The sequence below is a fragment of the Mesorhizobium robiniae genome (assembly GCF_040545535.1).
In the GTDB taxonomy this organism is placed as follows: domain Bacteria; phylum Pseudomonadota; class Alphaproteobacteria; order Rhizobiales; family Rhizobiaceae; genus Mesorhizobium; species Mesorhizobium robiniae.
In genome coordinates, this window is the sequence record NZ_JBEPMC010000010.1 from 112,225 (window position 1) to 167,243 (window position 55,019).

The window sequence follows — 55,019 nt, forward strand, 5'->3', positions numbered from 1 at the left end:
GGACAGACAGGTAGCTGTCATCGAGCAGTGGCGCGCCAGACCCGGCCGTGAAGCTCGCAAAGCCCGGATCGAAAGGAGATTTCAATGTCTGACTCGAAGACGACTACCAATCACGACGAGATCCGCCAGTGGGCCGAAGATCGGGGTGGCCGACCTGCTGTGATACGCACCAAGGGCGAGGGCGGCATCCTGCGGATCGATTTTGGCGAACCCGAGGAGGAGTTCGAAGCCGTCGAATGGGACGAGTTCTTCCGGATTTTTGACGAGAACAATCTGGCCTTCCTCTACCAGGACGAAACCGGTGGCGGAAAAACCAGCCGGTTCAACAAGTTCGTCGAGCGAAACCAGGGTGGCTGATGGGGCCGCCGCGTCGTTGGTCCCTCGGTAGCTCTTAGGGCACCTTGCATTTCGATGGAGAGTTTCACCCCAGACCGCTGAATTAGTGTGCTTTTTCGGAGTCTTGCATCGGATATCGAGCGGTCAGGCCCGATGGAGAAAATAAGAGAATCAATAAAAGAGACCAGGACCTCGATCGTCTGCGATCGATCGCGCTTCAGTGCAACAGGCTCGTTCCGCTCGACCGGGCGACGCTTCGCATGATGCCGTTCAGCCAATCTTCGGTCGACACGCCGGCCCGCCTCCTGTCGATCTCGCCGATGGCTCGCTCCAGCGTTCGCTCGACCAGCCGGTCGGAAGCGCCCACGTCGCCCAGCAGCAGACGCGCCGCGAGCCTGAGCTTCGGCAAGAGTGAAAACACGTTGTCGGACAGGTTCACGGGAGGGCTGCCCGCCAAGGCCGACATTTCGGGAGGGAACAAGGCATCGAAGATGGCGTGGCTATCCGATGATTTTCGAAGATTGCTGGCGTGGCGCAGACGTTCCGGGATGACGATGTCCTCGTCGCCGCTGAAGAAGACGAAAGGCACGCCGCGGCGCATCAGTTCGTCTGCGATCGGAAACACCCGCCGCCCGTTGAGATTGACGTCGAGGATCGCCGCCTCGGCCGTCTCGGTATGCGCTGACGCCTGCTCGACTGTCGCTGCAGGGCCGAGGACGACCGCGCCCATATTGCCGAAGTACCTGGCAAGATCGCCGGCCAATACCCAGTCGTCTTCCACGATCAGGATGTGCACCCCTCGCAGATCGCGCACCTCATCGTCCTTTCCTAGAGCGAGATTTCCAATTGTCGGCGCGGGCCTGTTCGACATGCTGCTGCAAGGCTTCCTGCAATCGTTTCGCCAAGGCGAGCATTCGGGGCGGAATGGGATCGGTTGCAGCAAAGCCCGGCAGTTCCGAGGATCGCAGCAACGTTTGTTTTGTCGGCTTTAGATCAGGTGTTCGTTTTGACATTGAAATTACCACAAAAGTTCCTGAAGTTAACGCCTTGTGCGCTGACTTGTTCCGGTCCTCTCGTCCGTTATATGCTGGCTTTGCGTTCAGCCCGATCGTGGTTTGGGTCAATTTGGCCGCCCTGTGGTCGAGGCTGTTCAACCAGGGGCGTGCGGTGACATCCCAGATGAAGAGATTTCCCATTGTGGGCGTCGGCGCTTCAGCCGGCGGCATCCCTGCGATGGAGGGGCTATTCAAAGGCCTCAGCGGCCAGCCCGGCATGGCGTTCGTCATCGTTACCCATCTCAGCCCGGAGCGCGAAAGCCTGCTTCACGAGGTGGTCGGGCGTTATACGCGGATGCCGGTTATCGTCGTCGAGGACGGCACCACCGTCCTATCCGACCACATTTATGTGATGCCCCACAACGTCGTTCTCACGATCGAGAAAGGGGTGCTGCACCTGCGGCCGTCGAATGTGCTCAACCGCGAGCGCAAGCCGATCGACATCTTCTTCAGCGCGCTTGCCGAAGATCAGGGCGAATATGCGGTCGGGGTCATTTTGTCGGGCGGCGATTCCGACGGCACGCTGGGCGCAAAGGCGATCAAGGAGCGGGGCGGATTGACGGTCGCCCAAGCTCCGAACGGTCACGGTCCGCGCAACCCCGACATGCCGCGAAGCGCGATCTCCAGCGGGCTGGTCGACATTGCGGCGCCGGCCGACGAGATTGGCGCGAAGCTTGAGGGCTTTGCCCGCAGCTTCGATATGCTGAACGGAATCGCCGAGGACGGCGGCGGGAACGGTGCGGCAGACATCGATCGGCTGCGTGAGGAAATCTACGCCATTCTGCGCGGTCATTCTGGTCACGACTTCTCCGGCTACAAGGCCAAGACATTCCTGCGTCGCGTAAAACGGCGCATGCAGATCGCGCAGCTTCAGTCGATTGCAGCCTATGTCGAATGGCTGAAGAAGGACCCTCGCGAGGCGATGGACCTTTTTCGCGATCTTTTGATCAACGTCACTGATTTTTTCCGTGATCCCGATGCCTTCAAGCTGCTCGAGGAGAAGATTATCCCGCAGCTGTTCGAGGGCAAGACTGCCAGCGACGCCGTCAGGATCTGGGTGCCTGGCTGCGCCACCGGTGAGGAGGTGTTTTCCATCGGCATGCTGATGCGCGAACACATGGAGACGCTCTCGGTTACGCCACGCGTCCAAATATTTGCGACTGACATCGATGAGGCGGCACTCGCGGTGGCGCGTGCGGCACGTTACCCCGCGGCATTGCTGCAGGGGGTTTCGCCCGAACGCAAGCAGCGTTTTTTCAGCAGCGACGGCGACAGTTACGTGCTAGCCAACGAGGTACGGGAGTTGTGCGTCTTTTCCCCTCACAGCGTCGTCCGCGACCCGCCGTTTTCACGCATGGACATGGTTTCATGCCGCAATCTGCTGATCTATTTCGGCTCGAACATCCAGAACCGGGTTATTCCGATCTTCCATTACGCGCTGAGGCCGGGCGGTTACCTTTTCCTCGGCACGTCCGAAAGCGTCGGCCAGCACGACAACCTCTTCGCCACGGTGGATAAGAAGCAGCGCATTTTTCAGGCACGGGAACATGCCTCGCCCCATATAACGCTGCCGACGCTGATCGGCGACGGCCGTTCGGGCGCCTTTCTGCCCGAAGGCATGCGGTCGAAGAAAGGGACCGCCAGCTATCCGCTTCGGCAGGCGGTCGAGGCACAGGTGCTGGAGCGTTTCGCGCCGCCGCATGTCCTGGTCAATGGCGACGGTGACATCGTCTACTATTCGGCCCGGACCGGCAGATATCTCGAAGCGCCACAAGGCATTCCAAGCCGGCAAGTGCTGACTTTGGCCCGCCGCGGGCTGCGGCTCGACCTGCGTGCGGCGTTGCGGGAAGCGGTCGCGACGCGCCGCACCGTGGTGCGGGAAAATGTCATCGTCGATGAGGACGACGAACCGGTCCAGTCGATCAAACTCACAGTCGAGCCCCTGGCCGAACGCGGCAAGGGCGAACGGCTGTATCTTGTCCTGTTCGAACCATCGGGCCCGGTGCAGGCGCGGTCGGACGTGGGACGCGAAGAGCGCGATAGCGAAGGCACTGCGGATCTCGAGCGGGAGCTGCGCGACACGCGCGAGCGACTGCAATCGACGATCGAGGAGTACGAAACCGCCCTGGAAGAGGTGAAATCGTCGAACGAGGAACTCGTCTCCGTCAATGAGGAGGCGCAGTCGACCAACGAGGAGCTTGAGGCGTCGAAGGAGGAGATGCAGTCGCTCAACGAGGAGCTCAACACCATCAATTCGGAACTGACCAGCAAGATCGAGGAGCTCGATCACGCCAACAGCGACTTGCGGAATCTGTTCGAGAGCACCCAGATCGCAACCATTTTTCTCGACCGCAATCTGGTGATGCGCACCTTTACGCCGGCGGCCTCGTCGTTCTTCAGCCTGCGTCCATCCGACGTCGGCCGGCCACTGACCGAACTTTCGAGTCAGCTCGACTATCCCGAGCTGAAACAGCACATCGATGCCGTGTTCGAAACCGGAGAGACCCTGAACCATCACCCGGCGCGCGACGCCCAGGGCCGGTTTCATATGGTTCGCATCAATCCCTATCGCGATAAGGACGATAGAATTCAGGGCGTTGTGGTCACGTTGGTCGACGTCACCTCCTTGGCCGAGGCGGAAAAGCAAGACCAGGTGCTCATTTCGGAGCTGAACCATCGCGTCAAGAACATGCTGGCGGTCGTCGCCAGCATCGCCAACCGCACCCGCGAAAATTCGGAAACGAAGGAGGAGTTCGCCGAGGCATTGATCGGTCGTTTGCATGCCATGTCGCGGGCTTATGGGCTGTTGTCGAAGGAGCGCTGGAAAGAAGCCGCTATCAACGAACTGTTGCGCCAGGAACTCGAACCTTTCGGCATCGACCGGTTCGAGCTTGACGGGGCTGAAGTGAAGCTCAGTCCGCAACAGGGTCTTTCCCTCAGCATGGCCATCCATGAACTGGCGACCAACGCCGCCAAATATGGTGCGCTGTCGAAACCCCAGGGCAGGGTCGTAGTGAAATGGTCAGGCGAGGGCGATGTCTTCACGCTCGCCTGGCGCGAAAGAGACGGCCCGCCGGTGAGAAAGCCCGAAGTAAACGGTTTCGGGCTTTCCCTGTTGCAGGGCGAGATCGGCTACAGGCTGGGCGGAAACGTCGAGACCGCCTTCAACAATGATGGCCTTAAGGTCCAGGTCACATTTCCAATGACGCGCAAGGAGACGTCGTGAGCGACCGGCTGCGCGTTCTGGTGGTCGAAGATGAATGGCTCATCGCCGAGGACGTCGCTGCTTGTCTGCGCGCTTCGGGGCATCAGGTCGTTGGCCCGGCCCCCTCGGTGGCGGTGGCGCTTCGCCTTATCGGCGAAGATCATGTCGACGTGGCGCTGCTGGATGTTCAGCTGAATGGCGAGACAAGCCTGGCAATTGCAGAAGAATTGCAAACCCGCGACATTCCGTTCGCGTGTCTGAGCGGATTTGGACCGCACGATGTTCCATCCGCCTTCGCCACCTTCAAATTTGTTCGCAAGCCGGCGGATCAGGCTGCCATTTTGAGTGCCTTGGCTGAATTGGCCCGCACTTCCTAACTTCTTTCAGCAGCTCGTCATGGATCGGAAGGCGGAAAGCGATCACCGGCAAATTGCTCCGCCCAAGGTAATGCCATGAGCCAGTTCTCACGGCGCGGTACCCACAGTTCATACTCCGGAATGAGGTCGCTGGGAGCCATGTCGAGCGAGCCGAGCATGATCTCGGCCTCGTTGTCCCGCAGCCAGGCGATATGCGAACCGCATTGCGGGCAGAAACTGCGTCTGGCGAATATCTTCATTTCTCCGCTGCCTTCATAGGCCGAAATGGGCCAGACGCCGAACGGCGTGAAGAAGCTGCCGCTGGCGCGTCGGCAATCCTGACAGTGGCAGATTCCGACGCGCTGCGGAGCGCCGCTCACTTTGAAGCGAACGGCGCCACACAGGCAGCCGCCGTCCCGTTCGACCCCGGCCATCGATCTCAGTCCAGCGGCTTTTCGGACGGCCGTGGTGTGGTGCCTGACTGGCGCGGCCGGCCCGCATTGCGGTTCGCCACCGGATTGTCCAGCGGAGCAGTCGAGGGCTTTGAGGTCCCGGCGGTCTTCGGCGTCGGCGGCTTCGCGCCCGCATCCGTATTGTCGGCGTCCCGCCTTGGATGGGGCAAGCCGCCGGCATCCGTCTGCCGGATTACCGGCTTCGATGTCGTATTCTCTTTGCCCATGGTGTCTCCTTCCTGCTGCGAGAGTGTCGGTGAACAGCTCATTTCGCTCGCTGCTCATCACTCGTGCATGTCAACCGCCGGCGAGGTGCGAAGTTCCACGGCCTGAAGCTTCAAGCGTCTTCTTGGGTGCGCAACGTATGTTGCACGCGCATTCCTGTAGATGGGAACCATTTTCGCCACCGGCTGTTCGGCTCGCAGGAAGGAGCCGGACATGCAGCGACGCAACGCTATACTTTCGCTGGCCATAGCCGCGATTATTATCGTCGGCTTTCTCATAGGCTTTCTGTACGGCGACATGGGCTGGCAAACCTCGCCGGTTAAAAGAGCGCCTGAGCAGAACCAAGGTGGCAACGCCCCGGCCGACACCTCGCCTGCGGCGGGCGTCAAGAAGAATCCCCGGGAGAATACCGAGATGCCGGACCAGCAATAATCGCGATCCTGCGGGCCAATGCCGGCACGCTTCGGTGGGCAAGCAGCTCTTTAGTTAGCGACCGCCCCGGCGGAACAATTCGTCAGCCTCCCAATTAAAGCAGAGAAGCTGGCTTGGAGCAGATGGATGGGTATTTTTTCCGACCTCGACAAAAAGCTGACGGACAATCTCTACGCGCACGGTAACGATCTCATCGATCCTGCCGCGGACCTTCCCGAGAAGATCGAGGAGAGGGTCGAACTCCTGATGCCGTTCGTTCAGCCCGAGGCTCGCGAGTTGGTTCGATCGCAAATCCTTGGCCTTATTCAGGAGTACAGGAATGAGGATGCCGCGCCCTCGACCTAGGCGAGGATCGCGTCAACTGCGAGCCTTGCAGGCCCTGTTCGGAATGGAATTTGGCGGGCGTCATCCATCCTGGTCTATGGCATGGGGCGCGGGCTGGGTCTCGACGCTGGTCTGGCCGGTCTGGTCGGCCCACAGCCAAACGATGAAGAGTACCGCCACTACGATCACTCCCAAGGAGATAAGACGAGGCATGGGCATTTTCCTTTCCGTGCCGGACAGCCGGTCAAGATTTCGGCTTGCGGTTAGCTCCGCGCGTCGCCTGTACGGGATCGGAGCCGGCTCCAACGGTCGGGTCGGGAACGACCGGACCTCGTTCTGCTTCGGAACCCTCTGCCTCGATCTCTTGGACAGCCCGATCCCAATGCTCCCGCTCCCGCCCTTCCGGACGGCCTTCACGCTCCCATATTTCATGGGCTCGTCGCCTGATACGCTCTTCCCTGTCCATGATGGATCTCCTGCTGCTGTCCTAAATCCCGCGGTCGATGGTTTTGTTCCGCGCTGCCCGGACAGTTCTCGCGCGAGAGAGCACGTCGAATATTCGCGGGCCGGAGAGTAAAGTGAACAATATGCCTCCAGCGGCCGAGATCGAAATCCAATGAGAGTCCTCGTCGTCGGCGCCACTGGCCTGATCGGCGCTTCGGTCTGCGCCCGCCTCGTTTCCGAAGGCCATGAGGTGGTCGGCATCGTCCGCAGCCCTCGGGACAATGGAGCTCGCGGCTACCAATCATTGGTGCTGGACATGGCGACCGCGCTACGCCCTGAAGATTGGCTGCCGCATCTCACCGGCATCGATGCCGTCGTGAATTGTGCCGGCGTTCTGCAGGATAGTCCCCGCGAAAACACCGGGCAGGTTCATCGCGATGCGGCGGCGGCTCTTTTTCTCGCCTGCGCGCGGGCCGGCGTTGCCAAGGTGATCCACTTCTCTGCAATGGGTGTGGATCGTGCACAGCCTTCGTCGTTCTCGGCGACGAAACATGCCGGCGATCAGGCTCTGATGGCGCTTGATCTGGACTGGATTATCCTTCGCCCTTCCGTCGTGCTCGGCCGGCCTGTGTTTGGAGCCAGTGCGTTGTTTCGCGGTCTGGCCTCGCTGCCGGTCCTGCCGTCGATGCCCGATACCGGCCGGCTGCAGGTTGTGCAGCTCGAGGATGTGGTCTCGACGGTGCTCTTCTTTCTCGATCCCGGCAGTCGGTCCCGTATTGCGCTGGAACTTGCCGGCCCCGAACAGCTGACCATGGACGAGATCGTCGGCACTTTCCGCGGCTGGCTCGGCTGGGCTCCAGCATCGAGACTTGTCTTGCCGGGATGGGTTGCGCGGCTTCTTTACCGCCTCGGCGATCTTGCCGCGATGCTCGGCTGGCGGCCTCCGATGCGCAGCAACGCCGCCAGGGAGATCACACGAGGGGCGATCGGAGATCCCTCGGACTGGATTTCCTTGACCGGCATACAGCCACAAAGCCTGGCGCAGTTCCTCGCGCTCAATCCCGCAACCGTGCAGGAAAAATGGTTTGCCGGGCTTTATTTCGCCAAACCTGCGATCTTCGTCGTCCTGCCCTTCTTCTGGATCATGACGGGGATTGTGTCGCTGACCACTGGCTTCGGCAACGGCATCGGCCTCATGCAAAGCACCGGGGCCGGGATGTTGTCGGCGCCGACCGTAGTCGCCGGCGCTCTCGCCGACATCCTTGTCGGCGCGCTCATAGCCTGGCGGCCAACGGCGCGAAAAGGCCTCTACGCTGGTATTGCGCTCTCGCTGTTTTATCTGATCCTGGGCACCTTCCTGCGCCCGGACCTTTGGAACGAACCGCTTGGGCCATTCTTGAAGGTCTTGCCGATCATCGTCCTGCACTTTGTTGCCTTGGCAATACTGGAGGAGCGCTGATGCTTTATTTCGTGCTGAAGTACCTGCATGTCATCGGTGCCAGTGTGCTGCTTGGCACCGGCGCCGGCATCGCCTTCTTCATGCTTCTCGCCCACAGGACCGGCAATGCGGCAACGATTGCGGCCGTGGCGCGCATCGTGGTAATCGCCGATTTCCTCTTCACGGCAACCGCGGTTGTGGCGCAGCCGATAACCGGCGTCGCGCTTGCCTGGCAGGTCGGTTACCCGCTCTCCGAAGGCTGGATCGTGCTCTCGATCGCACTCTACATCGTCACCGGCGTTTTCTGGCTGCCGGTGGTATGGATGCAGATGGAGATGCGTAATCTGGCATCCGCAGCCGCTAAAGCGGGCACCCCGCTGCCGGCCCGGTATATCAGGCTTTTCTGGCTGTGGTTCGCCTTTGGCTTTCCCGCCTTTGCTGCCGTCCTCGGGATCTTCTGGCTGATGATCGCGCGGCCAGCGATCGAGTGGTAGCGCTTGCCGCGACAGCCCCGTGCGGCTTCGATTTTCGGCGCCGGAACATCTTTCCCACGAGTGCGTTCGGCGCGGATGGATCAAGCCGTACGCAAACGCCGACATTCAGCCTCATCCTGGACTGACGCGGATGTCCTCATCGTTGGTGGCGGGCCTGCCGGATTGGCGGCCGCGATCTATCTCGGCAGGTTCCGCCATCGGGTCGTCGTGGTGGACGCGAATGAGGCGCGCGCCACACTGATTGCGGAAAGCCGCAACTGTCCGGGATTTCCGGAAGGGATCAGCGGCGCCGATCTTCTGCACCGGCTTCGTGCGCAGGCCGACAAATACGGAGCGACACTGGTGGAGGGTCAGGTGTCATCGATCGAGCCGACCGTAGGCGGGTTTGGCGCCGAGACAAACGCAGGGCGGATCGGCGCCCGCAAGATTTTCCTGGCGACGGGTATTGTCGACCTTGTACCTGCTATTCCGGACTTGCGCGAGGCCATTGCCAGAGGCAGCGTACGCCTATGCCCGGTTTGCGACGGCTACGAAGTCATTGATCATCGGGTCGCCGTCATCGGGGAGGAGGCGAAGGCACTGCGAGAGGCCATGTTCCTCAAGCAGTATACGCAGCACGTCACAATGCTGGCTCGCTATCTTCCGGATTTTTCGGCCAGCACGCGGCGCGTGGCGATGGAAGGAAACATTGCCATTTGCGATGCCTTCGAAAGGTTTGTTCCTGCCGGCAGCGGCTACGATGCCGTCTTCGGGGACGGCGCCGTGCGCCATTTTGACGTCATCTATCCGGCGATGGGTTGCCGGGTGCGTTCCGAGCTCGCGCTGGCAATGGGCGTCAAATGCTGCGACGACGGCTACGTCGTCGTCGACAAGCATCAGCGGACCTCGGTCGAGGGGGTGTATGCCATCGGCGACCTCGTCAAGGCCTTGAACCAGATCGCTGTCGCTTTCGGCCAGGCTGCGATAGCCGCAACAGATGCACACAACGACTTGGCCCTCGGGTACGAATGAGCTCCGGAAGCATGTCTGGCTAGCGCAGCATGGCTGCTATCACGAAGACCGCGGCCGCTACGAGAACGACTGCGGCAATCACCAGCACCGGCCAGTTCTTGCCAGGCTGAAGATCAGGCTCGCTTCTTACCGGGCGCATCGCATTGGCGAAGCTTGCTTCGTTCTTGAACTCCGGCTGTCGCCGGGGACGAGCCTCGGTGGCAGGAGTTGGCACGTCTGCCGCTTCTGCGTCAGTCTCTTCAGGTGCAGCGGCAGGGTCGAATCCCGGGTTTTTGTCCTGCGTCGCCTGAATATCGCCTCTCGCTTTGGCGGGCGTCTGATCTCGTTGTGCGGCCATCATCGTCTCCCTGGCAACCAAACTTCAATCTGCCTCAGCGGTTCCAGTCTGCGCCCGAATTGCTGAACACCGACATGATCCGGCCACTCCGGAACAGACGCAGCCTTTCGCAGTTGTGTTGGATCATTACCGGTGAGTTGGCTATGCCGTCTGCACTCGAGCAACTGGCTCAATCCGTGAAAAAGCGACGAGCGATCTTGTTCGTCGGAGCGGGGGTGTCGATGAGCGTCGGCCTGCCATCCTGGGAGAAGCTCATCGAGCATATGGAGGATGAACTCGGCCTCGACCGCGCCACGGCCGATATGCCTGAGCCCAGCTACCAGGCGCTTGCCGAATACTACCGGCTAAAGCATGGGAGTATCGGCTCCTTGCGCAGCTGGATGGATCGCGAATGGAGCGTCTCGCGGAAAAACGTGAAAGGATCCGCGATCCACGAGCTGATCGTGTCACTCGATTTCCCGATCATCTACACCACCAACTACGATCGAAATCTTGAGGTGGCGTTCGAACTCCACGACCGGCCGTTCGTAAAGGTGGCCAACGCCAAGGACATCGCCAAAGTGAACGGCGAGGCTACCCAGATCATCAAATACCACGGGGATTTCGATGACGATGCATCGCTGGTTCTGGCCGAGTCCGACTATTTCGAGCGGCTGTCGTTCGATTCGCCGCTGGACGTGAAGTTTCGCGCCGACGCGCTGGGGCGCACCATTCTGTTCATCGGCTACAGCATGTCCGATATGAACATCCGGCTGTTGCTGTATCGGCTGTGGGAAACCTGGCGCCGGTCCGGCTACGAAAAGAACCGTCCGAAATCCTTCGTTTTCATGCCGCAACCGAGCGTCGTCCAGGAAGCCGTTCTCGGACGCTGGGGCATCGACATGTTGACCGAGGAGGCCGATCGGCCGGAAGACGCTCTGGTGACATTCCTGAGCAAGCTCAAGGATAAGATAGACCAGGGTTAGCACGTGACGTTCTGTTCAGCCCGGCCGGGAACATTGTCGATCGCTGCCGCGTTCATAGCCGGGAAGGGACGCTGTTTGCGGAGGCCTATGATGGGCCACTTCGATATGATCGATCTCGTTTCCGTCATCGATGCCTGCACGACCGGCCGCGCGGCAGGGCGATTGGTGTCGATGGCCAAAGCCGTGGAAGAGTTGCGGGTGCTGACCGGTGATTTCATCTCGCCGGACGAAACCGTGGCCAATGCTTTGTCGCCGGTGGCGCTGGAGCGCGGCTGCGCGGTCCTGTTCGACGAGCAGCCGGGCGCCGACATCCTGCACACGCTATGGCAAGAGGTCTGACTGGCGAAAGCCGCCTGAGTGTTGCCGTGCCGGCGGGCGCGGCATCCGTTTGACGGCACGGTGCCGCGCGTTGCGGCCTCCGTCCGGAGCGCTAGCGGCGGTTTGAACCCGGACCGTCACAGGAACGTTTAACCGCCGCAGGAGACAATTGGAGAGACGCCATGACTGAAAACGAGACCCGTTACGAACATGGTGCGACCAAGTACCCGGCCAAGAGAGATGCGGACGCGTCTGATCAATTCTCCCAAGAGGCGGCCGCCAACAAGAAGCCTGCCGGGGGGATGGGCCTGACACGGTCAAGAAACGAGGTGGAGGACAAAACCCATCAGTCCGAAGGGAAAAATCCGCCCGGACAGTCCACCCCCAGTGCCGCGACGGAAAAGACGTCCGGCGCCGGTCCGTCGATCGCCGAGCGTTCCAAGGATGCCAAGGCCCCGAAGAGCGGCCGCCAGCCAGGCGCCTACGTCAAGGAGTGACCGGCTAGCGAACCTTCAGTCAGCCCATCATCGTCTTCAGCGGCTCCCGAGCGAGGTTTGCTTCGATTTCCTTGCGGCCCGGCGTTTCCCGCAGCGCTGTGCGCATGTTCTTGCGATATTCATCCGGCATGCGCGGCGGCAGCATGGGTTCATATGCGTCGACGACCGCCTCTATGATCACCGGGCCTTCCGTGGCAAAGGCGGCGTCAAGAACCCCATCGACGTCCTCCGGCCGGGTGACGCTGTAGCCGATGCCTCCCATGGCCTCTGCGGCCAGGGCGAAATCGATCGGCTGGAGCTCGCAGGCAAATTGCGGATTGCCGAGGAACATCATTTGCTCCCAGGCGATCTGGTTGAGCATGTTGTTCTTGATCACCAGAAGCTTGAGCGGAATCTTGTAACGCACGGCGGTGGAAAATTCGCCAAGCTGCATAGCCAGCCCGCCGTCGCCGACCACCGCGAAAACCGGCCGGCCTGGGAAGGCGATCCCGCCGGCAATCGCATAGGGCAGCCCGCAGGCCATCGATGCCAGCGAGCCGGAGACGGCGAAATCCTGTCCTGCCTTGATGTCGATATGACGGGCGGCAAGTTCTGTATTCTGACCGGAATCAGTAGCGAGGATGGCGTTGGCCGGCATTCGATCGCCGAATGCCTTTACGATGCGTTGCGGCTTGAGCGGCACATCGTCCCTGCTTTCCGCCTCCGCCATCATCTTGCGCCAACGTTGCACGCTCTGCTGCGCGTTCTCGAGAAAGGATCTGTCCTGCTTTGGCTTCAGCCTTTCGTTGAGCAATTGCAAGGTGATGGCCGCATCCCCGACCAGACCGGCCTCGACGGGGTGGCGAAGGCCGATGCGCTGCGCATTGCGGTCGATCTGCACGCCGCGCGCCTTGCCCGGCTTGGGATAGTATTCGATGTAGGGGAAGGTCGAGCCGACGATCAGCAGCGCCTCGCATTCCTCCATGACCTCCTGCGAAGCCAGCGTGCCCAATATTCCTATTCCGCCCATGACGTGCGGGTGATCGTCCGGCAGGACGGCTTTGCCGAGCAAGGCCTTGGCAACGGGTGCGGCGAGGAGTTCCGCCGTCCTCTCGAGCTCGGCCTTCGCATTAAGCGCACCGCGCCCGGCGAGGATTGCCACTTTCGAGGCGGTGTTGAGGATGTCCGCTGCAAGAGTGAGCTGGGCGTCGTCGGGTCGTTTGTCCCCTTCGAACCACCGCTCAGGTGTATGTTTTGGAAGATTGCGCAGCGAGCGCTTTGCCGCCGTCTGTTCCTGCACGTCGCTTGCTATCGAAAGATGCGAAACGCCGCGTCCCGCAAGCGCCGAACGACAGGCCAGGCCGGCGACGTTTTCCATATGGGCTGCGTCGCTCACTTGCGTGTTGAAGACGGTGACGTCGTTGAAGACGCGGGTGAGATCGACGTCCTGCTGGGTGAACGTCTCGATCAGGTCGTGAAACTGCATGCCGGTTATGGCAAGGACCGGCGCCTGGTCGAGCTTTGCGTCATAGAGGCCGGTGAGCAGGTGCGTGCCTCCTGGCCCTGAGGTGGCGAGACAGACGCCGAGCTTGCCGGTCCATTTGGCATAGGCTGTCGCCATGAAAGCCGCGGATTCCTCGTGCCGCACCTGTACGAAGCGGATCTTGTCCTGCCTTGTGCGCAGCGCCTCCATGATGCCGTTTATGCCGTCCCCCGGCAGGCCGAAGATCACGCGTACGTCCCAGGCGATCAGTGTGTCGACAAGGATCTCGGCAGTGTTGGGCATGGTTGCCTCCTGTGCGTCTGGTGGATTTATCCCCTGCAGCTTTGCGCGCTCGCTGCGGCGTCGGGCGTCAGTGGTGGAAATCAGCGATCGGTTGCCGAACGACTGAGATAGCCTGATGTTCCATCGGAACGGCGGCGTTGCGAACCGCGCAGCGGAAGCCGATCGGAAATGGCCCGTCAATGGCTACTCGCAGTCTTGTGGGGTAGCGCCGAAACAAAAAACCCGCCTTGGCGGCGGGTCGTCGGCGCAAATCAGCACCATGAATAAATTCCTAGCATAACTGCCGTCACGTGTCAAGTTGAAACCACGGATCGCGAACTCGCAACGACATCCTTCCTGGTCATGTGCTCCTCTTCGCGTTCGCTCCGCCCTGCGACGACAAAGGCGCCAGCGATTTGGCCAATCGTAAACATCGGCAATTGGCGGCGGAACCCAGGAACGGTTTCGGCGCCTTCTCGGTTGTGAGGAAAAGGAGATGGTCCATGTTTGAGAACAGCATGTGGTTGCTCGTCGTTGCAGGCGGTCCGCTGATACTGGCAATCCTGATCGCCTACGCACTCGTTACGCGACGCCGCCGCGGTCCCGCAGAACGCAGGGAGAGCGAGCGGGCGACCGAGCGCTTGTATCGCGAAGAGAAAGACTGAGATGAGCGAAGGACGGCTTATTCGACCGCCATTTCGGAACGATCCCGCCGCCCTGCCATTATCGCCATAGGACAGGCCCAGCTCGTGGAGAGCACGATAGGTCGGCTTCGGCACGGCCTGCACTCACCGGGAATCCGACGATTGCCGCCAACGACCTGGGCACCAATCGAAGCGAGGCATCTTGGAGGAACCAATGGCTGGACGCAGGACCCATGAACAGCAGATGCGCATCATTGAAAAGCGAGAGAACACGAAGGGTGCCGACAAGGATTTCGACGCAGAGGCGGACCTGAAGCGATCGGCAGAAGAACGTGAAGCGTTGCGCAAGGGATCGGAAATCAGGTCCGACACACCCGACCTTGTCGATCCTGACGACCGCAACATCCTTCGCGGAAAAAATCAGGAGAGCGTTCATCACAAGAACCGCCCCGACGACTGACCCCGACGACTGGCCCGGACGGTTAGTCGCGTCATCCCACACGAATTGGAGAAAGCCCATGGCAAAAGGTAGCAAAAAGCACATCGGAGCAGGTTCACAGGGGAAGGGTTCTGGTACAGGCGCCATGACCACGACCCCGAAGGATAAGATCGGGGAAAACCAGGTTCTGTCCAACCGGGACAAGGCCCAACATACCAAGGAACGCGGTCTGGATTCCAAGCAGATAGCGACCGACCAACGCCAGGATCACGCTGCCAATCGTTTGCGGGACTGACAGCCACTCGCCGTATGGCGCGGTCGCCTGCCCTCCAGGGGAGGCCTCATTCGGCATTGCCGATGCGGCTTTTACCCGGCAGCACCGCGACCGACGAAAACCTATTCGCGATGACAGAAACAAGTGACGCGAGAGCGGGCAGCAACTCCTGCAGATGATGACGACAGAGCACTTCGTGCTGCAAACCGCCCGGGCAGCCACGATTCAGGAGGCGAACCAGCGCGCCAATTTGTTCCTGACCTCCGTATCGAGCGCGACGATTGCTCTCGCCTTTCGTCGCTCAGGTGACGAAGATGGGCCAGCCATTCGTGCTGTTCAGCCTGATCCTGCTGCCATGCCTCTACTTCGTCGGACTGGTCACCTTTGTCAGGGCCGTGCAGGTGGCAATTGAGGATATGGTCCACGCACGCGGCATGGCGCGGATCAGGCACTACTATACCGAGCTGGCGCCATCCATGGCGCGATATCTTGTCCATTCGACGCATGACAACCAGCTTGCCTTGCTTGCCGATGTCGGTCTCAAGCCTACCTCTTGGCAGTCGTTCACCAGCACCGCCGGCATGGTCAATGTCGTCAACGGTGCGATCGCCGGCGTCTTTGCCGGTGTGATGACCAATGCCGTCCTTGGGTCGACGATCAGCCTCGCCGTGGTCGTCGGAATGCTGGCCTTTGCGGTGAGCAATGGTTGCCTTTGGCAATATCACACGCGCAACTGGGCCGCCGCGGAGCACAAATTGCGAGTGTTGTTTCCGAGTGCGCCGCGGCCGTCGTGAGGCGCATCTATCCGATACCTTGCATCTTCGGGATTTCGGCAATCTGCCGAAATCGGCCATTTTCCACCACATAGAGCGCCGTGACAGCGGCCAGGTTGTCGCCTTTTTCGTCCCACTGCACCGGATCGCTATAGGCAATGCCCTGGAAACGGAGCTTCCGCATCGCAATCAGAACGTCGCGTCGGCTCGGATTTCCATTGGATTCGGTGATCGCGTCCTTGATTGCGGCGATCAGCACGCGGGCTGAATCGTAGGAATTCACGGCATAGTTGCCGATCGGTCCAAACAGCGCCGCGTAGCGCGCGGCGAAATCGCTCGAACCCGCGACCTTGCCCAGTGCGGGCGTAGCGGACAACACAAGAACGCCTTCACCCAAGGTCGCGGTTTCTCCTGCAGGCTCAAGGAAATTCACCGCGTCCCAACAGCCGTCACCGCTGGCAAAGAGCTGGTCGAGACCTGCACGGCGCATTGCTCGCAGGATGAACGCACCCTCGAAACTGCCGCCGTAGAACAGCAGGTCGAAATCGGCCCGCAGGGACGCGACTACGGGTTCAAAATCGCGGCTCCCTTCGCGAACCGTTCGCCGCTCCGCGATGCGTCCTCCGAGCGACAGGAATGCCCGCGAGAACGCGCTGCCCATGCTGTGGCCGTACATGGTTTCAGTTTCGACCAGGACGGCGCGGCGCTTGCCCATGACGTCGTAGAGATGACGGGCAATGGCTGCTCCGGTCTGGTCGTCGCGGTTGGTGAAGCGAAAGACGTTCGGCAGAGCGCGCTCGGTGAGCGCCGTGTCGGAAGCGATCGGCGTGATCATCGCGAGGTCGTGGGCGGCATAGGTCTCCGCCGCAGCGATGGTGACATTGCTGTTGTAGTGGCCAACGACGCCAAGCAGATCCGGCTGGCTGCAAAACTCGTCCGCAATTTGCCGTCCGCTCTCGACCTTGCCCTGATCGTCCGCGGCCTCAAGCAAGATGGGAAGCCCCGCAATGTCCGCGATCTGCTCCTCGACCGCGAGCTCGATCGCCTGCTTCATCTCGGCGCCGAGCGCTGCCGCGTTTCCCGACAATGGGGCGCCGATTGCGATCCGGATCGCTTCCGACATTGAAATGGTCCTTGCTGCCGAGCTGTCTCTCCCGAACTGCGCTTGCGCTCATCGGTTCCGTCTCGAACCGGAAAATGATGAATTCGACGGCATCAGGTTTCCTGAGGGTCGAAGACGAGCGATCTTGCTCGCGAGCCTGGGCGCGCGACGAAACGCAGCTGGAACAATCGATACCCTGGTGCGTTCGGCTGTTTTACATCTGCCGGGGTTCCCTGATGGCGCCACGTCCTTTCTGGAAAGGCTATCTGAAGCTTTCGCTGGTGACCTGTCCGGTCGCGATGACGCCCGCTACCACCGAGAGCGAAAAGGTCCGGTTTCATACGCTCAATCGCAAGAGCGGGCATCGGGTCGTCAGCCAATATGTCGATGCCGTCAGCAGCAAGCCCGTTGCTGAAGACGACGAGGTGAAGGGGTACCAGCGCGGCGAGGACGAATACGTGCTGCTCGAGGACGACGAGCTCGACGCGGTTGCGCTTGAGAGCACCCGTACGATCGACATCGACATGTTCGTCGATGCCGACAGCATCGGCTGGATCTGGTACGACAAGCCCCATTACCTCACCCCTGACGACCCGGTCGGGGAGGAGGCATTCTCCGTCATTCGCGACGCCATGCAGTCGACAGGGACGGTCGGAATATCGCGACTGGTCATGTATCGCCGCGAGCGCGCCGTCATGCTCGAACCCCGAGGCAAGGGCATTGTGTTGTGGACGCTGCGCTATGGTGACGAGGTTCGCGATCCCGAGGATTATTTCGGCAAGATCGACGACGCCAAACCCGACCCGAAAATGATGGACATGGTCTCGACGCTAATTGATGAGCGAACCAAGCAGTGGGATCCCGCCATGACCGGGGATCCCGTCCAGGCGCGGCTGCTGGAGATCATTGCCTCGAAGAAGAAGGGCAAGAAGCGTCCGGCCAAAGCCAAGGCCAAGCCCGAGCAGCCCAGCAACGTGATCAACATCATGGATGCGCTGCGCAAGAGCATCGGCTCGGAGGCCGGAAAGCGAAAATAGGCGCACGGAGTTGCTCGGGAGGACAAAGGCGGCACAATGAAGGTCATCCCTCGCGACGGCGGCTTCCCTCTGCCGCTCGATACGCCTCCAATGGAAGCCAAGGCCGCTGATGCGATTCCTGAAGGAGACGGATGGCAATACGAGCGCAAATGGGATGGTTTTCGCTGCCTGGCATTCCGGCAGGATGACGCGGTGGAGTTGCGCGCAAAGTCAGGCAAGCCGCTCGGACGCTATTTTCCCGAACTCGTCGCGACATTGAAGGAACTGCCGTCGCGCCGTTTTGTGGTCGACGGTGAAATCGTCATCTCGGTCGACGGCAAGTTTTCGTTCGACGCGCTCCAGATGCGGCTTCATCCCGCCGAGAGCAGGATCCGCAAGCTGTCCGCCGAAACCCCGGCTCGCATCGTCCTGTTCGACATGCTCTGCGATGAGCACGGAACCCTCTGGTTGGCGCGGACGCTGAAAAAACGGCGAGCGATCCTTGAGGCTTTCGTCGCTTCGGCAAATCGCAAGGACATCGTGCTTTCGCACTGTACACGCGATGTGAAGGAAGCCCGCTCCTGGCTAGGGGCTGCCGGACATGGCGCGACGGACGGCGTGGTCGCCAAGCGCCTGGACGGTCCGTACCAACCGGGGGTGCGCGCGATGGTGAAGGTAAAGCGGTTGCGGTCGGCCGATTGCGTGGTCGGCGGCTTTCGCTATCTCAGCAACAGCCGCCAGGTCGGCTCTCTGTTGCTGGGTCTGTACAACCAGGCCGGCAAGCTCGATCACGTCGGCTTCACTTCGACCATTGCCAAGGACGACAGGGCCGAACTTACCCGCAAGCTCGAAGCGATGCGCGAGCCACCCGGCTTCACCGGAAAGGCGCCGGGCGGGCCGAGCCGCTGGAGTACCGAGCGCAGCGGCGAATGGGAACCGGTCCGTCCCGAATTGGTGGTGGAAGTGCGCTTCGATCACGTTACCGGCGACCGTTTCCGGCATGGCACCAAATTCCTGCGCTGGCGGCCCGACAAGGCGCCGGAACAATGCACGTTTGAGCAGATCGCCTGATTGCCCTGATGCATGCCCTTCGTAAGGCAGGCCTCAAGCCGCTTTCTTGCGCCGGCTTCCCGGTTCTTCGATCGGCGCTGCGGCCGCGCGGAAATCCTGCCAGGGATCCGACGATAGCGAGGCAAGCCGGACGGGTGTGTTCTCGACGGTAAAATAAGCCGGTCCGATGCCGGGGCCGAGCTCGTCCCAGGAAAGCGGCATCGACACCGCCGCACCCGGTCGGGCTCTTGTCGAATAGGGTGCGACTGCGGTCGCACCGCGCTGGTTGCGCAGATAGTCGACGAGGATTTTTCCGCGTCGTTTCGATTTGGTGATGGTCGAGACGTAGCGGCTGGGATTGTCCGAGGCCATGGCGTCGGCAATCGCTTTGGTGAAGGCCTTTACTTCTGGCCATTTCGCTTTCGGTTTCAATGGCGCCACGACGTGCAGACCCTTGCCGCCGGAGGTCTTGATGAAGGGGACAAGCCCTGCATCCTTCAGTCGGTCGCGGGTCTCGACGGCGGCTTCGATCACCGCCTCCCAAGCCACGCCTTCGCCGGGATCGAGGTCCATGATGATCGTGTCCGGACGCTCCCAATCGCTCACCATCGAGCCCCAGGGGTGGATCTCCAGCGCCGCCGACTGGACAAGACCGATCAGCCCATCGAGGTCATTGATGCTGATCAGCCGCTCGTCGGGCGGGTCCTTGGGATCGTGGACCAGCACGATATTTGGATTGAGACCCTTCCAGGCATGCTTCTGGAAGAACTTCTCGCCCGAAATGCCGTTGGGACATCGCAGCAGCGCCAGTGCCCGGCCGACGATGTAGGGCGATGCATAGCGCCAGACTTCGGCATAATAGTCGGCGAGACCCTCCTTGGTCACGCCCTGGTCCGGCCAATAGAGGCGGTCCGGGTGGGTGAGCTTGACGGTCCGGCGCTGAGGTTTGGGTGCTGCCTTGTTCGTCTTCGGCGTTTCGCGGACGATCTCCTTCGCCGGCTTGTCTTCGCGCAACCCGCGGAACGAGGCGTGGCGCAGATTGCCGTCGGCGGTCCAGGCGCGGAACTCGATTTCGGCGACCAGTTCCGGCCTGACATAGCGGGCTTGCCGCGCCTCCTCAGCGGTCAGCCGCTCGTCGAACGGGCTCGACGGAATGCGGATCCGCTCGAGCTTCTTGAAGAGGCTCTGCGCGACCGCTGCCGTGTAGCCGGTGCCGACGCGTCCGACATGATGAAGCTTGCCGTCGTCATAGACACCCAGGACAAGCGAACCGATCGCGTTGCGCGAAGTTGTCGAGGGGACATAGCCGGCCACGACGAATTCCTGCCGTGCCGAGCATTTCGACTTCACCCAGTTCTTGCTGCGGCCCGCGCGGTAAGGCGCATCGCGAAGCTTGGAGACGACACCTTCCAGGCTCAGCCGGCAGGCGTGTTGCAGGACCAGAGCGCCGTTCTCCTCAAAATGTCCGCTGTAGCTGATGATACCGTTATCCCCGCCGATGATCTTTTCCAGCAGCTCCTTGCGCTTGATCAACGCCACGTCGCGCAAATCGTACCCGTCGAGATGAAGCAGGTCGAAGACGTAGAAGCGAAAGCGATCGCTGCGGCCCTCGCTGAGATCGGCTTGCAACGCGGAAAAATCCGATGCGCCGGCGGAGGTCTCGACCACGAGTTCACCATCGATCAGCGCCGTTCCGACAGGGATATCGGCCAGCGCCGAAATGACCGCTTTGCCGAATTTTTTCGTCCAATCCAGACCGCTCCGCGTCAACAGTTTGACGCGGCCGGCTTCGATCCTGGCCTGCAGCCGGTAGCCGTCGAATTTGATCTCGTGCAGCCAGCGTTCTCCGGACGGCGCTGACGGGACCAGAGTCGCCAGCGTCGGCTCGACGAAATCGGCAAGCGCTGCCTTCTTGGCACCCTTGATCTTTGATGGCTCCGGAACGTTGGCGGGGGCGGGCTGTTTTTCCGGTGGAGCGGCCCTCGTGCGGCCGCGGCGCTTGCCGATGCGTCCTGTCTTCGACGACCAGCCGGGCGCTTCGCCGGCGACATCCTCGATCTTACGGCCGGTGGCGACGGACTCCGGCCGCTCGTCCAGAATGTCAGGATCGCCTTCGGCGCGTGCAGCCTCATCGTCGCCCTTGATCAACAGCCAGTTCTCGCGCTTTTCCCTCGGCTTTCCGGCCATCCGCACAAGATGCCAGCGGCCGTCGAGCTTCTCGCCGTGAAGTTCGAAATCGAGATGGCCTTTCGCATAGCCGCGATGCGCGTCGCCGATCGGCGCCCAAGTGCCTCTGTCCCACAGAATGACGGTGCCGCCGCCATATTCGCCCTTTGGGATGGTGCCTTCGAAACCGCCATATTCCAAGGGATGGTCCTCGACATGGACGGCAAGACGCTTCTCGCCGGGGATCAGGCTCGGCCCTTTGGTAACAGCCCAGCTCTTCAGGACGCCGTCCATTTCTAAACGAAAATCATAGTGGAGCCGCGTCGCATCATGCTTCTGTATGACGAAGCTGTTCCCAGTCCTCGGCGCCTTGCGGCCCTGCGGCTCCGGGGTGACCGAAAAATCGCGCTTCTTGCGGTAGGTCTCGAGCGCCATCGGTCAGCCGGCCTTCCGACGCGGCGCCGTCTGCTTCGCCTTCGCGTGTCGCGCCGGCTTTGACTTTGCCGCGGGTTTTCTTGTCGGGGGCTGTTTGCCGCCAACGCCGGCGCTTTGGCGCAGCGCATCCATAAGATCGACGACCTTCTCCCGCTTGGCCGGCTTCGGAACAGTGATCTTCTTGCCTTCGAGCTTCGCCTTCACAAGTTCGGCCAGGGCCGCCTCATATCGGTCGTCGAATTTGGTCGGATCGAATTTGCCCTTCTTGGTCTTGATGATGTGTTCGGCCAGTTCGAGCATCTCGCCCTTGATCTTCATGTCGGGCACGTTGTCGAAGGCCTCTTCCGCCGAGCGCACCTCGTAGTCGAAATTCAGCGTCGTTGCGACCAGCCCTTCATCATAGGCCCGGATGAGCAGGGTCCGGACGCGCCGAAATAGGACGGTCTGGGCGATCGCAGCGACTTTCTTCCTGCGCATGCCTTCGCGGATCAGCCCAAATGCTTCTTCCGCGTGTTTGTCCGGCGGGGCCAGGTAATACGGCTTGTCGAAATACACGTCGTCGACATCGGAACAGCCGATGAAGGCCGAGACCGACAGCGTCTTGTCGCTCTCGGGGACGGCGGCTGCGACCTCATCGGGTTCGAGCACGACGTAGTCGCCCGAGCTGATCTCATAGCCTTTGACCTGATCGTCCTTCTCGACGGGTTTGCCGCTATCGCTGTCGACGAACGCGCGATGCACCCTATGGCCGGTGGCGCGGTTTATCGTGTGGAAGGCGATCCGCTCTGAAGTCGAGGCAGCCGTATAGAGCGCCACTGGGCAGCTGAGTTCTCCAATTTTCAGGAAGCCCTTCCAGTTTGCTCTCGGCGCCAAGACAACAGCCTCACTGTCACAAGCGTTTGCACTGGAAATGCAACGTGGCGGCGCGCAGATTTGTTCCTTGGCTCCTTCACGGCGATGAGAAGGTCCTCGGCCAACCCAGATAATCATTCCGCTGCAACCAATTTCACGACCCGCCGTTGTCGAGCAGGAAGGAGCGGTTGGCATGGCGAAATCGAGGTTGACGAGATTGTCGTTTTTGTCGGTTCTGGTGGCGGCTTTTGCTTTAGCGGGCTGCAGCAACGAGGCCGAACCGACACAGGGCAACACCAGCAGCACTGAACCGACTCAGAGCAACACCAACACCGTCGAGCAAAGTCCCGAGGTCGACAAGGATCCTACGCCCAAGTCGTCGACGGGCGGCGATCAACCCGGTACGCCGCCGGCGCAATGAAAAGACCGGCCGGCCGACGCTTTCTACACAAGCCATCGCTTTCCGGATGCACTGCCGACGACTCACCCCGACTGACTCTGCTCGACCAGATGGTAGCTATACCGATCTCGAATGAACGCGTTGAAGAAGCGGCCTTTTGACGGGGCTTTGCGGAATTCAGTGTAAGTTTGCGGCGACACGTCGTTGTAGTCGTAGCGGTTTCCACTTGGAACAAACCATACAGAGAGGGTTCTCGTCGCCGGATCGTAATTCATGCTTTGGATAGCAGCCGAAGGCATTTCCCAACACTCGATCCCAACACTCGGCGCGTCTGGGCAATAACCCGCCTGGGCAAGCCAGGTTCCATCTAGCGCAAGATAGGAGGCGATGGTCCGGCGCGGCTCCGCGTCTCCAAGGCCTTGCCGTCGCCGGCCAGCTTCACCAATTAGGGTTGATGCCATCGCTCAAAACCAAGCAGCCGGAACTCGCCGGCCAAGGCGACCTGTTTGGCGCGCCCGATTTTCGCGTCCTCGACGATCTGCCGGAGGGGTTTCACTATCAGCCAGGGCTGATCACCGTCGAGGAAGAAGCTGAGCTGGTCCGGCAGCTCGAAAGTCTCGCCTTCCAGCCCTTTGATTTTCATGGCCATCTCGCAAACCGGCGCGTCGCCGGTTTTGGCCTGCGCTACGATTTTGACCAGCGCAAAGTCGTCGAGGCGCCGGCGATCCCAGCTTTTCTGATGCCGCTCAGGGAGAAGGTGGCGGCATTTGCGCGGCTGCCCGTCGATGCTTTCGTGCAGGTTTTGATCAACGAGTACCGACCTGGCGCCGGTATCGGCTGGCATCGCGACAAGCCGCATTTCGATGCCGTAGCCGGCGTTTCCCTGCTTGCCCCATGCAGCTTTCGGCTCCGCCGGAAGAACGGCCCGAAATGGGACCGCGAGACCATCATCGTCGAGCCAAGGTCGGCTTATCTGATGACGGGTCCGGCGCGTACCGAATGGGAGCACAGCATCCCTCCGGTTGCCGCGCACCGCTATTCGATCACCCTGCGCACCCTGCGGCCGAACGGCCGCCTCGATCAGAAGCGATAGTTCGATGAACAGAATCGAGGCCGGCTCCTGTTTTTGCGGTTCGATAACGGCTGAGATGCATGGCGATCCGTTCTGGATTTGCTCCGATCACGACGACGATTGCCGCAAGGCCATAGGAAGCCCGCTGACGGTCTGGGTCGGATATCGACCGGCCCAGTTCAGATTGCTGACCGGCACGCCGAAGACGTTCTCAAGAACCCCAGGCGTGTTGCGCACCTTCTGCGCCGATTGCGGGACATCCATAGCCTATCTCGATCAGGGGCTTCCCGAAGAACTTTATGTGACGATCGGCTTCTTCGATCACCCCGAACGCTTTGCGCCGCAGGCTCATGCCTATTGGGACATGAAGCTGCCGTGGGTGGAATTTCGTGACGATCTGCCGCGTGTGGAAAGATATTCGAGACGGCGCGATCCGGCGCTCGGAAATCCAGCCGATCGGTAACCGGCAAAACGCCGCCGATGGAACCCAAATGGCCCTAATCTCGTCAGCGAATCTACCTGATAACCGCTACACTGATTGCCAAGCGGGCCTGGCACCGATCAGGCAGCATCGGCAGCTCGAAACGGGCATCATCGCTTCTTTACCCCGCTTTCGATACCTATCTGTTGAGCGCAAGGCATAGATCGGCAACAGGCGGCAAGATTTGGCACAACGATCGGGAAGCGCAGACCTTCCACTTCATGGTGGACGCGTGCCGAAATGGCTCGGCGACCGCATGACGCGCCTTGGCGCGGTCATGTGCGAGGCGATCATTCACCACTACGGTCGCGAGGAGCTGCTGCGCCGGTTGGCGCATCCGTTCTGGTTCCAGTCGTTTGGCGCCGTCATGGGAATGGACTGGCATTCCTCCGGCATCACCACCAGCGTCATCGGCGCCCTGAAACGCGGTTTGGCTCCGCTCTCCGGCGAACTCGGCATCCACGTGTGCGGCGGCCGCGGGGCGCATTCACGCAAGACCCCGCACGAGCTTGCCGTCATCGGCGAGCGCGTCGGCTTCGACGGAACAGGCCTGGCGACGGCCAGCCGGCTCGTCGCCAAGGTTGACAGCGCCGCCGTTCAGGACGGCTTCGATCTCTATCTGCATGGCTTCATCGTGACCGATGACGGCGACTGGGTCGTGGTGCAGCAGGGCATGAACGGCGACAGCAAGGTGGCGCGCCGCTATCACTGGCTGTCGGAAGGCTTGAAGAGCTTCGTCGACCAGCCGCATGCCGCCATCGAGGGCGCCAACCAGGGCGAAATCGTCAACCTGACCGACCGCCGCGCCGACGCGTCGCGCAAGGGACAGCTGGAGCTGCTGCAAGACCTCGGACCGGATCGCATCCTGAGGGAATTCGCCGCGCTGGAACCCGGCCCGGCTCCGGAGCAGGCGCCGCAACAGCAGCCGATGCTGCCGCACCTGATCATGCCGGCGCACCACGACGTTCGCGAAAGCGATGTCGTCATGCGCCGTCTTCATGGGAACATGGCGGCGGCTGCCGAACGTGGCCCGGCCGATTTTTCCGAACTTCTTCTGGTCCCCGGCGTCGGTGCGCGCACGGTGCGGGCGCTGGCGCTGGTGGCCGAGGTCTTGCATGGCGCGCCGTGCCGTTTTTCCGATCCCGGTCGTTTCTCGCTGGCGCATGGCGGCAAGGACAGGCATCCATTTCCTGTGCCGCTGAAGGTCTATGACGAGACGATCGGCGTGCTGAAATCCGCCGTCCACAGGGCCAGGCTCGGCCGCGACGAAGAAATCGGTGCCTTGAAGCGGCTGGACGACCAATCGCGGCAGGTTGAGCGCTACGTCACCGGCCCCAGCCTGAAGGAAATCGTTGCCGGGGAGTTCGATCAGTCGCATCTGCTCGGCGGTCGCAGCGTATTCGGCTGGGAGCCCGCACCCGAGACAGCGCCCGAGAAATCAAACAACAAAGGACGGACCTGAGTTTCAACGCTGGTCCGCATTTGGCCTTCAAGCGTCCAGGTCGATCAAAGCGATGCCGAGTTCGGGACGCTTCCTGCGGCGCATATGCCCAGGCGCTTCCACCAATGTGACTTCGAGTGTCGGCCGAACAATGCCGTCGAGCAGATGTCCGCCCCGCGTGGTGCCATCGCGCAAGCCGAGCACCGCGTGGACGTGAAGGCTGGGCTTGCCGTCGTCGCCGATCGCAACATCGCCGATCGCGCTGAGCACCTCGCACTGTTCCTGGACGGGGATTTTCCGATAGGTTTTTTGGTTGAAGTCGAACCAACCGACGGTCGCCCTTTCGAAGGCGCCGAGCGCGGTCAGCGAGGCGCCGCCAATGTCCTGATCGACCGCGAAAGAGGTAAGCGCCGCGAATGCTTCTTCGCCGGGATCAAGCACCACCACGAACGTCCTTTGTCCGGCGCTTTCGGCGACGAGCTGCGATTTCATGATTTCACTCCAGACGCCATATCGGCTTTTGTTGTCGTCAGCCTGAACGAAAAGACGGCTGGAGAGTTCCGAATGCCAATTCGAAGCTGGCGATCGGATTGCGCGTCTGGAGGAGAAACGATCACAGGCGCGTGAGAGAGGGAACCTTGGCTTCAGCGGATGGTTTGGCCCGCTTGAGACGCAGCCAGCCTGGAGCCAGCCATGTCCGATGCCAAATCCCGCAGCAAACCCAAATTGCCCGTCCTCAGCCGACGCGGCTTCATGACCGGATCCGTTTCGGCGGCCGCGGCTGCGCCGCTGCTGGCGAAGTCGGTGAAAGCGGCCGAACAATCGACCGCCAGTTCGGCCGGGCCGCGCGATCTGTCGACGATTTCGATGCGCATCAACAGGCAGGCCTACAATCTCGCCCTCGACAATCGCACGAGCCTGCTTGACGCGCTGCGCGATCATGTCGGCCTGACGGGCACAAAGAAGGGTTGCGACCACGGCCAGTGCGGGGCTTGCACGGTGCTTGTCGATGGCAAGCGTGTGCTTTCCTGCATGAGTTTCGCCGTCATGAACCAGGACCGGGAAGTCACCACCGTGGAAGGGATCGCTTCCATGGACGGGGCCCTGCACCCGATGCAGCAGGCTTTCATCGACAACGATGCTTTCCAGTGCGGCTACTGCACGCCAGGCCAGATCATGTCAGCCATCGGCTGCGTCAACGAGGGCCACGCCGGTTCGGAAGACGACATCCGCGAATATATGAGCGGCAATCTGTGCCGGTGCGCCGCCTATCCGAACATTGTCGCGGCCATCGTCCAGGCGCGAGACGAGACCAGGAGGGCTTGAGATGCGCCCTTTCGCTTACGAAAGACCGACCAATGTTTCCGCGGCCGTCGCCGCCGCCTCGCATTCTACTGACGCGCGCGTTCCCCCGACGCAGGCCAACGCCCAATTCATCGCCGGCGGCACCAATATGGCCGATTACATGAAGCTTGGCGTTGCGCAGCCCGAGCGCCTGCTCGACCTCAACGGTCTGGCCGAACCGGCCTTGCGGCAGATCAGGATCAGCGACGACACCATCCGTTTCGGCGCGCTGGTTCGCATGGGCGAGGCGGCAGACAGGGCCGAGATCAAGCGCCGTTGCCCGCTGCTTGCCGAAAGCCTGAAATTGGCGGCCAGCGGCCAGATCCGCAACATGGCCAGCCTGGCCGGCAATGTGCTGCAGCGGACGCGGTGCGAGTATTTTCGCGAGACATCCTGGCCGTGCAACAAGCGCGAGCCGGGGTCCGGTTGCGCTGCCCTGGAAGGCTTGAACCGGCAGCATGCGGTCCTCGGCACCAGTGACGACTGTATCGCTACCTACCACGGCGATTTCGCCCAGGCCTTGATCGCGCTCGATGCCGTTGTCGAAGCCGAGGGGAGGGAGGGCTTGCGCAGGATACCCTTCGCCAAGCTGCACCACCTGCCCGGCGATACGCCCAACATAGAGACGGATCTGGCGGCCGACGAAGTCATCGTAGCCATCAATGTGCCTTTCCGCGATTGGAGCCGCCGCTCCCGCTTCCTGAAGATACGCGACCGCGAATCCTACGCGTTTGCGCTGGCCTCGGCGGCCGTCGCTCTCGATATGGACGGCGACACGGTCAGGCAGGCCCGCATAGCGCTTGGTGGCGTGGCGACCATACCCTGGCGTGCAAGAGCGGCTGAAGAGGCATTGCAAGACAAGGTGCTCGATCGCAATGCCGCCGAGGCTGCTGCCGAAGCCGCATTCACCGAAGCGAAGCCAAGGGAACACAACGCATTCAAGATCCCGCTCGGCAAACGCACCCTGGTGCGAGCCTTGCTCGAAACACGCGACATGAAGGTTTCATCATGAACCAAGCTGCCCCCGCGCCGAAAGAGAATATGGGAAATCCCGTTCCCCGGATCGATGCCCGCCTGAAGGTTACCGGCCAGGCTGGTTACCCAGCCGACCTTGCGACCGCGAATGTCGCCTATGGCGTGCTTGCCACCAGCACCATCGCCAAGGGCGGCATTTCCGGTCTCCGGCTTAAGGAAGCTCGAGCGGTGCCCGGCGTCCTCGATATCGTCAGCGCCGGTGACATGGACGAGATCGACAAGCCGAAATTCGGCAATACCGGCGCAAGCTCGATCGCTCCGCTGCACGACAAGACCATCTTTCATGACGGCCAGATCATCGCTCTGGTGGTTGCCGAGACATTCGAGGCGGCGGCGGAGGCGGCTATGCTGATCCGCGCCGACTATGCGCAAGAAACACCCAGCGCCAGCTTCGATTCCCGGGGAACCACGATCGAGCCTGCCGCCGGCAAAAGTCCGATGTACAAGGAGGACCTCAAAGCCGGCGATTTCGACGCGGCCTATGCTGCGGCTGCGGTGAAGATCGATCAGAAATACTCGACGCCGACCCAGCACCACAATCCGATCGAGCTATTTTCCACGACGGCGTGGTGGCAGGGCGATCAGCTCACCGTGCACGAGCCAAGCCAGAACGTCACCGGCTGGAAGACCGAACTGGCACGGCAATTGAAGATCGACCCGGCCAATGTACGGATCGTCAGTCCCTATATCGGCGGTGCTTTCGGCTCCAAGGGGCCGATGACCGCCCGCACGGCGATCGTAGCGGTCGCGGCTCGCCGCGTCGGCCGGCCGGTGCGCTGCGTAGTCAGCCGCATGCAAGCTTACGACACACAAACCTACAGGGCGGAGACCCGGCACCGCATCCGTATCGGCGCGAACAAGGACGGCCGCATCACCGCCTTCGGTCACGAAGGCTGGGAAGTGACCTCGCGACCGGACCCCTATGTCGTCGGCGGCACCTCGGCAACCAGCCGCATGTATAATTACGGCTCGGTGCTGACCCGCGTCTCTCTTGTGCATGCGGACCGCAACACACCCGGCTACATGCGTTCGCCGCCCGAGACGCCCTACGTCTATGCGCTCGAGAACGCCATGGACGAAATGGCAGTGGAACTCGGCATGGATCCGGTCGAATTCCGCCGCATCAACGAGCCGGAAAAGGAGCCGATCGGCGGTAAGCCATTTTCCAGCAGGTCGCTGATCAAATGTTATGACCAGGCCGCAGAAGCCTTCGGCTGGTCAAAGCGCGAAGCGGCGGTCGGTTCGATGCGAGACGGCGACTGGCTTGTCGGCATGGGCTGTGCGACCGCCATCTATCCTACCGCCGCAGCGCCCTGCGCAGCCCGTGTCCGCCTGACCGACGACGGCCATGTTCGTGTCCAGTCCGGCTCGCACGAGATCGGCACCGGCGTGCGCACCGTGGCGGGGCAGATGGCAGCCGAACGGCTTGGCGTCGATATCGACAAGGTGAGCGTCGAGATGGGCGACAGCACCTTGCCGCCGGCGCCGGTCTCTGGCGGCTCGATTTCGACCGCAAGTGTCTGCTCGGCGGTTCTGAAGGCCTGCGACGCGATTCGCGAAAAACTCTTCGCCGCGGCTGTCGGGGAGGGCGGACCGCTGGCGGGGTCCGGCAACGCAAAGCTGGAAATGGAAAAGGAGGCCGTCGTCACCGATGGCGGCAAGTCGGCCAGACTGTCCGACGTCTTCAACGCAATGCAGATCGGCGCCCTCGAGGAATATGCCGAGTTCGCGCCAAAGGGTTCCTCGCCGGAGGCCTTGAAAAAGCTCTATGCCGGGCAGGCGGAATTCCACGGCGGCGATCAGGACGAGGATTCGGTGAAATACGCCTATGGCGCAGAATTCGTCGAAGTGCGTATCAACAGCTACACGAGGGAAATCCGGGTCCCCCGCATCGTCGGCGCCTTTGCCGCCGGCCGCATCATGAACACGCGCACCGCGCGCAGCCAGTTGATGGGCGGCATGATCTGGGGCATTGGCCAGGCCCTGCATGAGGCGACCGAAATCGACCGGCGCCACGCCCGCTACGTCAACCGCGACCTGCAGGACTATCTGGTGCCGGTCAACGCCGACATAAAGCAGCTTGAGGTGATCCTCGTCCCGGAAGTCGATCACGCGGTCAACCCGGCCGGCGTCAAGGGCTTGGGCGAACTTGGCAATGTCGGAACAGCAGCCGCCGTCGCAAGCGCGGTGTATCACGCCACCGGCAGGCGTATCCGCGATCTGCCGATCAGAATAGAGGATTTAATAGTGTAGTTTGTTCCGGTAACGGATTGAGACTACAGAGGTATTCGCCGTTTCTTTGCGGCGCTAATTTCGTCGGGCCACCAGATCGGAAATGTAGCGTTGCAGGGAAACCGTGCCACGCTCGGGATTTGTGGGCAATTCTAGCTCGTCCAGAGTAACGGCGGTCATGCGCGCATACGATTGGGCAGCGGCCTCGGAAAAGCCCATGCCCTCAAAAGTTGCTTGCCATTTTTCACGCGGAGCCGTCACCACCTGAATGTCTTTTTGCAATTCGTCGCTCAGACAAGCCGCGACATCGGACGCAGTGTAGCGCGCCGGGCCTTCGACATAGTGCATACCTGTCTGTTCGATTGGCTCTTTCAGCAGACGGGCGGCGGTGCGCCCGAGGTCGTCCGGTGCCACCATCGGCAATCTGAAGTCCGCCGGGAAAAATGTGTTCACCACACCATCCTGCTCCGCAGTTCCAAGAGCAAAATCCCAGTTGCTCATATAATATGCCGCCCGGATGATGCTGGCAGGGATCGGCTGGGCATGCAGTTTCTGCTCCAACTCGTGGAGGACGTTCAGGTCGCCGCATCGGTCGCCGGGCCGGGCGCCGTAGGTTGATTGGGCGACGATCTTTCGCAATCCAGATCCTTCAAGCGCCGCAGTGATGGCGGCGACGGTTTTACGCTCTTCAACGTCCGTGTCGGTCGATGGGTCGGCCGGCGGATTGAGCAGAAACAGCCGCTCGCCTTGACGAAAAACCTGGCGAAGGACCTCGCTGTCGTGGGCATCCGCCACCGCGATTTCGGCGCCACGCCGGGTCCAGTCGGCGCCTTTGGCTTGGTCGCGAGTTACGATGGTGACCGCTTCGCCCTGCTGTAGAAGCGACATAGCTGCAGCAGAACCAACATGGCCGGTGCCTCCGAGAATGATATGCATGGATCATCCCTTTCTCTCTATTCCTCCGGGGCGGTGGCAGGAGCCGTATAGCGGCGACGTACTGCATCCAGAACGTGCTTGCGGCTTTCCTGCGCCGAGAGCTTTTCGTCCTTTTCTGCTTCGGCGGTTTCGCGCGCCAGCTCCTTGTCCCTGATCTGATGACGAAACCATTCGGAATAGTCGCCGGCGCGCAGGTGATGCTCCCAGGTCCCGTCATCGATGCCTTCGGCGATCTGCGCGAAAATCAACAAATTGTGGGCGCGCAGGTTCATCGCATTGTCGGGGCCTCTGAAATAGAAGCTGCCGGCCTCGTCGAGTTGACCTTCTGCATATTTGCGGCTGTGACGCTTGAGCGACTGGCGCGGCTCGATCGCTTTGACCATGGCAATTTTCTTGCGGGTTTGCGGTCGCCAGAACAACACGCGCTCGCCTTTTGGCGATGGGATATCCTTTGGCGGCTTGGTGTCCGTCTCACGACAAAACGCCTTGATGACATTCTTGGCCTTGGGGCCAAGCGCAATGACGGCAGTGACCAGACGCAGGGCATCGGTCGAGATCGCTTCCGGATGAACGGTGATCAGGACAGTGCCCGGTAATTCCAACGATAGAACGGCGCGTGTGTCGTCGCGCTTTTTGGGCAGAAGGTGATGCGCCTCGTCGATGACCAGCCAATGCGGCCTCGCTGTGCGGAAGCGGAAACTGCCGAGACCGGGCAGCAGATCGGCAAAGAAGTCCGGCCGCTCATTGACCCGCAGTGCCAGCCCATTGACGACCACATTGGTGTCCGGCTTGTCGATCAGGTCGAGCACTTGTGCCTTTGTCGGTGCGCTTGAGCCGTCGCCTATCCGAACGGCGCCCTCGAGGCCATCGTAATCGCCTTCCGGGTCGAAAATGCAGAACTGAAAGCCGCTCTCGACGAAGCGTTCCGTCAGCGCGGTGGCCAAGGTGGATTTGCCGATGCCTGAGCTTCCAGCGATCAGAACCGTGTCGGTCGGCGTCAGATAGACTTCGTCGCCGCCGACCGAGCCGAGGAGGATGCCGTCCCGGCGTTTTCGGACAAGTTCCCGATCACGCTTCACCAGTTTCTCGATCAGTTCCTCGACGCCTTTTCCACGGGCGCCGCGCGTCACCAGGTCGGCTGTGTCCTTGACCGCCGCAAGTGCATTGTCGACAGCGACGCTGCAGCCGCATGCCTGCAGGAAGGCATGATCATTTTCAGCATCGCCAATGCCAACCACATTGTGTGGCGACAGTTTCAGGTCCTCAAGCGCGGCGGCCAGCCCGGTTGCCTTGTTGATGCCGCTCGGCAGCACCATCACCGCGCCCTTGTTGAAGATGATTTCCAGCTCCAGCCCTAAGTTCTTGATGACCTCAAGAACTGTTGCCTGGTGTGGTTCCCAGGTGGCAACGATCGACCGTCCGACTGAAAGCGGCTTGACGCCGTGTTTCTTCAGCTTGGCGACGAATTTGGGCGCCGGTGCCGGTGAAATCGTGCGCTCTTCCTCGCTGGCAGGCGTGTAGATCAACGCCCCATTTTCGGCGACGACCTTGTCGAACAGGCCGAGCTCGGGAAAAACGCGCTTGAGGTCGGGCAGTTCTCGTCCCGTGACCAGAATGAGTTTGCGGCCGCTTTTCTTGAAGCGTTCGAGGGCGGCAATTGTCTTTTCAGCGACGATCCCCTCGTGAGCCAGTGTGCCGTCATAGTCTGTTGCCAAGGCAATGAAATACATCTGTCGACCATTTCATGTCTGAGATCGCCGCCACCACCGTCACACGCTAGGTCGCACGACGAGGCATACCGTTCCGCAGTGTGATCGAGCCGAGCGGACAATCGTGGCGGCGCAGGACACCCACTCAGTAGCCGCCGATAATCGGCAGTATCTCGCCGGTGATGTAGCTCGAGCAGTGCGGCGAGGCGAGGAACACATAGGCCGGCGCGATCTCCTCCGGTTGCGCCGGCCGTTTCATTGGCGTGTCTGCGCCAAACTTCGAAACGTCACCGGCTTCCTTGTCCGACGGGTTGAGCGGCGTCCATACCGGACCTGGCGCCACGGCGTTCACCCGAATTCCCCTTTCGATAAGGTTGCCCGAAAGCGCACGCGTGAAGGCATGAATGCCACCCTTGGTCATCGAATAATCGACCAGTTGCTTCGAGCCCTCGATGCCGGTTATGGAGCCGCTGTTGATGATCGCCGAACCGGGCTTCATATGCGGCACGGCCTCCTGCGCCATGTGGAAATAGCCGTAGAGGTTGGTCTTCAGCGTCGTGTCGAAATGCTCCTCGGTGAGTTCGCTGAAGTCGGTGGAATGGATCTGGAAGGCGGCGTTGTTGACCAGCACGTCTATCCGGCCAAATTCCTTCACCACCTCAGCCACCGCATTGCGGCAGTGATCGCGTTCGCTGACGTCCGCCTTGACCAGCATGCAGCGTCGGCCTTCGGCTTCCACTGCCGCCTTGGTCTTTTCGGCATCCTTGTCCTCGGACAGATAGACGATCGCCACGTCGGCGCCTTCACGCGCATAGAGCACGGCGACTGCGCGGCCGATGCCGGAATCGCCGCCGGTAATGACAGCCACTTTGCCGTCGAGCTTTTTCGATCCGATATAAAATGGCGCATCGTAAAGCGGCGCCGGCTCGATCGCCCATTCGTGCCCCGGCTTCGGCTGGTGCTGCTCTGGAAAGGGCGGCTCGGGATATTTGCGTGCTCCGGCCTGCATGGCGCCTTGCTGCTTGCCGTTGCTCTTCGATTTGTCCTTGGCATCGATGCCGCGCTGGATGTGGCGCTGCTTGGCGGCCTCGCCGGCGATTTCCGATTTCATCTGCATGGCTGTCTCCTTGGCTTGGAGAAGGAACAACGCATGTCCGGCGAAAAAGTTTACGCGATGGCGTCGATTAAACGGGGCTCACTGCCACCATTCGGGGAAGGCCGTGCGTGCGGCTTTGGCCAGCGTCGCGATCTCCTCGTTGGGAACCGAGCGGTAAGGCCAGAGCAGTCGCGGGCCAAGCGGCGCCCAGCCGCCGGCCGCCGCCATCGCCTTGTCGAGCGCCGCATCGCTGACATCGTAGCGAGCCCGAAAAGGCAGAATGTGGGTGGCGAGAAAGGCCTGGATACGCGTCTCGATTTCGGCAGCGGCTGCCGCGTCGGTGCGGATCATATGCCACCACGTCACAGCGCCCTTCGGGTTGAGGCAGGCGACGTTGGAATAGCTGCCATGGGCGCCCTGGGCAAAGCCCGTCGCCAGCGTATGGCCGGGCACGAAAACCGAAAATCCCGGCAGTTCGCGGCGCATGTCGGCGTACCAGCTGGCGTCGCCGCCCGGCAGCTTGGCGCCGACCAGCGACGGCACGGCGGCACGCAGCCTGGCGATGCCTTCGAGCGTCAGGCGGCGCTTGGCGTGCGATGGATTGTAGAGCACCAGCGGCATGTCAGGTGCGGTCTCGCACAGGCCGCCGACGAAGCGCATGACCTCGTCGTCGCTGGGCGGCCACCAGTCGGGCAAGGTGAATTGCACCGCCGCCGGGCGAAACGCCGAAACCCGCATCAGCCGCTCGCGCGCAACGCGCGGATTGGACTGGCTGATGCCGATCTGGAAGGGCAGGCGTGCGCGGCCAGCTATCGCGGCCACCAGGTCGCAAAGCCGGTCGAACTCGGGTTCGGTCTGGCAGTGGAATTCGCAGGCCGTGCCGTTGGAATAGATGCCGTCGACACCGGTCGCGCAGAGCCGCGCGATCGTCTCTTCCGTCGCGTCCCAGTCGATTGCTCCGCGATTGTCGATGGCCAGCATCACCGCGCCCCAGACGCCGCGCGGCGCATGTGCAGGTAAGTGGGCCAGATGGCCCGGTTCAGCGCGCACCGGCGATCTCGTGCTCGCGCCGGGTTTCGTTCGACGCAAAAGCGGCCTCGATGATGCCAATGATCTTGCGTCCATAGGCACCGTCGACCGGCACCGGCTTGTCGTCGGCAATGGCATCGCGCATCGCCGTCCATTCGCGCACCAGCGCGTTGTGCATCCAGTTCGGCTCGAACGAGCCTGGCAGGTCGGTCCAGGCCGTATCGCGGCCAAGCATCGTGCCGCGGTCCATGTCGATGCGCAGCGTTCCCTGCTCGCAGACCAGGTCCATGGCGTAGGTGGTCGCGCCATTGCGATAGCCGATGCTCTGCACCTGGCCGAGCCCGCCGCCGGCGAAGCGCAGACCGAGCAGGGCGGTATCGTCGGCTTCCTGGTCATGGAACTTGGCCCCGAGCATGGCGCTCACCGACACGACATCGTCATCCATCAGCCAGACCAGGCGGTCGAGCGCATGAATGCCGGCCGTCAACAGCATGCCGCCGCCGGTTGCCTTGCGCAGATGCCAGTCGCGGCGATTGTGCTCCATCCACAGCTTGATGATCCAGCTCGATCCGATGAGCGGCCGGCCGAGCGCTCCTTCCTGCAGCGCCTGCCTGGCCGCCATGCAGGGCAGGGCGAAATGCATGAGATGGGCGACCATCAGCTTGACGCCACTGGCGGCCACGGCGGCATTGATTGCATCGCAGGCAGCCGCCGTCGGCGCCATCGGCTTTTCGAGCATGATGTGCTTGCCGGCCTTTACCGCCCCGATCGCCATTTCGGCATGGAGATGGTGAGGGCTGGCGATGAGGACGGCGTCGACATCCTTGTCGTCCAGCAGCTTGCGCCAGTCGGTGTAGCCGCGACCACCGTGCTCGCTGGTGAAGCCGGCCAGGGCATCGTTATTGCCGCGGCTCGACGCGACGAGATGCAGGCCGTGCACTTCCTTGATTGCCCTTGCGTGGGCCCCGCCGAAATCGCCCGCTCCTATAATGCCTATTCCAATCATCGTCCTGCCTTTTCATACGCGGCGTCGATCAGCGACATCGCCGCAACATAGTCATCGATCGAAATCGCCGGCGGCGCTTTTCGAGCCAGCCGGTCGAGCGTGTCGCTCATGCATAGCCGGTAGCGCGTCGCCGGCAATTCGATCGGCAAGTCGACGATAGCGCCATCGTCGAGCGTCGCACAGATGGCGCGCTCGCCATAGTCGATGAGGGTCGCATTCTCACTGGCGATGCGCCATTCGAAGTCACCGCCGGGGCGCATCGACGCGAAAGTGTATCCGGCCTCGACCACGAACAACGCTCCGGCATCATCTTCCAGCACAAGCAGCGCATGGTCCTCGACCGCGGCGCGGTGAATGCGGTTCTCGATCGAAACGGCTTTCAGCCCAAGCCTGCCGGTTGCCAGGCTGAGCGCGGCGTCGACGCCGTGGATGCCAAGGTTCCTCAGCGCGCCGCCGCCACCGATCGCCGGATCCACGACCCAGGCGACGCCGTCGGCCGCATAGCGCTGCGGCGGGCCGTTGACCAAGCGGAACTGGCAATGCGCAATCGCACCGGCGCGGCCCTGCTGGCGCAGCCGCTCAAAGGCAGTGACGGCCGGTCCAAAGCGGTTGGGCAGGGGAACACTGACAAAGGCCTGGTGCTGCCCCGCCAGGTCGCGCAGCGCGGCCAACGCCCCGGTGCTGCTCGCCGCCGGCTTCTCCAGGATCAGCGGTATGCCGGCTTCGATGACGGCACGCGCCCGCGCGGGCACCGTCGAAGGATGTCCCATCAGCAGGATCACATCAGGCGGGCTAGAGAGGATTTTCGCGAAATCGATGATGAGCGGCAAATGATGACGCGTCGCGAAGGCGCGCGCATGCTCGGCGTCCTCATCCCAAATGCCGGCTATTTCGGCGCCACAAGCGTGAGCGGCGTCGAGATGCATTTCGGCGTGCCAATGGCTCGATCCGGCCAGGACAATCTTCATTTCAGTGACGAATCCTCTTACTTGCAGGATATCCTACAAGTCGCTATGCTACAAGCAACGACCGCTTTGCAACGCGCCATCGGGCGCAATTGCAGCGGCGCTGGGAGCAAAATGCCGGAACCCAAGTTGATCTCAGAACCCAAGCCGATCTCGGAATCCAAGTCGATCGAGCCGCTGACTCGACCGCCGCTGCTTCACGTCAGCGTGCAGGAGAGCCTCAGGACCTATATCCAGAGCAACAAGCTCAAGGCGGGGGACCCCTTGCCTCCGGAGACCTTCCTGGCGCAGCGGCTCGGTGTCGGTCGCAACTCGGTGCGCGAAGCAATCAAGGCGCTGGAGTCGATCGGCATTCTGGAGACGCGTCGCGGCATCGGCGTGTTCGTCAAGGAATTCTCGTTCAAGCCCTTGCTGGATAATCTGGCCTATGGCCTGCAGGATTCGTTGCGCGACGTGGAAGAGCTGCGCGAGATCCGTCGCGTCCTTGAAACCGGCCTCATAGCCAAGACCATCGAAATGATCAGCGCCGAAGACATCGCCGCGCTGCGCCAGCTGACCGAAAGCATGCGGCGGCGCGCCGAGCGCCAGGAGAGCTTTGCCGAAGAGGACCAGCAATTCCACCAACTGCTGTTCCGCTGCCAGAACAATCACATGCTGAGCGCGCTGATCGACATCTTCTGGGTAGCGTTCAACAAGGCCTCGAACTTCACCAGCCTCGACAATCCGACGCCGCTGGCGACGTGGCGCGACCATCACGAGATCGTCGAGGCCGTCGCCGCCAAGGATGTCGACCGGGCGCGTCAGCGCCTCGACGACCACTACAGGGGGATTCAGCAAGTCATCGCCAAAAACCGAACGACCTGACCCAACGCCGAACTACCTGACAATGCCAAGGGAGGAAACCATGCGCATCAAGACTATAGCTCGTCATCTGGCCGTCACCGGGCTGCTGCTCGGCGGCATCGGCCTGGCCACCGGCGTCCAGGCACAGGACGCCAAGACCATAACCGGTGGCTTCGACGTCGGCCCCGGCGGCTTTCCCAAGAACTTCAATCCGCTGGCTGCGACCGGCGGCTTTACCTGGCTCAGCACCTATTTCGAACCGCTGGTCATCTACAACGCCGAACTGACCGAACTCGAAGGCGATCTGGCCAAGGACTACAAGGTCAGCGACGACCAGCTGACTTATACGTTCAACCTTGTCCAGGAGAGCTGGCACGACGGCAAGCCGTTCACATCCAAGGACGTCAAGTTCACGCTTGAACTCGCCAGGAACAAGGCGTCCGGCAGTTTGTTTGCCGCGCGTCTCGGCGATATCGCGTCGGTCGATGCGCCGGACGATCGCACCGTCGTCGTCAAACTGTCGAAGCCCAACGGCTCCTTCCTGTCCATTCTCTCGCAGGTGATGATCCTGCCGGATCATGCCCTGGCCGGGATGCCACCGGAAACGCTGGCCACAAGCACCTGGTGGTCCACTACGCCTGTCGGCACCGGCCCCTTCAAATTCAATCGCTATGTCAGTGACCAATATGTCGAACTGGCTGCCGATGACGACTATCGCGGCGGCAAGCCGAAGGTCGACGTGCTTATCAACCGGTATTTCGAGAGCCCGGCGGCGGCCGTTGCCGCGCTGCGCGCTGGCGAAATCCAGTTCACCTATGTCGAGCCGGACGACGCGGTGTCCTTCAAAAGCGACAGCAATTTCAAGGTGATCGAGGGCGCTTCTTATGTAGTCAACTACATCGGTCTCAACCAGAAGGTCGAGCTCTTCAAAGATGTTCGCGTCCGCCAGGCGATCATGTACGCCATCGATCGCAATGCCATCATCGAGAGCCTCTATGGCGGCGCGGCCAAACCGGCCAATTGCGGCTACGTCGCGCCGCATCTGGTTCCCGAAGGCCTTGAACCCTATGCCTACGATCCGGCAAAGGCCAAGGCTCTGCTTGCAGAGGCGGGCTGGGACAAGATCAACGGCGACAAGCCCATCACCTTGCTGACCTATTACGGCTCGCCGCAAGCGGCCAATGTGATGGCCGCCATCCAGTCGATGCTGGCCGAGGTCGGGATCAATGTGGTGCCGCGCGTCGTCGATACGCCGACCTATAACGGCATCGTCTACAAGGAAGGTACGCCGGACTGGAACGCGTTTGCGATGGTCTATGCCGGCCTGCAGAACGGTCCGAATCCGGCCGGCATCAGTCCGGGTCTCAACAAGTCCCAGATCCCGCCGGCAGGCTTCAACACCATGCGCATCGAGTTCGACGACCTGAGCGCCGCATTGGACGCCGCGCTCGGCCAGACCGATCCGGCCAAGATCGATCAATCCTGGCAGGAAGTCTGCAAGGTGATGAACAAGGATGTGCCCTGGGCGACATTGTGGGTGGCCAACCGCTATGGCGTGGCCTCCAACAAGCTGCGTGACTTCGTCTGGACCCCGGCGCCGGCCGGCGGTCCTTATGCGGCTCATCCGGAACGCTGGGACATCCAGTAAAACGCTCGGCGGGTCAGGCCCGCATTTGCAAGGGGCCGGCACCGTGCCGGCTCCGCTCACCATCACTACGGACCGCCAATGCTGAGTTTCATTGCCCGCCGCAGCGCTACAGGACTGTTGATGCTGGTCGCCTTGAGCGTCCTCATCTTCGTCCTTCTGCGACTGGCGCCCGGCGATCCGATCGACGCATACATCAACCCGTCCAGCCCGATGTCTGCTTCCGACCTCGAAGTCCTGCGGGACCGGCTTGGGCTCGACCAGCCGCTTCCCGTACAATATCTCGCCTGGCTTCGCGCGGCACTCAGCGGCGACTTCGGCTATTCGATCCAGCGCAGCGGCGTTGCCGTGCTGCCGCTGGTCATGGAGCGCATCGGCCCAACCGCGCTTCTGATGGGCACGGGCCTGGCCATCGCCATCGTGCTCGGCATTTCCGCCGGCATCTTAAGCGCCGTCCGCCGTAACGCGCTGCCCGATATCGCGCTGTCGGTGGTTTCTTTCATCGGCATCTCCAGCCCGGCTTTTCTGACGGCACTTCTTGGACTGTACTTCTTCTCGGTGTTGCTGCGCTGGGCGCCATCAGGCGGCATGCAGACCGCCGGCGCACCTTTTTCCGTATCGGACGTGCTCGCGCACCTCGTCCTGCCCGCCTGCCTGCTGTCCATCGGACACGCTGCTCTGATCATGCGCTACATGCGCGCATCGCTGCTGGAAGTGCTCAACCAGGACTATGTCAGGACCGCGCGTGCCAAGGGAGTGCGCGAATTCTGGGTGATCATCAAGCACGCGACGCGCAATGCGCTTTTGCCTGTCATCACCCTGATCGGGTCGACGGTCGGCATCGCCATCGGCGGGGCTATCTTCCTCGAAAGCGTGTTCAACTGGCCGGGCATGGGCCTGCTGCTGGTCAACGCCGTAGGCACACGGGATTACCCGGTGATCATGGGCGCCACTCTGGTGATCGGCATCTGCGTCATTCTGGTCAATCTCCTGACCGATATCGTCTATGCCGTCGTCGACCCGCGCATTCAGGTGTCGTGATGACAATCACCGCGCCTGATCCGACAGTCGGCCCGACAGCCGTGCCGCAAACCAAAGGACCGCTTCGCCGCGCGTTCGACCGCTTCTTCGAGAATCGTGCGGCGCGCGCCGGTCTGCTTATCGTCGTTCCCATCCTGCTGGCGGTTTCGACCTATCATTTATGGTGGCCGTTCAGCCCCAACGCCATCGATCTCAGGGCGATCAACAAGGGACCATCCGCCATTCATTGGCTGGGCAGCGACGGCGTCGGTCGCGACGTCATGGCCAGGCTGCTGCAAGGCGGGCGGATCTCGCTGCTGGTCGCCGTCTGCTCGGTCGCCATCTCGATCGTCATCGGCTTCCTCGTTGGTGCGATCGCCAGCTTCGGCGGCCGTGTTGTCGACGGCACGGTGATGCGCTTCGTCGATCTCGCAATGACGCTGCCGCCGGTGATCTTCCTGCTCGTGCTCGCTTCGATCGCCGGCACCGGCATCGCGCCGACCATCCTGGTGATCTCGCTGCTCTCCTGGCCGGTGCTGTCGCGCATGGTGCGCGCCCGGCTGCTCGAGCTGCGCGAGCGTGACTTCGTCGTCGCCGCCCGTGGCATGGGGGCAGGGCTGCCGCATCTCCTGTTCCGTCACGGCCTGCCGAATTGCATCGACATTCTTGTCGTCTACGCCACGCTGCAGATCGCCAACGCCATTCTGCTCGAAGCCGGCCTCTCTTTCCTTGGCCTCGGCATCGCGCCGCCCGAAGCCAGCTGGGGCAACATGCTCAATCTCGCCCGCTCCACCGTCGTGCTCGAACAATATCCCTGGCAATGGATGTTTCCCGGCGCCGTACTCGTGCTTACCGTCCTGGCCATCAACTTCATCGGCGATGGGCTGCGCGATGCATTCGACCCCCGTTCCGATCTCAACTGACCTGAAGGTTTTTCAAATGCCCCTGTTTACCGGCGTCGTGCCACCTGTCGTCACCCCGCTCCATTCCGATTTCAGTGTCGACTTCCCGTCGTTCACGCGAACGATCGAGAACCTGCTCGACGGCGGCGTTCACGGGCTCTTCGTGCTCGGCTCGACCAGCGAGGTGGTCTTCCATGACGAGGCCGGCCGCAGGGCCATCATCGAGCATGCGGCCAAGGTCAACAACGGCCGCGTTCCGATCTTCGCCGGGGTCATCGACCCGACGACCGATCGTGTCATCAATCACGCCAAGGTAGCCAGATCGGCCGGCGCCGATGCCGTTGTGGTCACAGCGCCATTCTATACCCGCACCAGCCAGCCCGAGATCGGCGATCACTTCCGCTATATCAAGGACGCGGTCGACATCCCCATCATCGCCTACGACATTCCGGTCTGCGTTCATGTCAAGCTGGAGCGCAAGACCACCGTCGGCCTCGCCAGGGAGGGCGCCATTGCAGGGATCAAGGATTCCAGCGGCGATGATGGCAATCTGCGTTACGTACTCAAGGACATGGCCAACGATCCGAATTTCTTCGGCATGACCGGGTCCGAGATCCTGGTCGACAGCGTGCTTGCCATGGGCGCACATGGTGTTGTGCCGGGCCTCGCCAATGTCGATCCGCACGGCTACGTCAAGCTGTGGAACCTGATGCAGGCCGGTCAGCACGCCGAAGCTCGTCTGGAGCAGGAGCGGCTGTTGAAGCTGTTCGAGATCGTCTGGATCTCGCTCGGCAGGACAAGTGCGGGCTCGGCCGGCGTCGGCGCCTTTAAGACCGCAATGAAGAGCCTCGGCATTATCGCATCCAACACCATGGCGCGGCCGCAACGCAGCTTGAACGACGAGGAAACCGCCAAGGTCGACATCATCCTTCGCGACGTCGGCTTGCTGCGCTGACCGTGGACGCTCCGATCCTCTCGATTTCCGGTCTGCGGGCGGTGTTCCGTATCGCCGGACGCGACATCGCCGCCGTGCAGGACGTCGATCTGACGATCGGCTCGGGTGAGACGGTCGCGCTCGTCGGCGAGTCCGGTTCGGGCAAGTCCGTCACCAGCCTGTCGATCATCGGCCTGTTGCCGAAGAAGATCGGACACATCGCCGAGGGATCGATCGCGCTGCGGCGCAGGGATGGCACGGTCACCGAGCTGACCGACCTCGATCCCGAGTCGCTGCGCAAGGTGCGCGGCAACGACATCGGCATGGTGTTCCAGGAGCCGATGACCAGCCTCAATCCGGTCTACACGATCGGCGAACAGATCGCCGAGCCGATCCGCATCCATCTCGGCAAGTCGCATCGTGATGCCGCCGCTGACGCGGTGCGGCTGCTGGCTCAGGTCGGCATTCCCGATCCCGATCGGCGGGCGCGGCAATACCCGCATGAGCTGTCGGGAGGGATGCGCCAGCGCGCCACCATCGCCATGGCCTTGTCCTGCAATCCGACCTTGCTGATCGCCGACGAGCCGACCACCGCGCTGGACGTCACCATCCAGGCCCAGATTCTCGACCTGCTGGCCGAGCTGCAGGCGCAACGCGGCATGGGTATTCTATTCGTCACGCATAATCTCGGCGTCGTTGCCGAGATCGCCGACCGGGTCGCGGTGATGTATGCCGGGCGCATCGTGGAATCGGGTCCGGTGAGCGAGGTGTTCGCCCGTCCGCGTCATCCCTACACTGCGGGGCTGATGCGTTCGGTGCCACGGCTTGGCCAGGCCACCACGCTGAAGGCAGCAGGAACGCCGCTTCCGACTATCGCCGGCAATGTTCCGTCGCTGGCCATGCTGCCCAAGGGCTGCTCTTTCGCGCCGCGTTGCGCCCTGGCTGTCGATGCCTGCCGCACTGCTGTACCGCCATTGTTCGCGGTGACGTCGACCCAGCAAAGCCGTTGTTTGCGCTGGGAGGATCTCTGATAGTGGACGCCCCTTTCCTTTCGGTCAGGAACCTGACCAAGCATTTTGCGCCGACGGCGTTCTCGCGCGGTCCCGTCGTCAGGGCGCTGGAAGATATTTCCTTCGATATCGCGCGCGGCCAGGTGGTCGGCCTCGTCGGCGAATCCGGGTCGGGCAAGACTACGATCGGCCGCTCGGTGCTGCGTCTCATCGAGCCGACGTCAGGCGAAATCAGATTTGACGGCATCGATATCACCAAGCTGAACGCCGGCGCCCTGGCTCGCCAGCGCCGCAAGATGCAGTATATTTTCCAGGATCCGTTCGCCAGTCTGTCGCCGCGCATGACCATCGGGCAGATACTGACCGAAGGCCTGGATATTCAGGGCATCGGCAACAGGCGCGAGCGGCGGGCGAGGGCGGAGAAGGCACTTGCCGCGGTCGAGTTGCCTACCGATGCCTATGACCGCTACGCCCACGAATTTTCGGGCGGGCAGCGTCAGCGCATCGGCATCGCCCGTGCGCTTACGCTCGAGCCTGAATTCATCGTCGCCGACGAGCCGGTCTCTGCCCTCGATGTCTCCATCCAGGCGCAGATCATAAATCTTTTGCGCGACCTGCAGGTCCGGCTCGGTCTGACCATGCTGTTCATTTCGCATGACCTGGCCGTCGTCGAATATATCTGCGACACGGTGATCGTTCTCTATCTCGGGCGCATCATGGAAGTTGCGCCGGCGGCCGCGCTCTATGCCCGGCCGCAGCATCCCTATACGCGGGCATTGCTTTCGGCCATTCCGTCGCTCGACCCGCTGGCCAAGCGAGGCCGGCAGGTGCTGAAGGGCGACATTCCAAGCCCCGCAAATCCGCCAACCGGGTGTGTTTTCCGAACCCGTTGCCCGGTTGCCCTGGACGCTTGTTCCGGCATCGTCCCGCCGCTGCGGGCAACGTCCGATGGCCATCTGAAGGCCTGCATTCGCGACGACATCGGCTAAGGCAAGTCCATGGCCGAACGTCTTTAAGATCGGCATATGATTTCTGCGTTCCGCGCCGGCCGTCTAGTCACCCAGGCGGCATGCTGATTGGCGGGTATGAGCAGGCCATCAATAACATATATTTACAATCTATCTTTTGCGTGGGATGCTAGCCGATCCGCCGACCAGCGCATTTTTGCGAGGGCAGGTCTTCGATCGCCGTCGCCATGCAAGCACAACAGGGGAGACGAATATGACCGCGAATGGTCTAAGCAGGAAAACGATCGTCATCGACGGCGTCCCGTTGCCGGACGTGCTCGACGAGCGCATGATCCGGTGCGTGGTTCACGGCTTCTATGACGAGATTGGCCGCGACGAACTTCTCGGCCCAATTTTCCACGATAGGATCGACCCCGGCGATTGGCCGCGCCATTTGGCGAAGATGTGCGACTTCTGGTCCGCGACACTGCTCCGGACGTCCCGGTATGAAGGCCGGCCATTGCCGCCACACCTGGCCATCTCCGGCCTTGGCGAGGCGCATTTCCGGCGCTGGCTGAAGCTGTTTCGCGCAACGGTGCACCGCATCTGCCCGCCCGAGGTTGCGGCGCTGTTCATGGATCGCGCATTGCGCATCGCTCACAGTTTCCGTCTCGCGGCCGCGTTCAGCCGTGGCGAGACCACGATGGCCATAGAACCGATCGTCGAGAAAGACCTTGATGCCGGAGTGACCTGTGGGTGACCTGTGTAAAGCCACCGTGATTCATCGGAGGACCCATTCGTGCGGCTGACCAACTTCTCGGATTATGCCTTGAGGATGCTGATGTATGCGGCCTCCGCCGACGATCGCCGGATCACGATCGAGGAGGTCGCCCGCACTTTCAACGTGTCCAAGACGCACCTCAACAAGGTCGCCAATACGCTGACGCGCAGCGGCTACCTGAAAGCGATCCGCGGCCGTTCCGGCGGGCTTGCCCTCGGGCGTCGGCCCGAGATGATCCGGATAGGCGATATCGTGCGACTAACCGAGCCGGATTTCGCGCTTGTGGAGTGCTTCGCCAGTGGAAATCAATGCGTGCTCACCAGATGCTGCAAGCTTTCAGGCATGTTTGGCGAAGCGATGGCCACCTTCCAGAGCGTACTAGACGGTTACACACTGGCCGACATCGCGCTGTTGCCCCAGGACTTCCTACGCGGGCCGCCCCGCATGTGCTAAGCGGCGGGTAAAAGGCCTCGTGAAGCGCAGGGTTACCTGTTCGCCAGGATTGATTGGTCCGCCGTTGGTGTTGCAGGTAGGTAGCGATCTCGGGAAACGCTAAACACTTGTTTTTTCTGGTCGGAGTGGCAGGATTTGAACCTGCGACCCCCTCGTCCCGAACGAGGTGCGCTACCAGGCTGCGCTACACTCCGTGACCAGACCGCGGGCTTATAGCCGCCGCACTTCGTTCCTGCAAGCGCCAATGGCAGCGCTTCTGTCGCATTTCTTCCGCTTTCGCCTTAACGTCATACAGGTTTCAGTTGGCTGGGGGTAAACACCGTTCAAGGGCTCGTGTTATAGGCACCGGCCACCCCAGTTGAAACCACTCTGAATCCAGCCGCTTGGAGTTGCTGTCTTGCCCCTGAAGATCGTTAGTGAAGCCCGTCCCAACACATTCGAGTTTGAAACCTCGGCGCTGATCAAGGCGTCCGGTTTTCGTGAATATGATGCACGCTGGTGGTTCGGCCACCCGGCCTCGGCTGAGCCACCGGAGCTCAATCTGATCGGTGTCCAGGCGCTCGGCATGGGGCTCGGTACGCTGATCCGGCGCTTGGGCGCGGGGCCCGATATCGTCACCGGGCATGATTTCCGTTCCTATTCGCTGGCGATCAAGCTGGCGCTGGTTTCCGGCCTGATGGCCGCCGGCGCGCGGGTTAGGGATATCGGGCTGGCGCTGTCGCCGATGGCCTATTTCGCCCAGTTCGCGCTCGACACGCCGTCCGTCGCCATGGTCACCGCTTCGCACAACGAGAATGGCTGGAGCGGCGTCAAGATGGGGGCTGCGCGTCCCCTAACGTTTGGTCCGGAGGAAATGAGCGCATTGAAGACGATCGTGCTTGCGGGCGACTTCGACCTGATCGGCGGCGGCTCCTATGACTTCGTTGCGGATTTCCGCAAAACCTATCTGGACGACCTGACCCGCGACAAGCGCATATCGAGAAAGCTCAAAGTGGTTGCCGCCTGCGGCAACGGCACTGCCGGCGCCTTCGCGCCCGAGGCGCTGGAGCGGATCGGCTGCGAAGTGATCCCGCTCGACGTCGAGCTCGATCATACGTTTCCGAACTATAACCCCAATCCCGAAGACATGAAGATGCTGCACGCGATCCGCGACAAGGTCTTGGAGACAGGAGCCGATGTCGGACTTGGCTTCGACGGCGATGGCGACCGCTGCGGCGTGGTCGACAATGAAGGCAACGAGATCTTCGCCGACAAGGTCGGCGTCATGCTCGCCCGCGATATTGCGCGACTGCATCCCGGCTCGACCTTCGTCGTCGACGTCAAGTCGACCGGGCTGTTCAACACCGACGCCGTCTTGCGCGCCGATGGCGCCGTCACCGATTATTGGAAGACCGGTCACTCCTACATCAAGCGGCGCGTGGCCGAGCTCGGCGCCATCGCCGGTTTCGAGAAATCCGGTCATTTCTTCTTCAACCCGCCGATCGGGCGCGGTTATGACGACGGTCTGATCACAGCCATCGCCATCTGCCAGATGCTGGATCGCAGCCCGGGCAGCAGCATGGCCGATCTCTATCGCGCCCTGCCGCTGACCTTCGGCACGCCGACCATGTCCCCGCACTGTGCCGACGAACTGAAATACGGCGTGGTCGAGCGGGTCGTTTCCGATTTTCAGGCCATGAAGCAGGATGGCGCTGTCTTCGCCGGCCAGAAGATCGCCGACCTGATCACCGTCAACGGCGTTCGCGTCGTTGCAGAGGACGGCACCTGGGGCCTGGTTCGGGCATCGTCGAACAAGCCGGAGCTCGTCGTCGTGGTGGAGAGCCCGGTGTCGTCAGAGCGGCGCCGGCAGATGTTCGAAGGCGTCGATGCGGTGTTGCGCCGCAGCCCGGAAGTCGGCGCTTATAACCAGACCTTCTAGGCCTCATCGCGTCCAGGGCGAGAAGCCCATGCAAGGGAAGCGGTCCAGCTTGTCGCTGATCCGCTTCCGCCGCACTTGATCGCCAACCTCGAACTCAGGCAGGCTTAAGCTGCCTGCTCAAGAACGTTCCAGTCGAACTTCTGCGTCCAGTCAGCAAAACTGTGCCAGCGGACCTCCGGGAAATCTCGGTGCAAAGCCGCGATATCGACGTCGTAGCCGACGCGGTCGAACCACTCGAACATCAGCGCTACGTCCTCGCTTTGCTGGCGGGCCACCTCGATAGGAATTTCCTGATAGTTGATCGGGCGGCCGATGGCCTGCGAAAGGATCTTCGCCTGGTCTTCGCCTGACAATTCGTCCCCGGCGAAGTCGAAACGCTTGCTGAACACGCCCTCGCGCCGCTCGACCAAGGTGGCAACGAAAGCTCCGATATCCGCCACGGCGACCAGCTGGAGGGGGCGCTTGGCGGGCACCGCGAAAGCATGCGTACCCTGGCTGAGCGCGCCGATCGACCATGGTGCGACGAAATTCTCCATGAAGGCGACCGGGGCACTGATCGTATAGGGGATGCCGAGCCGTTCGACATGCTGCTCGACGAGATATTTGCTTTCGAAATGCGGGATGCCGGTTTTCTTGTTCGCGTCGGCAACGGACGAATAGATCAGATGCCCGACGCCTGCGGCCTTGGCAGCATCGGCGGCTAGAATCCCCTGGCGGGTCTCCTCTTCCATCCCGGCCTCGTAGCTGTTGCCCATCAAGAACATGGTGTCGACGTCTTTTGCTGCCTTCACAACGGCGGCCGTGTCGCCGAGGTCGCCGGCCACGATTTCGGCGCCTGCCGACGCCAATTGCCGCGCGGCATCGCTGTCAGGCCTGCGCGTCAATGCCTTGATGCGATGTCCTCTCGACAGCAAGGCACGCGCGACAGCGCCGCCTTGCTGGCCTGTGGCGCCGGTAACCAGAATGCTTCGTTTGGTGGTCATGTGTTTGCTCCTTCTTTTTCCGATCGAGCAAAATTAGGGTTTGTCACATTGATGCATAACCGCCTATAGTCGGGAAACTTTGTCTCAGAAATAGATACAATGATCGACCTCAACGACATCGTCGTGTTCGCTCGCGTGGTCGAAGCCGGCAGCTTCACCGCTGCCGCGCGGCTGCTTGCCATGCCCAAGACAACGGTCAGTCGGCGCGTTGCCGCGCTTGAGCGCGAAGTTGGGGTCCGCCTGCTGCAACGCACGACGCGCAGCCTTAACGTGACGGATGCCGGGCGTCTCTATTACGAGCAGAGCAGCCAGGCGCTCCGGACGCTCGAGGAAGCAAATTTGCGCCTCGCCGAAGCAAGAGTGGAGCCATCAGGCACGATCCGCATTTCGGCTCCGGTCGGCTTCGGCGGCTATTTCCTCACCCAGGCCGTGGTCGACTTTCTTGCAATGTATCCAAAAACCAAGGTCGAGCTTCGGCTGACCGACGACAAGCTCAACCTGGTCGAGGACGGCATAGATCTCGCCTTCCGAACCGGCATCCTACAGGATTCGACGCTGATTGCCCGCAAGCTCGGCTCCACGCACAGGCTGCTCTGCGCCAGCCCGGACTATCTCGCAAGGCATGGGATGCCGGAGCGCCTGGCGGATCTCGCGCACCACCAATGCGTTATCGCAGGCCCTTCGACCTCGGGCGCCCATTGGGTACTGGACGGGCCACACGGCCAGGAAACGGTCACGGTGGCCGGGCGCTTCGCCGCCAATGAAATGCAGGCGGTCGTTGCGGCCACGCTCGCAGGCTTCGGCATCGCGCAATTGCCGCACAGCATTGCCGAGCCCTTCATAAATGGGGGGCGGCTGAGCCGCGTTCTCCGGGACCACACGACGCCGGTCGGCGGGCTGCATGTCCTATATCCGAGCAGCCGGCATCTTTCGCCCCTCGTCAAGGCATTCATCGAGCTTGCATCCGACCGGATTTCCAGTCGGGCAAATACCGCGGCTGACAAGCAGGGCCGCGAGCCTTAGTAGGGGCTCGCCACGTCGCCGGTCTCGACGTAGACCGACTTCAACTGCGAATAGAGCGCCAGCGCGGCAAGCGAATTTTCCCGCCCGATTCCCGACTGCTTGAAGCCGCCGAACGGAATTTCGACCGGCGTCAGATTGTAGGCGTTGATCCAGCAGGTGCCGGCCTGCAGCTCGGCGATAACGCGGTGGGCGCGCGGCAGGTCGCGCGTGAACACACCCGCGGCAAGGCCGAACTCGGTGTCGTTGGCGCGCTCGATCACCTCGTCCTCGCCGTCGAATTTCAGCACGCTCATGACAGGCCCGAAAATTTCCTCGCGCGCGATGCGCATTGCGTCGGTGACGCCGGTGAAGACCGTCGGCTCGACGAAGAAGCCGCCCTGGAAGCCCTGCAGCGAAGGCACGTTGCCGCCGCAAGCGAGCACGGCGCCGTCCTGCTTGCCGGCCTCGATATAGCCGATAACCTTCTCGTGCTGGGTCTTGGAGACAAGCGGCCCCATCTGCGTCTCCTGGTCGAGTGGATCGCCGATACGGATCGTCTTGGTCCGCTCGACCAGACGTTCGACGAAACGGTCGTGGATGCCCTTCTGCACGAAGACGCGCGTGCCATTGGAGCAAATCTGGCCGGTCGAATAGAAATTGCCGAGCATGGCGCCGCCAATGGCGTTTTCGAGATCGGCATCGTCGAAGACGATCAGCGGCGACTTGCCACCAAGCTCCATCGTGGCGTGTTTCATCTTCGAACCGGCGAGCGACAGCACCTTGCGGCCGGTCGGCACCGAACCTGTCACCGAGACCTTGGCGACGACATCGTGCTCGACGAGGCCGGCGCCGACATCGCCATAGCCTTGCACGACATTGAACAGGCCGTCGGGCAGGCCGGCCTCGGTATAGATTTCGGCCAGAGCTAGCGCCGACAGCGGCGTGTTCTCCGACGGCTTGAAAACCATGGCGTTGCCCATGGCGAGTGCCGGTGCCGATTTCCAGCCGGCGATCTGGATCGGATAGTTCCAGGCGCCGATGCCGACGCATACGCCCAGCGCCTCGCGCCTTGTATAGGCAAAGGGTCCGCCGAGATCGAAGGCCTCGCCATTATAGGCAGCGACCGCGCCGCCGAAATATTCGAGGCAGTCGGCTGCCGACGGCGCATCCGCCACCAGCGTCTCCTGGATCGCCTTGCCGGTATCCAGCGTCTCGATGCGGGCGAGATCGGCATTGCGCGCGCGCAAGATGTCGGCGGCACGGCGCAGGATTCGCCCGCGCTCGACCGGCTTCAGCCGCGCCCAGGCCGGTTGTGCTGCACGCGCTGCTTCGATGGCGAGTTCCAGCACGTTCGGCGTCGCCGAACGCAGCATCGCGATGGTCTCGCCGGTTGCCGGATAGATGACCGGCAGCGGCGCACCGCCTTCGTCTTCGATATAGCGTCCGTTGACATAGTGCGATGCCGTTGGCTGGGCGCGCATAGCTGTTCTCCAATCGTCTTCGCCAGAGCGGACAGTCCGCCGGATCATGGCCTATCTGTCCGATACCTGCCAGCGCGGATTGATCCATGGTTCCTGGTTGGACGGCGCCAGCGGCGCGCGGCCGAGAATGTGGTCGGCAGCCTTTTCGCCTGTCATGATCGACGGCGCGTTGAGATTGCCGTTGGTGACGCGCGGGAAGATCGAGGAATCGGCGACCCGCAACCCTTCGACGCCGATGACACGGCATTCCGGATCGACGACGCTCATCGGATCATCGGCGCGACCTATCTTGCAGGTGCCGCAAGGATGATAGGCGCTCTCGGCGTGATCGCGGATGAAGGCGTCGAGATCGTCGTCCGATTGCACGTGCGAGCCCGGCGAGAGCTCTTCGCCGCGATAGAGGTCGAATGCCGGCTGGCCGAAGATCTCGCGCGTCAGCCGGATGCAGTGGCGGAACTCGGTCCAGTCATCGGGATGCGACATGTAGTTGAAGCGGATCACCGGCTTCGATTTGGGGTCGGGTGAACGCAGCGTGACAGAACCGCGCGACTTCGATCGCATCGGCCCGACATGCGCCTGGAAGCCGTGCGCCTTCGCTGCCGCCTTGCCGTCATAGCGAACCGCCGCCGGGATGAAATGATACTGGATGTCGGGATAGTCGACGCCGGCGCGCGAGCGCACGAAGGCAGCCGCCTCGAAATGATTGGTTGCGCCCAGACCCGACTTGAAAAACAGCCATTGCGCGCCGATCAGCGCCTTGGAGAAGGGGTTCAGCACCGAATTCAGCGTGATCGGCTGCGTCGATTCCTGCTGGATATAGAGCTCCAAATGGTCCTGCAGGTTGCGTCCGACGCCGGGCCGGTCGGCGACCACCGGAATGCCGTATTCCCTGAGATGTTCGGCGGGGCCGATGCCGGACAGCATCAGGATCTTGGGCGAATTGATCGAGGAGGCGGCAACGATCACTTCACGGCGCGCCTTGACCACCTGAATCCGTTTGCGCGTTTCGATCTCGACGCCGGTGGCGCGTTGATTCTCGATGATCACCCGCCGGGCGAAGCCCTTGACCAGGCTAACATTTTTCCGCCTCAACGCCGGCTTGAGATAGGCGCTCGCGGCCGACCAGCGGCGCCCGCCGCGAATGGTCTGCTCCATCCGCCCAAAGCCTTCCTGCTTCGCGCCGTTGTAATCATCGGTCAGCTCGAAGCCGGCCTGACGGCCTGCCTCGACAAAGGCGCCGTAGAGTGGATTGGTCCGCGAGCCTCGCTGCACGGTCAGCGGACCGCCGTGGCCGCGCCAGCCATTCTCACCGCCGTTGGCGTCCTCCATGCGCTTGAAGTAGGGGAGCACGTCGGCAAACCCCCAACCAGCCGCGCCCTGTTCGGCCCAGTGATCGAAGTCGCGGGCGTGGCCGCGCACATAGACCATGCCATTGATCGAGGACGAGCCGCCAATGACCTTGCCGCGTGGCGTCGCCAGCACGCGCCCGCCGAGATGCGGCTCCGGCTCGCTGGCAAAGCCCCAGTCGTAGAGGCTCATGTTGAGTGGGATCGACAGCGCCGACGGCATCTGGATCAGCGGACCGACGTCGCTGCCACCAAATTCGATGACGATCACCGAATGCTTGCCGTCCTCCGACAGCCGGTAGGCCATGGCCGAGCCGGCCGAGCCGGAGCCGATGATGACGAAATCCGCCTCAAGCATGGTTCATACGCGCCATGAAATCAGCGAGCGAGGGAACAAGTGTCATCATTCGCCTCGTGGAAAGCGCTTCTGCTCTTCGAGCGTGTCGAGATTCATATGGTTGCGCATGTAGCGTTCCGAAGCCTTCTGCAACGGCTGGAATTCCCAAGGGTAGTGAGTGCCGTTGCGCAACGCCGGATAAACCACCCAGCGGCGCGCCTGGCTGGTGCGGACGGCGGCGTCGAAAGCGACCATGTCCCAGCGCGCCCGGACCTTTTCGGTGAAAGCAGCCAGCAAGGGGGCATGTGCCGGATCGGTGACGAGATTGGTCAGTTCCCGCGGATCCGATTCAAGATCAAACAGTTGCGGCGGATCGATCTCGCAATGGATGAATTTGAAGCGGCCCTCGCGGATCGCCACCATCGGCGCATTGGAGCCTTCGGCCGCATATTCCATCAGCACCGGTGCGGTGCGTTCCTTGCCGTCGAGCAGCGGTAGCAGCGACTGGCCGTTGGTCCATGGCGCAATCGCACTCATGTCGATGCCGGCGAGGTCGCAAAGCGTCGGCGCCACGTCGAGATTGGAGACCGGCGCGGCGATCAGGGCGGCTGGGATGTCTTTCCCTGCGATCATCAGCGGCACCCGCGCCGAGCCCTCGAAAAAGCACATCTTGAACCACAGGCCGCGCTCGCCGAGCATGTCGCCGTGATCCGAGCAGAACAGGATGATCGTGTCGTCGAGCATTCGCGTGCGCTCGAGCACCGACAGCAATTCGCCGACCTTATCGTCGAGATAGGAGATGTTGGCGAAATAGCCGCGCCGCGCGCGGCGGATCTGCTCCTGCGTGATCTCGAAGCTGTCGTAGTCGCTCGCCCGGTAGAGCCGCTGCGAATGCGGATCCTGTTCGCTGTAGGAAATGAAGCCCACTTCCGGCTCGAGTGCCGGGCAGTTCTCGTAGAGATCCCAATAGCGCCGCCGGGCGACATAGGGGTCATGTGGGTGGGTGAAGGAAACCGTCAGGCACCACGGCCGGCGCGAAGCATCGTCGGAGACGCGGGCGAAATCATAGAGCTTCTGCACTGCGTGGAAGGCGACCTCGTCGTCATACTCCATCTGGTTGGTGATTTCGGCGACACCGGCGCCGGCCACCGAGCCGAGATTGTGATACCACCAGTCGATCCGCTCGCCAGGCTTGCGATAGTCCGGCGTCCAGCCAAAATCGGCGGGATAGATGTCGGTGGTCAGCCGCTCCTCGAAGCCGTGCAACTGGTCCGGACCGACGAAATGCATCTTGCCGGAGAGGCAGGTGTAGTAGCCGGCGGCGCGCAGATGATGCGCGTAGGTCGGGATCGACGAGGCGAATTCGGCGGCATTGTCATAGACCTCGGTGCGCGACGGCAACTGGCCGCTCATGAACGCGGCGCGGCCCGGCGCGCACAGCGGCGAGGCGGTGTAGTTGTTTTTGAAGCGCGCCGAACGCGCCGCCAGCGCCTTCAGATGCGGCGCATGCAGGAAGTCCGCCGGCCCATCCGGAAACAACGTTCCGTTGAGCTGATCGACCATGACGATCAGGAAATTGGGTCGCTTGGACGTCACTGCGCGCTCCGGCTGAGTTTGGTTTCGAGATAGTCCTCGATCACTGCGATTGCGGTCACGGCATTGGGCACGCCGTCCTTCAACGCGCGCCTGATGTAGAGGCCGTCGATCAGCGCCGCTGTCGCCTCGGCGACGCGGTCGGCTTCGTTTCTCGGCAGGATGCCGGCCAGCCCGCTCAACAGATTGGAATGCAGGCGCCGCGCATAGACCTTGAGCAGGCGGCGAAGTGCTGCCGATTTCTGCGCCTCGACATAGAAGGCGAGCCAGGCGGCGATCGTTTCCGGCTGGAACTGGGCGTCGGAGAAATTGACGGCGACCACCGCCGAAACGCGCTCGCGTGCCGTGGTGGCCGAGCGCAGCGCGCGCCGCATATCGGCGGTCAGCTCGGCCAGGATGTGCCGCATCGTCGCCAGCAAAAGCTCGTCCTTGGCGCCGAAATAGTGATGGGCAAGTGCCGAGGACACGCCTGCGCGCCCGGCGATTTCCGACATCGTCACATCAAGCGAGCCACGCTCGCCGATCGCTGAGATCGTCGCGTCGATGAGCGCCTTGCGGCGCAACGGCTCCATTCCGACTTTCGGCATCTTTGCTCCGGCTGTTGCGAGGAGATTATTTTTTATTGACGCACCAATCAATAAAAATCCAGCGTGATTTGGTGGCAAAGGTCAGGCGCTATGACCAGATATGAAGA

At 62.0% G+C, this 55,019-nt stretch carries 59 protein-coding genes and 1 tRNA gene; 35 read left to right on the top strand and 25 right to left on the bottom strand.

What is annotated here, in order from left to right; all coding sequences use genetic code 11:
* Positions 1-84 precede the first annotated feature (84 nt).
* Positions 85-357, top strand: coding sequence for a hypothetical protein (locus ABID19_RS25200; protein WP_354493617.1), 273 nt, complete (start codon positions 85-87; stop codon positions 355-357).
* A 196-nt stretch (positions 358-553) separates the two neighbouring features.
* On the opposite strand, the gene ABID19_RS25205 is transcribed toward ABID19_RS25200, so the two are convergent.
* Entirely contained in the window at positions 554-1,150 is a 597-nt protein-coding gene (locus ABID19_RS25205; RefSeq protein ID WP_354493618.1) for a response regulator, read from the bottom strand.
* A gap of 1 nt (position 1,151) precedes the next feature.
* Entirely contained in the window at positions 1,152-1,532 is a 381-nt protein-coding gene (locus ABID19_RS25210; protein ID WP_354493619.1) for a hypothetical protein, read from the bottom strand.
* Between ABID19_RS25210 and ABID19_RS25215 the strand changes: the two genes are divergently transcribed.
* Entirely contained in the window at positions 1,516-4,617 is a 3,102-nt protein-coding gene (locus ABID19_RS25215) for a CheR family methyltransferase (protein WP_354493620.1), read from the top strand. The genes ABID19_RS25210 and ABID19_RS25215 overlap by 17 nt on opposite strands.
* Positions 4,614-4,973: a response regulator gene (locus ABID19_RS25220; RefSeq protein ID WP_354493621.1), complete on the top strand. Its 360-nt coding sequence runs from the start codon at positions 4,614-4,616 to the stop codon at positions 4,971-4,973. The genes ABID19_RS25215 and ABID19_RS25220 overlap by 4 nt, the downstream gene beginning before the upstream one ends.
* A 17-nt stretch (positions 4,974-4,990) precedes the next feature.
* Here ABID19_RS25220 and ABID19_RS25225 read toward each other — a convergent pair whose 3' ends face one another.
* Both ABID19_RS25225 and ABID19_RS25230 read right to left on the bottom strand, forming a co-directional pair.
* Positions 4,991-5,386: a GFA family protein gene (locus ABID19_RS25225; RefSeq protein ID WP_354493622.1), complete on the bottom strand. Its 396-nt coding sequence runs from the start codon at positions 5,384-5,386 to the stop codon at positions 4,991-4,993.
* Between the two features lie 5 nt (positions 5,387-5,391).
* Complete coding sequence (locus tag ABID19_RS25230; RefSeq protein WP_354493623.1) at positions 5,392-5,631, bottom strand: hypothetical protein; 240 nt, start codon at positions 5,629-5,631, stop codon at positions 5,392-5,394.
* Positions 5,632-5,842: 211 nt separating this feature from the next.
* Between ABID19_RS25230 and ABID19_RS25235 the strand changes: the two genes are divergently transcribed.
* Positions 5,843-6,061 (top strand): hypothetical protein, encoded by a 219-nt coding sequence (locus ABID19_RS25235; protein ID WP_352929277.1) that lies wholly within the window; start codon positions 5,843-5,845, stop codon positions 6,059-6,061.
* Positions 6,062-6,187: 126 nt separating this feature from the next.
* On the top strand, positions 6,188-6,406 hold the full coding sequence (locus ABID19_RS25240; RefSeq protein WP_352929274.1) for a hypothetical protein: 219 nt from the start codon (positions 6,188-6,190) through the stop codon (positions 6,404-6,406).
* Between the two features lie 60 nt (positions 6,407-6,466).
* On the opposite strand, the gene ABID19_RS25245 is transcribed toward ABID19_RS25240, so the two are convergent.
* Positions 6,467-6,598, bottom strand: coding sequence for a hypothetical protein (locus ABID19_RS25245; protein WP_352929271.1), 132 nt, complete (start codon positions 6,596-6,598; stop codon positions 6,467-6,469).
* Positions 6,599-6,629: 31 nt separating this feature from the next.
* Positions 6,630-6,851 carry a DUF2934 domain-containing protein gene (locus ABID19_RS25250; protein ID WP_354493625.1) on the bottom strand — a complete coding sequence of 74 codons (222 nt, stop codon included), beginning with the start codon at positions 6,849-6,851 and terminating at the stop codon, positions 6,630-6,632.
* 150 nt (positions 6,852-7,001) lie between these two features.
* On the opposite strand from ABID19_RS25250, the gene ABID19_RS25255 reads away from it, so the two are divergent.
* From ABID19_RS25255 to ABID19_RS25265, 3 genes are all read left to right on the top strand, one after another.
* Positions 7,002-8,288, top strand: coding sequence for an SDR family oxidoreductase (locus tag ABID19_RS25255; RefSeq protein WP_354493627.1), 1,287 nt, complete (start codon positions 7,002-7,004; stop codon positions 8,286-8,288).
* Positions 8,288-8,761: a DUF2269 family protein gene (locus tag ABID19_RS25260; protein ID WP_354493628.1), complete on the top strand. Its 474-nt coding sequence runs from the start codon at positions 8,288-8,290 to the stop codon at positions 8,759-8,761. The genes ABID19_RS25255 and ABID19_RS25260 overlap by 1 nt, the downstream gene beginning before the upstream one ends.
* A 75-nt stretch (positions 8,762-8,836) precedes the next feature.
* The gene (locus tag ABID19_RS25265) at positions 8,837-9,772 is read left to right on the top strand and encodes an NAD(P)/FAD-dependent oxidoreductase (RefSeq protein ID WP_354493767.1); all 936 of its coding nucleotides are present in this window, start codon (positions 8,837-8,839) and stop codon (positions 9,770-9,772) included.
* A 19-nt stretch (positions 9,773-9,791) separates the two neighbouring features.
* Here ABID19_RS25265 and ABID19_RS34365 read toward each other — a convergent pair whose 3' ends face one another.
* Positions 9,792-9,986 carry a hypothetical protein gene (locus ABID19_RS34365; protein ID WP_435528771.1) on the bottom strand — a complete coding sequence of 65 codons (195 nt, stop codon included), beginning with the start codon at positions 9,984-9,986 and terminating at the stop codon, positions 9,792-9,794.
* Between the two features lie 266 nt (positions 9,987-10,252).
* Between ABID19_RS34365 and ABID19_RS25275 the strand changes: the two genes are divergently transcribed.
* The 3 genes from ABID19_RS25275 (at position 10,253) to ABID19_RS25285 (ending at position 11,889) form a co-directional block, all read left to right on the top strand.
* Complete coding sequence (locus tag ABID19_RS25275) at positions 10,253-11,074, top strand: SIR2 family NAD-dependent protein deacylase (RefSeq protein WP_354493630.1); 822 nt, start codon at positions 10,253-10,255, stop codon at positions 11,072-11,074.
* A gap of 90 nt (positions 11,075-11,164) precedes the next feature.
* Positions 11,165-11,413 carry a hypothetical protein gene (locus ABID19_RS25280; RefSeq protein WP_354493631.1) on the top strand — a complete coding sequence of 83 codons (249 nt, stop codon included), beginning with the start codon at positions 11,165-11,167 and terminating at the stop codon, positions 11,411-11,413.
* Between the two features lie 161 nt (positions 11,414-11,574).
* Positions 11,575-11,889 carry a hypothetical protein gene (locus tag ABID19_RS25285; RefSeq protein WP_354493632.1) on the top strand — a complete coding sequence of 105 codons (315 nt, stop codon included), beginning with the start codon at positions 11,575-11,577 and terminating at the stop codon, positions 11,887-11,889.
* A gap of 19 nt (positions 11,890-11,908) precedes the next feature.
* Here ABID19_RS25285 and ABID19_RS25290 read toward each other — a convergent pair whose 3' ends face one another.
* A complete protein-coding gene (locus ABID19_RS25290; RefSeq protein WP_354493634.1) occupies positions 11,909-13,654 on the bottom strand; it encodes a thiamine pyrophosphate-dependent enzyme in 1,746 nt (581 codons plus the stop codon).
* A 482-nt stretch (positions 13,655-14,136) separates the two neighbouring features.
* Here ABID19_RS25290 and ABID19_RS25295 point away from each other — a divergent pair, with 482 nt between their 5' ends.
* The 4 genes from ABID19_RS25295 (at position 14,137) to ABID19_RS25310 (ending at position 15,784) form a co-directional block, all read left to right on the top strand.
* Positions 14,137-14,298: a hypothetical protein gene (locus tag ABID19_RS25295; RefSeq protein WP_352929245.1), complete on the top strand. Its 162-nt coding sequence runs from the start codon at positions 14,137-14,139 to the stop codon at positions 14,296-14,298.
* Between the two features lie 193 nt (positions 14,299-14,491).
* Complete coding sequence (locus ABID19_RS25300) at positions 14,492-14,737, top strand: hypothetical protein (protein ID WP_354493635.1); 246 nt, start codon at positions 14,492-14,494, stop codon at positions 14,735-14,737.
* A gap of 58 nt (positions 14,738-14,795) precedes the next feature.
* Positions 14,796-15,011 (top strand): hypothetical protein, encoded by a 216-nt coding sequence (locus ABID19_RS25305; RefSeq protein WP_354493637.1) that lies wholly within the window; start codon positions 14,796-14,798, stop codon positions 15,009-15,011.
* 293 nt (positions 15,012-15,304) lie between these two features.
* Complete coding sequence (locus tag ABID19_RS25310; protein WP_354493638.1) at positions 15,305-15,784, top strand: hypothetical protein; 480 nt, start codon at positions 15,305-15,307, stop codon at positions 15,782-15,784.
* A 7-nt stretch (positions 15,785-15,791) separates the two neighbouring features.
* Here the strand turns inward: ABID19_RS25310 and ABID19_RS25315 are convergent, their stop codons facing one another.
* Positions 15,792-16,886, bottom strand: coding sequence for a branched-chain amino acid ABC transporter substrate-binding protein (locus ABID19_RS25315; RefSeq protein WP_354493640.1), 1,095 nt, complete (start codon positions 16,884-16,886; stop codon positions 15,792-15,794).
* A gap of 215 nt (positions 16,887-17,101) precedes the next feature.
* Here ABID19_RS25315 and ku (ABID19_RS25320) point away from each other — a divergent pair, with 215 nt between their 5' ends.
* The gene (gene ku / locus ABID19_RS25320) at positions 17,102-17,902 is read left to right on the top strand and encodes a non-homologous end joining protein Ku (RefSeq protein WP_354493642.1); all 801 of its coding nucleotides are present in this window, start codon (positions 17,102-17,104) and stop codon (positions 17,900-17,902) included.
* Between the two features lie 36 nt (positions 17,903-17,938).
* Positions 17,939-18,952 carry an ATP-dependent DNA ligase gene (locus ABID19_RS25325; protein ID WP_354493644.1) on the top strand — a complete coding sequence of 338 codons (1,014 nt, stop codon included), beginning with the start codon at positions 17,939-17,941 and terminating at the stop codon, positions 18,950-18,952.
* A gap of 33 nt (positions 18,953-18,985) precedes the next feature.
* On the opposite strand, the gene ligD is transcribed toward ABID19_RS25325, so the two are convergent.
* Positions 18,986-21,532, bottom strand: a complete 2,547-nt coding sequence (gene ligD / locus ABID19_RS25330; protein ID WP_354493645.1) for a DNA ligase D — start codon at positions 21,530-21,532, stop codon at positions 18,986-18,988.
* Positions 21,533-21,535: 3 nt separating this feature from the next.
* Positions 21,536-22,405, bottom strand: a complete 870-nt coding sequence (gene ku / locus ABID19_RS25335; protein ID WP_354493647.1) for a non-homologous end joining protein Ku — start codon at positions 22,403-22,405, stop codon at positions 21,536-21,538.
* A 172-nt stretch (positions 22,406-22,577) separates the two neighbouring features.
* Between ku (ABID19_RS25335) and ABID19_RS25340 the strand changes: the two genes are divergently transcribed.
* Positions 22,578-22,805: a hypothetical protein gene (locus ABID19_RS25340; RefSeq protein WP_354493649.1), complete on the top strand. Its 228-nt coding sequence runs from the start codon at positions 22,578-22,580 to the stop codon at positions 22,803-22,805.
* 62 nt (positions 22,806-22,867) lie between these two features.
* Here the strand turns inward: ABID19_RS25340 and ABID19_RS25345 are convergent, their stop codons facing one another.
* Entirely contained in the window at positions 22,868-23,245 is a 378-nt protein-coding gene (locus tag ABID19_RS25345) for a KTSC domain-containing protein (RefSeq protein WP_354493650.1), read from the bottom strand.
* Here ABID19_RS25345 and ABID19_RS25350 point away from each other — a divergent pair.
* The 3 genes from ABID19_RS25350 (at position 23,239) to ABID19_RS25360 (ending at position 25,799) form a co-directional block, all read left to right on the top strand.
* Positions 23,239-23,877 carry an alpha-ketoglutarate-dependent dioxygenase AlkB gene (locus ABID19_RS25350; protein ID WP_354493651.1) on the top strand — a complete coding sequence of 213 codons (639 nt, stop codon included), beginning with the start codon at positions 23,239-23,241 and terminating at the stop codon, positions 23,875-23,877. The two genes, ABID19_RS25345 and ABID19_RS25350, sit on opposite strands and share 7 nt — an antisense overlap.
* 4 nt (positions 23,878-23,881) lie before the next feature.
* The gene (locus tag ABID19_RS25355; protein WP_354493653.1) at positions 23,882-24,319 is read left to right on the top strand and encodes a GFA family protein; all 438 of its coding nucleotides are present in this window, start codon (positions 23,882-23,884) and stop codon (positions 24,317-24,319) included.
* Between the two features lie 202 nt (positions 24,320-24,521).
* Positions 24,522-25,799: a DUF763 domain-containing protein gene (locus ABID19_RS25360; RefSeq protein ID WP_354493654.1), complete on the top strand. Its 1,278-nt coding sequence runs from the start codon at positions 24,522-24,524 to the stop codon at positions 25,797-25,799.
* Between the two features lie 27 nt (positions 25,800-25,826).
* Here the strand turns inward: ABID19_RS25360 and ABID19_RS25365 are convergent, their stop codons facing one another.
* Positions 25,827-26,270: a PPC domain-containing DNA-binding protein gene (locus tag ABID19_RS25365; RefSeq protein ID WP_352929210.1), complete on the bottom strand. Its 444-nt coding sequence runs from the start codon at positions 26,268-26,270 to the stop codon at positions 25,827-25,829.
* Between the two features lie 201 nt (positions 26,271-26,471).
* Between ABID19_RS25365 and ABID19_RS25370 the strand changes: the two genes are divergently transcribed.
* Genes ABID19_RS25370 through ABID19_RS25380 form a run of 3 tightly spaced genes read left to right on the top strand, consistent with a single transcriptional unit; the run spans position 26,472 to position 30,410 of the window.
* Positions 26,472-27,104 carry a (2Fe-2S)-binding protein gene (locus tag ABID19_RS25370; RefSeq protein ID WP_354493655.1) on the top strand — a complete coding sequence of 211 codons (633 nt, stop codon included), beginning with the start codon at positions 26,472-26,474 and terminating at the stop codon, positions 27,102-27,104.
* A gap of 1 nt (position 27,105) precedes the next feature.
* A complete protein-coding gene (locus ABID19_RS25375) occupies positions 27,106-28,134 on the top strand; it encodes an FAD binding domain-containing protein (protein WP_354493657.1) in 1,029 nt (342 codons plus the stop codon).
* A complete protein-coding gene (locus ABID19_RS25380) occupies positions 28,131-30,410 on the top strand; it encodes a xanthine dehydrogenase family protein molybdopterin-binding subunit (RefSeq protein ID WP_354493658.1) in 2,280 nt (759 codons plus the stop codon). The genes ABID19_RS25375 and ABID19_RS25380 overlap by 4 nt, the downstream gene beginning before the upstream one ends.
* Positions 30,411-30,464: 54 nt before the next feature.
* Here the strand turns inward: ABID19_RS25380 and ABID19_RS25385 are convergent, their stop codons facing one another.
* From ABID19_RS25385 to ABID19_RS25410, 6 genes are all read right to left on the bottom strand, one after another.
* Positions 30,465-31,325, bottom strand: a complete 861-nt coding sequence (locus tag ABID19_RS25385) for an NmrA family NAD(P)-binding protein (protein WP_354493660.1) — start codon at positions 31,323-31,325, stop codon at positions 30,465-30,467.
* A gap of 17 nt (positions 31,326-31,342) precedes the next feature.
* Positions 31,343-33,055, bottom strand: a complete 1,713-nt coding sequence (locus tag ABID19_RS25390; protein WP_354493662.1) for an HAD family hydrolase — start codon at positions 33,053-33,055, stop codon at positions 31,343-31,345.
* A 124-nt stretch (positions 33,056-33,179) separates the two neighbouring features.
* Positions 33,180-34,151, bottom strand: coding sequence for an SDR family oxidoreductase (locus tag ABID19_RS25395; RefSeq protein WP_354493664.1), 972 nt, complete (start codon positions 34,149-34,151; stop codon positions 33,180-33,182).
* A gap of 78 nt (positions 34,152-34,229) precedes the next feature.
* Entirely contained in the window at positions 34,230-35,180 is a 951-nt protein-coding gene (locus tag ABID19_RS25400; protein ID WP_354493666.1) for a dihydrodipicolinate synthase family protein, read from the bottom strand.
* On the bottom strand, positions 35,170-36,165 hold the full coding sequence (locus tag ABID19_RS25405; protein WP_352929194.1) for a Gfo/Idh/MocA family protein: 996 nt from the start codon (positions 36,163-36,165) through the stop codon (positions 35,170-35,172). The genes ABID19_RS25400 and ABID19_RS25405 overlap by 11 nt, the downstream gene beginning before the upstream one ends.
* Positions 36,162-37,133: a Gfo/Idh/MocA family protein gene (locus ABID19_RS25410; protein WP_354493668.1), complete on the bottom strand. Its 972-nt coding sequence runs from the start codon at positions 37,131-37,133 to the stop codon at positions 36,162-36,164. Before ABID19_RS25410 ends, ABID19_RS25405 begins: the two co-directional genes overlap by 4 nt.
* Before the next feature lie 129 nt (positions 37,134-37,262).
* Here ABID19_RS25410 and ABID19_RS25415 point away from each other — a divergent pair, with 129 nt between their 5' ends.
* The 9 genes from ABID19_RS25415 (at position 37,263) to ABID19_RS25455 (ending at position 45,665) form a co-directional block, all read left to right on the top strand.
* Entirely contained in the window at positions 37,263-37,994 is a 732-nt protein-coding gene (locus ABID19_RS25415; protein ID WP_354493769.1) for a FadR/GntR family transcriptional regulator, read from the top strand.
* Positions 37,995-38,034: 40 nt separating this feature from the next.
* Positions 38,035-39,621: an ABC transporter substrate-binding protein gene (locus tag ABID19_RS25420; protein WP_354493670.1), complete on the top strand. Its 1,587-nt coding sequence runs from the start codon at positions 38,035-38,037 to the stop codon at positions 39,619-39,621.
* A 78-nt stretch (positions 39,622-39,699) separates the two neighbouring features.
* The gene (locus tag ABID19_RS25425) at positions 39,700-40,659 is read left to right on the top strand and encodes an ABC transporter permease (RefSeq protein ID WP_354493672.1); all 960 of its coding nucleotides are present in this window, start codon (positions 39,700-39,702) and stop codon (positions 40,657-40,659) included.
* The gene (locus ABID19_RS25430; protein WP_354493674.1) at positions 40,659-41,561 is read left to right on the top strand and encodes an ABC transporter permease; all 903 of its coding nucleotides are present in this window, start codon (positions 40,659-40,661) and stop codon (positions 41,559-41,561) included. Before ABID19_RS25425 ends, ABID19_RS25430 begins: the two co-directional genes overlap by 1 nt.
* A 16-nt stretch (positions 41,562-41,577) precedes the next feature.
* Positions 41,578-42,495: a dihydrodipicolinate synthase family protein gene (locus ABID19_RS25435; RefSeq protein WP_354493675.1), complete on the top strand. Its 918-nt coding sequence runs from the start codon at positions 41,578-41,580 to the stop codon at positions 42,493-42,495.
* A gap of 2 nt (positions 42,496-42,497) precedes the next feature.
* Positions 42,498-43,505 carry an ABC transporter ATP-binding protein gene (locus ABID19_RS25440; protein WP_354493676.1) on the top strand — a complete coding sequence of 336 codons (1,008 nt, stop codon included), beginning with the start codon at positions 42,498-42,500 and terminating at the stop codon, positions 43,503-43,505.
* On the top strand, positions 43,505-44,473 hold the full coding sequence (locus ABID19_RS25445; protein ID WP_354493770.1) for an ABC transporter ATP-binding protein: 969 nt from the start codon (positions 43,505-43,507) through the stop codon (positions 44,471-44,473). Before ABID19_RS25440 ends, ABID19_RS25445 begins: the two co-directional genes overlap by 1 nt.
* Positions 44,474-44,705: 232 nt before the next feature.
* Positions 44,706-45,191 (top strand): group III truncated hemoglobin, encoded by a 486-nt coding sequence (locus ABID19_RS25450; RefSeq protein ID WP_354493677.1) that lies wholly within the window; start codon positions 44,706-44,708, stop codon positions 45,189-45,191.
* 39 nt (positions 45,192-45,230) lie between these two features.
* Positions 45,231-45,665, top strand: coding sequence for an RrF2 family transcriptional regulator (locus tag ABID19_RS25455; protein ID WP_354493678.1), 435 nt, complete (start codon positions 45,231-45,233; stop codon positions 45,663-45,665).
* A 117-nt stretch (positions 45,666-45,782) separates the two neighbouring features.
* Here ABID19_RS25455 and ABID19_RS25460 read toward each other — a convergent pair.
* Positions 45,783-45,859, bottom strand: a tRNA-Pro gene (locus ABID19_RS25460).
* Positions 45,860-46,062: 203 nt separating this feature from the next.
* On the opposite strand from ABID19_RS25460, the gene ABID19_RS25465 reads away from it, so the two are divergent.
* Positions 46,063-47,583, top strand: a complete 1,521-nt coding sequence (locus ABID19_RS25465) for a phosphomannomutase/phosphoglucomutase (protein ID WP_354493679.1) — start codon at positions 46,063-46,065, stop codon at positions 47,581-47,583.
* Positions 47,584-47,687: 104 nt separating this feature from the next.
* Here the strand turns inward: ABID19_RS25465 and ABID19_RS25470 are convergent, their stop codons facing one another.
* Positions 47,688-48,566, bottom strand: coding sequence for an NmrA/HSCARG family protein (locus ABID19_RS25470; RefSeq protein ID WP_354493680.1), 879 nt, complete (start codon positions 48,564-48,566; stop codon positions 47,688-47,690).
* Between the two features lie 99 nt (positions 48,567-48,665).
* On the opposite strand from ABID19_RS25470, the gene ABID19_RS25475 reads away from it, so the two are divergent.
* Positions 48,666-49,589, top strand: a complete 924-nt coding sequence (locus tag ABID19_RS25475; RefSeq protein WP_354493681.1) for a LysR family transcriptional regulator — start codon at positions 48,666-48,668, stop codon at positions 49,587-49,589.
* On the opposite strand, the gene betB is transcribed toward ABID19_RS25475, so the two are convergent.
* The 4 genes from betB to betI are packed head-to-tail and all read right to left on the bottom strand — an operon-like array spanning position 49,586 to position 54,912.
* Positions 49,586-51,049 (bottom strand): betaine-aldehyde dehydrogenase, encoded by a 1,464-nt coding sequence (gene betB, locus ABID19_RS25480; protein ID WP_354493682.1) that lies wholly within the window; start codon positions 51,047-51,049, stop codon positions 49,586-49,588. The two genes, ABID19_RS25475 and betB, sit on opposite strands and share 4 nt — an antisense overlap.
* A gap of 51 nt (positions 51,050-51,100) precedes the next feature.
* The gene (betA, locus tag ABID19_RS25485; RefSeq protein WP_354493683.1) at positions 51,101-52,753 is read right to left on the bottom strand and encodes a choline dehydrogenase; all 1,653 of its coding nucleotides are present in this window, start codon (positions 52,751-52,753) and stop codon (positions 51,101-51,103) included.
* Between the two features lie 45 nt (positions 52,754-52,798).
* The gene (gene betC / locus ABID19_RS25490) at positions 52,799-54,328 is read right to left on the bottom strand and encodes a choline-sulfatase (protein ID WP_354493684.1); all 1,530 of its coding nucleotides are present in this window, start codon (positions 54,326-54,328) and stop codon (positions 52,799-52,801) included.
* Positions 54,325-54,912 (bottom strand): choline-binding transcriptional repressor BetI, encoded by a 588-nt coding sequence (betI, locus tag ABID19_RS25495; protein WP_354493685.1) that lies wholly within the window; start codon positions 54,910-54,912, stop codon positions 54,325-54,327. The genes betC and betI overlap by 4 nt, the downstream gene beginning before the upstream one ends.
* Positions 54,913-55,019 lie beyond the last annotated feature (107 nt).

Excerpts from the sequence above, each read along its gene's own strand:
- ABID19_RS25260 (WP_354493628.1), top strand. The coding sequence starts at position 8,288 with ATGCTTTATTTCGTGCTGAAGTACCTGCATGTCATCGGTGCCAGTGTG.
- ABID19_RS25310 (WP_354493638.1), top strand. The coding sequence starts at position 15,305 with ATGGGCCAGCCATTCGTGCTGTTCAGCCTGATCCTGCTGCCATGCCTC.
- ABID19_RS25395 (WP_354493664.1), bottom strand. The coding sequence starts at position 34,151 with ATGCAGATGAAATCGGAAATCGCCGGCGAGGCCGCCAAGCAGCGCCAC.
- betA (WP_354493683.1), bottom strand. The coding sequence starts at position 52,753 with ATGCTTGAGGCGGATTTCGTCATCATCGGCTCCGGCTCGGCCGGCTCG.
- ligD (WP_354493645.1), bottom strand. The coding sequence starts at position 21,532 with ATGGCGCTCGAGACCTACCGCAAGAAGCGCGATTTTTCGGTCACCCCG.
- ABID19_RS25420 (WP_354493670.1), top strand. The coding sequence starts at position 38,035 with ATGCGCATCAAGACTATAGCTCGTCATCTGGCCGTCACCGGGCTGCTG.
- ABID19_RS25280 (WP_354493631.1), top strand. The coding sequence starts at position 11,165 with ATGGGCCACTTCGATATGATCGATCTCGTTTCCGTCATCGATGCCTGC.
- ABID19_RS25250 (WP_354493625.1), bottom strand. The coding sequence starts at position 6,851 with ATGGACAGGGAAGAGCGTATCAGGCGACGAGCCCATGAAATATGGGAG.
- ABID19_RS25375 (WP_354493657.1), top strand. The coding sequence starts at position 27,106 with ATGCGCCCTTTCGCTTACGAAAGACCGACCAATGTTTCCGCGGCCGTC.
- ABID19_RS25425 (WP_354493672.1), top strand. The coding sequence starts at position 39,700 with ATGCTGAGTTTCATTGCCCGCCGCAGCGCTACAGGACTGTTGATGCTG.
- ABID19_RS25315 (WP_354493640.1), bottom strand. The coding sequence starts at position 16,886 with ATGTCGGAAGCGATCCGGATCGCAATCGGCGCCCCATTGTCGGGAAAC.
- ABID19_RS25430 (WP_354493674.1), top strand. The coding sequence starts at position 40,659 with ATGACAATCACCGCGCCTGATCCGACAGTCGGCCCGACAGCCGTGCCG.
- ABID19_RS25210 (WP_354493619.1), bottom strand. The coding sequence starts at position 1,532 with ATGGGAAATCTCTTCATCTGGGATGTCACCGCACGCCCCTGGTTGAAC.
- ABID19_RS25255 (WP_354493627.1), top strand. The coding sequence starts at position 7,002 with ATGAGAGTCCTCGTCGTCGGCGCCACTGGCCTGATCGGCGCTTCGGTC.
- ABID19_RS25390 (WP_354493662.1), bottom strand. The coding sequence starts at position 33,055 with ATGTATTTCATTGCCTTGGCAACAGACTATGACGGCACACTGGCTCAC.
- betB (WP_354493682.1), bottom strand. The coding sequence starts at position 51,049 with ATGCGCGCCCAGCCAACGGCATCGCACTATGTCAACGGACGCTATATC.
- ABID19_RS25235 (WP_352929277.1), top strand. The coding sequence starts at position 5,843 with ATGCAGCGACGCAACGCTATACTTTCGCTGGCCATAGCCGCGATTATT.
- ABID19_RS25435 (WP_354493675.1), top strand. The coding sequence starts at position 41,578 with ATGCCCCTGTTTACCGGCGTCGTGCCACCTGTCGTCACCCCGCTCCAT.
- ABID19_RS25265 (WP_354493767.1), top strand. The coding sequence starts at position 8,837 with ATGGATCAAGCCGTACGCAAACGCCGACATTCAGCCTCATCCTGGACT.
- ABID19_RS25410 (WP_354493668.1), bottom strand. The coding sequence starts at position 37,133 with ATGAAGATTGTCCTGGCCGGATCGAGCCATTGGCACGCCGAAATGCAT.
- ABID19_RS25345 (WP_354493650.1), bottom strand. The coding sequence starts at position 23,245 with ATGGCATCAACCCTAATTGGTGAAGCTGGCCGGCGACGGCAAGGCCTT.
- ABID19_RS25370 (WP_354493655.1), top strand. The coding sequence starts at position 26,472 with ATGTCCGATGCCAAATCCCGCAGCAAACCCAAATTGCCCGTCCTCAGC.
- ABID19_RS25245 (WP_352929271.1), bottom strand. The coding sequence starts at position 6,598 with ATGCCTCGTCTTATCTCCTTGGGAGTGATCGTAGTGGCGGTACTCTTC.
- betI (WP_354493685.1), bottom strand. The coding sequence starts at position 54,912 with ATGCCGAAAGTCGGAATGGAGCCGTTGCGCCGCAAGGCGCTCATCGAC.
- ABID19_RS25405 (WP_352929194.1), bottom strand. The coding sequence starts at position 36,165 with ATGATTGGAATAGGCATTATAGGAGCGGGCGATTTCGGCGGGGCCCAC.
- ABID19_RS25225 (WP_354493622.1), bottom strand. The coding sequence starts at position 5,386 with ATGGCCGGGGTCGAACGGGACGGCGGCTGCCTGTGTGGCGCCGTTCGC.
- ABID19_RS25230 (WP_354493623.1), bottom strand. The coding sequence starts at position 5,631 with ATGGGCAAAGAGAATACGACATCGAAGCCGGTAATCCGGCAGACGGAT.
- ABID19_RS25200 (WP_354493617.1), top strand. The coding sequence starts at position 85 with ATGTCTGACTCGAAGACGACTACCAATCACGACGAGATCCGCCAGTGG.
- ABID19_RS25350 (WP_354493651.1), top strand. The coding sequence starts at position 23,239 with ATGCCATCGCTCAAAACCAAGCAGCCGGAACTCGCCGGCCAAGGCGAC.
- ABID19_RS25380 (WP_354493658.1), top strand. The coding sequence starts at position 28,131 with ATGAACCAAGCTGCCCCCGCGCCGAAAGAGAATATGGGAAATCCCGTT.
- ABID19_RS25300 (WP_354493635.1), top strand. The coding sequence starts at position 14,492 with ATGGCTGGACGCAGGACCCATGAACAGCAGATGCGCATCATTGAAAAG.
- ABID19_RS25475 (WP_354493681.1), top strand. The coding sequence starts at position 48,666 with ATGATCGACCTCAACGACATCGTCGTGTTCGCTCGCGTGGTCGAAGCC.
- ABID19_RS25340 (WP_354493649.1), top strand. The coding sequence starts at position 22,578 with ATGGCGAAATCGAGGTTGACGAGATTGTCGTTTTTGTCGGTTCTGGTG.
- ABID19_RS25305 (WP_354493637.1), top strand. The coding sequence starts at position 14,796 with ATGGCAAAAGGTAGCAAAAAGCACATCGGAGCAGGTTCACAGGGGAAG.
- ABID19_RS25355 (WP_354493653.1), top strand. The coding sequence starts at position 23,882 with ATGAACAGAATCGAGGCCGGCTCCTGTTTTTGCGGTTCGATAACGGCT.
- ABID19_RS25275 (WP_354493630.1), top strand. The coding sequence starts at position 10,253 with ATGCCGTCTGCACTCGAGCAACTGGCTCAATCCGTGAAAAAGCGACGA.
- ABID19_RS25450 (WP_354493677.1), top strand. The coding sequence starts at position 44,706 with ATGACCGCGAATGGTCTAAGCAGGAAAACGATCGTCATCGACGGCGTC.
- ABID19_RS25295 (WP_352929245.1), top strand. The coding sequence starts at position 14,137 with ATGTTTGAGAACAGCATGTGGTTGCTCGTCGTTGCAGGCGGTCCGCTG.
- ABID19_RS25215 (WP_354493620.1), top strand. The coding sequence starts at position 1,516 with ATGAAGAGATTTCCCATTGTGGGCGTCGGCGCTTCAGCCGGCGGCATC.
- ABID19_RS25240 (WP_352929274.1), top strand. The coding sequence starts at position 6,188 with ATGGGTATTTTTTCCGACCTCGACAAAAAGCTGACGGACAATCTCTAC.
- ABID19_RS25285 (WP_354493632.1), top strand. The coding sequence starts at position 11,575 with ATGACTGAAAACGAGACCCGTTACGAACATGGTGCGACCAAGTACCCG.
- ABID19_RS25365 (WP_352929210.1), bottom strand. The coding sequence starts at position 26,270 with ATGAAATCGCAGCTCGTCGCCGAAAGCGCCGGACAAAGGACGTTCGTG.
- ABID19_RS25385 (WP_354493660.1), bottom strand. The coding sequence starts at position 31,325 with ATGCATATCATTCTCGGAGGCACCGGCCATGTTGGTTCTGCTGCAGCT.
- ku (WP_354493642.1), top strand. The coding sequence starts at position 17,102 with ATGGCGCCACGTCCTTTCTGGAAAGGCTATCTGAAGCTTTCGCTGGTG.
- ABID19_RS25290 (WP_354493634.1), bottom strand. The coding sequence starts at position 13,654 with ATGCCCAACACTGCCGAGATCCTTGTCGACACACTGATCGCCTGGGAC.
- ABID19_RS25470 (WP_354493680.1), bottom strand. The coding sequence starts at position 48,566 with ATGACCACCAAACGAAGCATTCTGGTTACCGGCGCCACAGGCCAGCAA.
- ABID19_RS25325 (WP_354493644.1), top strand. The coding sequence starts at position 17,939 with ATGAAGGTCATCCCTCGCGACGGCGGCTTCCCTCTGCCGCTCGATACG.